Genomic DNA, 56,794 nt, shown 5'->3' with positions numbered 1-56,794 from the left:
ACGGTGCCGTCGGGAGCGCCCCACTGGGCAATTGTGCGAACACACATACGGTGTCCCGCGAGCGGATCATACGCGGCTTACTGCAACCCGCAATTGTGCTCCGATACCGGTTAGGTGACGGCTTCGCGCTCCCCTGGCGGTTCCTACGAAACTTCCGCCGACCTATCCGGCCAAAATGGGGTGCAGGCGACAGGAACCCATGTAGTTTCCTTGGGTAACTCCGTACTCTGCGCTCGTGCCCTCACCGATTCCCTTCAACGCGCGCGCTGCCAGAACCCTGCGCGAGAAACTCGGGATGGCTCCTGACCATGTCGCCTACGGCATGCGTGCTTCCTACGGGATGCCACACATCACCCCCGGTCACATCGCGGCATGGGAGCGGGGGGTCGCCCAGCCTACGGTCAACGAACTCACCGCCCTGGCTGGCGCACTGTGGTGCACCCCCGGCGAACTCATGGGCCACCCCACCACCTTGCTCGAGCACCGGTTGGCCCGCGCGATGGCCGCCGAGGACGTGGCTCGGGTCACCGGCATCCCGCTGGAGACGTATCTGCGCATGGAGGAAACCGGCCAATGGACCGGTGACAAACGGCAGTCGGACGAACTCCGTACCCTCTTCAACCTCCCGCCCAGCGACTTCGTCGCTATCGCCGGCCTCGAGGAAGAACTCGCGCGTCTGCTGACCGAAGCGGTCTCCACCCGGTGGCAGGCGCACATCCGTCCCATCGCGAAACTCGTGTCCATGGAGCGCCGGGACCTGAAAGACACTTTGCGCACAATGCACCAGGAATACCAGACGTTTCTGGCCGCCACTCTCGGTTGGACCGGCGGCAACGCGAGCGCCAGCGAGGAAAGCCGGCGCTATCTGGACAACATCGTCGCGCGCTTCTGGGGCGGTCTCGAGGGGCAGTAGGCGCATGCGCCGGCGGCGTCCCCCGGAAGCCGGTGTCGCTACCGCGAATCGCGCGGTGCGGCCAATTCGTCCCCCAGCAGGTTGAGAAAGCGGGCGACGGTGCGCAGTTCCCGCTCGGTGAACCGCTGTCGGGCGGCGTCCGTGCCGCGGGCGAGCGGGCGGAAGTACGCGCGGGCGACATCGCGACCGGCGGGCGCGTAGTGCAGGTGCACGATCCGACCGTCAGCCGAGTCGGGAACCCGGCGGATGTGGCCGCCCCGTTCGAGGCGGTTCAGGCAGGCGCTGACGGCCCCGGACGTCAGGTTCAGGTGTTCGCGCAGTCGGCCGGGCGTCATCGCGCGCCCTTGCTCGTCCCCGTCGAGAATCGCCACCAGTGCCCGTACGTCGGTGTGGTGCAGACCCTGCGCCTGCGCGAACTCCTGGGCGATCCGGTTGAACTCGCCGTTCAGCCGGCGTAGGAGTACCGCGAAGGTCGCCAGGTCGGTCTCCTGTTGGCCGCCGCTCCGGTCGTCGCTGTCATCACCGGGGGCGGGCGGCGGGGCTGCTGAGGGGATCTCCACTTCGCCAGTGTAGGGTCTCTCAATTATTGAGCTAATTCGCCCCGACGTCTCACGTCCGACACCGGAGGACGACACGTGCAGCACTCCCCACCCCGAGCCATCCGGTGGCTCGTCCCCGCGCTACTCCTGGTCGCCTGGCTCGGACTGGGTGGGACGGTCGGACCGTACGCGGGCAAGCTCGGGGAGGTCGCCACCAACGACCAGACCGCCTTCCTGCCGCAGAGCGCCGAATCGACGCGTGTCCTGGAGGAGCAGGAAGCCTTCCGGGAGGACCGGACCGTGCCGGCGATCGTGGTCTGGACCGCGGACGACGGATCGATCTCCGCCGAGCAGCGCGCGAAGTCCACCGAGGTGCTGCGCTCCCTCGCCGAGGCCCCCGCCGTGACCGGAGTCTCGCCCGCCATCCGCTCCGATGACGAGGCGGCACTGCGCGGCGTCCTCCAACTCCGGTCGGACCAGGGCGACCAGACAGACTCGACCGTCGAGCGCATCCGGGACGCAGCCGGAGCGGTCCCCGGCAGTACGGCACACGTCGGCGGACCGGCGGCCACCCAGGCTGACCTGTCCGACGCGTTCGCCGGCATCGACGGCCTGCTGCTCGGAGTCGCGCTCGGCGTCGTCCTGCTGATCCTGCTGCTGGTCTACCGCAGCCTGTTGCTGCCCCTCGTCATCATGATCAGCTCCGTCCTGGCCCTCTCGCTGGCCAGCGCGGTCGTCCACGTCCTGGCGGAGCGCGACCTCGTACGTGTGGACGGCCAGGTGCAGGGCATCCTCTCCATCCTCGTCATCGGCGCCGCCACCGACTACGCCCTGCTGCTCTCCGCCCGCTTCCGAGAGGAACTCGCGGCCCAGGGGCACGCCGACCGCTTCGCCGCGATGCGTACGGCCGTACGCCGCACGGTGGGCGCGGTCGTCGCGAGTGCCGCCACCGTGGCGCTGGGGTTGTTGGCGCTGCTGTTGAGCGACCTGGCGAACAACCGTGCCCTGGGCCCGGTGGGGGCCATCGGCATCGCCGGTGCGGTGATCTCCACCATGACCTTTCTGCCCGCCGTGCTGGCGCTGCTCGGCCGCGCCGCCTACTGGCCGGCCCGACCCGGGCCGGCCACCGCGGGCCGTACCGGAGGTAGCGGCGTGTGGGCCGGGGTGGCCCGTCTGATCCAGCGGGCACCCCGACGGATCTGGGCCGGCACCCTGGTGGCCCTGCTCGTCTGTGCCGCCTTCGTACCGCAACTGAAGTCGGACGGCGTGCCGTTGAGCGAGACCTTCGTAGGCGACGCGCCCTCGGTCGCCGCTCAGGAAGCGCTGGCCGAGCACTACCCGGCTGGTGCCGGCAACCCGGCGGTGGTGGTCGCCGACGCGGACGTGGCGCGCGAGGTGACCCGTACGGCGGGACGTACGGAGGGGGTCACCGAGGCCGTCCCGCTCGCCGCGTCCGGGCGGCCGGGAGGCGGCGAGCCGAAGGTGATCGACGGCCGGGTGCTGGTGGACGTCACGCTCGCCGACGCCGCGGACACCGACGCGGCCCAGCGGACGGTGCAACGGCTGCGGGACGCCCTGCACTCCGTCGAGGGCGCTGAGGCACTGGTCGGCGGCTACACCGCCCAGCAGTACGACACCGAGCGGGCGGCCGAGCGGGACCGTGTCGTCATCACACCGGTGGTCCTCGCGACCATCCTGGTCGTCCTCGCGCTGCTGCTGCGTTCGCTGCTGATGCCCGTGCTGCTGGTCGCCACCGTGGCGCTCAACTACGTCGCAACGATCGGCGTCTCCGCCCTCGTCTTCCGACACGTTCTCGGCTTCCAGGGCACCGATCCGTCCGTGCCGCTGTACGGCTTCGTCTTCCTGGTCGCGCTCGGTGTCGACTACAACATCTTCCTGATGACCCGGGTACGGGAGGAGACACTGCGTGCCGGCACCCGTACCGGGGTGCTCACCGGACTGACCGCGACCGGAGGCGTGATCACCTCGGCGGGCGTGGTGCTCGCCGCGACCTTCGCCGCGCTGGTGGTGATCCCGCTCGCCTTCCTGGTGCAGATCGCGTTCATCGTGGCCTTCGGTGTCCTGCTGGACACCCTTGTCGTCCGTTCCCTGCTCGTCCCCGCGCTCGTGCGGGACATCGGCCCGCCGGTGTGGTGGCCCAGCGCGCTGCGTCGTCGCTCCGGCGAAGGCCGGGCGGACCACGAGGCCGAGTCACCGGCGTGACCTCGCCGGGGCCGCCGACCCGCGTACCGGAGAGCTACGGTACGGCGCCGTGCCGACCGTTCGTACTCTCGCACCGGCGGGGTTCCCGGCCCCGTGGTCGCGCGGTCGCGGAGTCGCGTGACCGAGTCACCGCCTCCCGGACAGCCAGTCGGCGAGGACGGCGGCCTGGCTGTGGTCCACGTCCTTGGACGCGGTCAGCAGGGTGAGCCGGTCATGTGACGCCAGGTCACGCAGGCGGTCGGCGGCCTGCCGGTGCTCGGTGTCGCCCAGTTCGGCGAGGTAGCGGCGGCGGAACTCCGTGAAGCGGCCGGGCTCGTGGCCGTACCACTTCCGCAGCTCGGTGGACGGCGCGACCTCGCGCAGCCACTCGTCCAGGTGCGCGTCCTCCTTGCGTACGCCCCTGGGCCAGACGCGGTCGACGAGGACGCGCCTGCCGTCCTGGGCGGAGGTCTCCTCGTACACTCGCCGGTAGGTGATCTGCTGGGACATGACGTGCCTCCTGACGGATCGACCATCCCCGACCGAGGGGGCGGGTGGCGCCACTGGGCGCCGGTGACTGTGTCCGACACGGCCATTTTATCGAGGACCAGGGCGGGAGACCGGTCGTGAGCCCCGCCGCCGGGCGGGGAGGAACGGAGACCGTCGCATGCGCAGCGCGTCCCCGGACGCCGCGGACTTCCCCACCGTGGCCGCTCCCCTCGTACGGACGGTGGGGGAGTTGGACACGACGCTGACCGACTGTCGGGCCTGTCCGCGTCTGGTGGCCTGGCGTGAGGAGATCGCCAGGGTCAAGGATTCGGCCCCTCGGACGCGGCACTGGTCATCGTCGGGCTCGCCCCGGCCGCTCACGGCGGCAACCGCACCGGTCGTGTCTTCACCGGCGACCCCTCCGGCGACGCGCTGTACTCCGCCCTCCACGACCTCGGTCTGGCCTCCCGGCCGACGGCCACGCACCGTCACGACGGGCAGGAACTGTGTGGCGTGCGGATCACCGTGCCGGTGCACTGCGCGCCTCCCGGTAACCGGCCCACCTGGCTAGCCCGGGACACCTGCCGGCCCTGGCTCGCCCGGGAGTTGGAACTGCTGGCCCCCGGCCCGCGGGCGCTCGTGGCGCTCGGCGCGTTCGCCTGGCAGGCGCTGCTGCGGGTGCTGGCCGAAGCCGGCTGGTGGCTCCCCCGTCCGCGTCCCGCCTTCGGACACGGCGCGGAGCCCTCCGTCCGAGGCCCCCGAGCCGACCGGTACGCACACCTCCTCGGTGGGTACCACCCGAGCCAGCGCAACATGTCCACCCGTACCCTCACGCCCGCCATGCTGCGTGACGTGCTGCGGCGCGGAGCGGACCTCGCCGAGCTGCCGACCCGCGGGCACTCCGGCAGGGTGGGCCGCTGACCACGGAAGAGCATGCGGTTCGGGCGGCGGCTCGGCCGGCGGACTCGCGTCGCCCTCGGCCGGCTGTCGTCAGTCGTCGTTGGACGTGCGGGTCAACGCGGCCAGGAAGCGGTCCCGCTGTACGAGCGCCCGGTCGATCTCGCCGGTCGCGACGATCTTTCCCGAGGCGTCGGTCGCTCGTACGGTGAAGGTGAGGCGGCGGCCGGAGATGTCGTCCGGCGCTTCGGCGACGATATCGACGCTGTCGCCGACAGGTGTCGGCTGGCGGTGTTCGACGCGTACGGCCGTTCCCACGGTCGTCTGGCCGGCGTCGGTGTACGGCGCGGCGCGCCGCAGGGTGGCCGCCTCCAGCCACGCGATCAGCCGTGGGGTGGCCAGCACCGGTACGTCTCCACTGCCCAGCTCGACCGCGGTGTCGGACTCCGTTACCTCGTGGCGCACGCCGGCATCGTAAGGGCTGTTCCGTGCGCCGGGCGACCCGACGAGTCGTCACCTCGTGCGCCGAGTCACCTCGCGTGGCGTTTCGGGGCGTGCCGCAGCCAGTCCGTGGCGGTGTGGGCGCCCGGGACGATGTGCCGTCGCCGTACGAGGAGGGTGAGTGTGCCGGCGAGGGCCACGCCGGCGAGGTTGATCAGAAGCTGGATCGCGGCCTCGCCGAAACGGCTCCAGTAACCAGCGACCGTGGCCAGCGCGGCGAATCCGGCGGCGGGCACGGTGGTGACGGAGATGAAGACGCCGATCAGCGCACCCGGCTTCTCCGAGGTGAGCGCGACCATGCCGGCGGCGCCCGCGAGCAGCGCGAGGACGATCGAGTAGGGCCCCACCTCGTAGATGAACGCCGCCTGGCGGAGCCCGGACAGGTCGCCGGGCTCGAAGATGCCGCCCGCGCGAGCGAGTAGCGCGAGAGCAGCGGTGACGAGCATCGCGAGCGGAAAGCCGACGCAGAGGGCGAGACCGGCGCGGGCGCCGAGACGTCCCCGCCTGCCGACGACGGACACCGCGAGCGCCGCCAGCGGGCCGAAGTCGGGACTCACCACCATCGCGCCGACCAGGGTGATCGCCGAATCCGTGATCACGCCGACCGCGGCCAGCAGGCAGGCGATGGTCAGGAATCCGAGAAAGACCGGGTTGAGCTGACTCTCCTCGCCGGTGGTGGCGACCAACTCCTCCCAGATCACGGCATCGGCGCCACGCCCTGGCGCGGCACGCTCCGCCGCGTCGGCGGTGTCGGAGACCATCGCGTCGATCGGCTGCAGGCTCATCGCACCCTGACGGGGCACGCCCAGTTCCGTCAACCGGCGCAGGACGTCCTCGGCGACCTCGCGTGCGACGGCGGCCTCGATGACATCGCCGACGGGACGCCGGCTGACGCCGTGCGTGACCACGAGGTGAGCGACCCCCGGCTCGGATTCGAGGAAGGCGAACACGGAAGCGCTGACGGAGGAGGCACAAACCACTCTGAGGTGCAACATGGGGACCAGTGTCAGATATGCACCATGTTTCATTGAATGTCTGAGCCTGATGTCTCGCTCGGCGGCCCCGCGGTGCGTGGCGGTGGTGCTCACCAGACGCCGTACGGAACACCCCACGCGGACACGTACGGGCCGAACCCCTAGGTGTCGCGGCCGGTTAGACCCCTCAGTGCCTGCCGAGGAAGCGCTCGACACTGGTGGCGAGGGCCACCGGGGACTCGTCCATGGCGTAGTGCCCCGCGTCGGGGAAGGTCTCCAACTCCAGGCTCGGATACCAGGCTCCGAAGGTCGCTCGCATGGTCTCGGCACCCAACGCGGGGTCGTGCCGGCCGGCGATCACCTGAATCGGCACCTCGCCGCCCTTGATCTCGGTGTGGAAGTCGGTGCGGGCCCAGGCGGTCAGGTAGGCCGCGAACGCGTCGCGGTCCGAGTGCTCCAGGGAGTGCCGCACCATCGCGTCCAGCCAGGTTCCGGTGAGCCGGTTGCCGGTGGTGAGGTCGATGATCGCGCGCCGGTTCCCGGGGCTGTCGGCCGCGCCCTCGAACAACCGCCAGCTCTGCTCGTCGAACGGCACGCCGCTCGCCGGCACCGGCGACACGCCGACGAGCGCCCGCACCCGGTCCGGCGCGTCGGCGTACACCCGCTGCATAACGGATCCGCCCATGGAGTGCCCAAGCAACGAGAACCGGTCGACGCCCAGGTCGTCGACCAGGGTGAGTACGTCGCCCGCCGCCTCAGCCACCGAGTACCGTCCGGTCTCGCCGCGACGGTCGCCGTAGCCGCGGTAGTCCGGGAACACGTAGCTGAACTCCCCCTGATCCAGGTGCGGCAGTAGTGCCCCCCAGGACCGCGACGAGCCGAACCAGCCGTGCAGAACCAGCACGGTGTGCGCTCCGGTACCCACTCGCTGCACGTCCATGTTCCGCCCTTCGTCGACGAGTTGGAACTCCGGTGAGCGTAGGCGGAAGTCCCCTGCCGTGGAACCTCCCGGTACGCGTGCCCGCGCGTCCTGGGAGGTTTCGGAATCACACCATTGCTTCCAGAACGGACGCCGAATCGGGGTGGTCGCTGGAGTGATCACCGTGAGCTGATCGACGCCAGCGCACCGGCCCTGGCTGGCCCGAACCACTGGCGAAGCCGCCCCGAAAGGATGGCCTCGTCAAGCCGCTTTCGACGCGGTCGCTCCGGCAGGGCGCACAGCCGGTCGAGGGTGACACCGAACTGTTCGGCCGGTCCTTCGTGGCGATCACCACCCACGGGAGCCGACGCGATCAATGGTTGTCCACCGCCGTTCGCGCACGTCGTCGCGGCCGTGCTCCGGGTGCGCGAAACGCGGAGTCCGGAACCTTTCGCGCGGTGGACGTGGCTACCCGGCCGCGCCGACGGCCGTGAGGACGACTCCGCTGGCGAGACCGAGCAGGAGCGACAGCGCGGCCGAGGTCAGAGCCACGCCTCGGGCCCATCGGTTCGCGGTACGGGGAGCACCCTCATCAGCAGGCCGGTCAGAGTCGGCGGAGCCTGCGGGGTGGAAGCAGGGGGCGATCCAGCGCAGGTAGTAGAAGAGCGACGCGACCGTGTTGACCGCCGCGACCACGACGAGCCAGGCGAGTCCGCCGTCCACGGCCGCGGTGAACACCTCCAACTTGCCGACGAACACACCGGTAGGCGGCGTCCCCACCAGACCCAGCAGCGCGACGGCCAGCGCGAGGGCCAGGAGCGGGTCACGCCTGAAGAGTCCCCGGTACGCGTCGAGGGTGCGCTGGTCGGTGCTGGCGACGACGGCGAAGGCGGCGATGTTGGTGAGGGCGTAGGCGGCGAGGTACAACAGCAGCGCCGGCCGCGCGAGCGGGGCCTGGCCGGCGACGGCCACGGCCATGAGGAGGTAGCCGACCTGGGAGACGGTCGAGTAGCCCAGCAGCCGGAGGACGGAGGACTGGGCGAAGGCGGCGAGGTTTCCCAGCGTCATGCTGGCTGTCGCCAGGACGGCGACGAGGAGCCGCCAGTCGACCACGTCCGGGGGGATCGCGGTGCCGAGCAGACGGTGGAGGGCGACGAGAGCACCGATCTTCGGCACCGTGGTGAGAGCGGCGGCGACCGGGGGAGGGGTGCCGTCGCTGACGTCGGGGACCCAGAAGTGGGCGGGCACGGCACCGGCCTTGAAGGCCAGCCCGGCCAGGACCGCGATCAGTCCGACGGCGGCGGCCGCGGCCGGTCCTCGGGAGATGCCCTCGGCGACCCTTCCGTAGCCGGTGGCACCCGCCACGCCGAACAGGACGGTCACGCCCGCGGCCGTGGTGACTCCTAAGAGGGCTCCGGCGAGGTAGTACTTCAGGGCGGCCTCGGTCGCCGACCCCTGCTTCGCCCAGCCGGCCAGGGCGTAGAGCGGGACGCTGGCGAGCAGGAACGCCGCGAACAGCATGATCAGGTCCCCCGCCCCGGCGAGGGCGATCGCGCCGAGGGCGCCGAGTTGCAGCAGTACGACGAACTCGGTCTCCCGCTTGTGCCCTGCGACGGTGTCGCGGCACAGCGCGATCAGCGCGAGCACGGCGAGGAGCACGATCGCGCGCGTCGCGTGGGTGGCGGTGTCCAGCACGTACGTGCCGAACACGGTCTCGTCCGGTCGGGTCGCGGACACCACGGTGGCCGCCAGGCCCGCCACACAGGCCAGCGCGGCCAGGGCGTGGACGATCCACTGCCGCCGGCGGGGCGTCCAGGCTCCGACCAACAGACCGAGAACAGCACTGATCAGCAGGGCGATCTCGGGGGCGAGGGCGATCGGATCGCTGTGCATGCTCGTGTCCATCGCGCGGTTCCGGCTTCCTTTACCTGGCGACCAGGTCGTTGAGCGTACGGGCCGCCGGTTCGATCACGTCCAGGACGAGACGCGGCAGCAGGCCGAGGAGCGTGGCGAGGAGCAACAGTGGGCCGATGGCGAGGAGTTCGGGAGCGCGCAGATCGGGAAACGGGCGGGGCGTGCCGGGGGTGTCCGGGACCCGGAACCGGCCGGTGAGCATGCGGCTGGTGGCTCGTAGGAACAACGCCGCGGTGAGCAGGACGCCGGTCACGGCGATGACGGTGGAGAGGGGTACGGCGTCCAGGGCGCCGGCGAAGATCTGGAACTCGGCGATGAAGCCGGAGAATCCGGGCAGTCCCAGGGAGGCGAAGGCGGCCACGGCGAACAGGGCGGCGAAGCGCGGGATGCGGGTGGCCAGGCCCCCGTAGGCGCTGATGGCGTACGAGTGGCCGCGGTCGTGGAGCGCGCCGGCGAGGAGGAACAGCGCCGCGGTGATCAGGCCGTGGCTGACCATCTGGTACACCGCGCCGGTGGTGGCCAGTTCGCGGGCGTGCTCGCTGTCGGCGCTCACCATGCCGGCGGCGCCGAGTCCGAGCAGGACGTAGCCCATGTGGTTGACGGAGGTGTAGGCGATCATGCGTTTGAGGTCTTCCTGGGCCAACGCGACCAGGGCTCCCCAGATCACCGAGAGCACGCCGACGATCACGAAGGCCAGGGCGAACTGCCGCCAGCTGGCGGGCAGCAGGGGCATGGCGATCCGTACGAAGCCGTAGGTGCCCATCTTGAGCAGGATGCCCGCCAGGATCGCCGACCCCGCCGCGGGCGCTTCGGTGTGGGCGGGCGGAAGCCAGGTGTGGAGCGGGAAGACCGGCGTTTTGACGCCGAGACCGACGCCGATGGCCAGCAGCGTCAGCGCCGCGTACGTGCCGCCGCCGGCGAGGGGGTTCCGCGCGGCGAGCGTGGGGATGTCGAAGGTCGGGGTGTCGGCGGCCAGGGCGAGGAGGATGAACCCGACGAGAAGCGCGAGCGACCCCAGGAAGGTGTAGAGGAAGAAGGTCAGCGCCGCTTCGCGGGCGGGGGCGCCCGTACCCCATCCCGCGATCACGAAGTACATGAAGACGATCGACAGGTCGAAGAAGAGGAAGAACAGGATCAGGTCGAGGGAGACGAAGAGGCCCCCGCTGACCGTCTGCAGGAGGAGGAAGAGCAGCACGAAGTCCTTCGGCCGGTCCGACTGGCGCCAGGAGTAGAGGGCGGTGGCGGTGAACAGGACGACGGTCAGGGCGAGCAGCGGCAGGGACAGCCCGTCCACCCCGAGGTGGTACGAGATGCCGGCGCTGGGAATCCACTCCCGCCGCTCGACGGCTCCGTAGCCGGTGGCGGGAAGGTCGGCCCAGACGGCGCCGACCAGGGCGAGTTGCACCAGCCCGGTAGCCGTCCACGCTCCGGTGAACACCGAGGGCCCCAGGCGCGCGGGCAGTACGGACAGCGCCGCCGCCACCAGCGCGGGCAGGAAGACGATCAGCGACAGCATCGGTCACCTCACCGCGATCAGGAGAACGGCCAAGGCGCCCAACAGGGCGAATACCACGGACGCCTGGGCGTAGTACTGGTGCAACCGCCCGGTCTGCGGACGGCGGGCGGCCCGCCCCAGCGCTTGGGCACCCCCGGTGACACCGCCGACGGCCCGGTCCAGGGCCCGCTCCCCGACGCCGTCGGTACGACGGGCGAGCGCGAGCGCCGCCCGCCCGGTCCGCTCCGGCACCCTCGCCAGGCCCCGCTCGTCGAAGCGGGCGAGCAGCGCGGCCAGCCGGAGCACCGGTCGGGCCACCCAGCGTCGGGCCGCCGGTTCCAGCCGCAGCCATCCCTCCAGCGCTGCCGGATCCGGCATCCGGTCGGCGTAGCGCCACGCGAGCAGGACCCCGGCCAGTGCGAGGGCGGCGGAGACGACGAGTTCCCCGGCGTGCGGCGGGGGTTGGGGCCGCAGCGGCTCGGGCCCGAGGGCCAACAGACCCGCGCCCATCGCGGCTACGGCGAGCACGACGTTGACCGCTGTGGCCGACCGGGCCAGTCGTGTCGGGCCCGCCGTACCCGTCGTGGGGGCGGGCTGCCATACGTGCCACAGGGCGCGTCCGCTGTAGAGCGCGGCGACCAGCGCGGCCACGAGCCCGGCCACGTACAGCCCGGACGAGGTGGTGGCGGCCGCGGCGAGCACGGCGTCCTTGGAGACCCAGAGACTCAGGGGCGCCAGCCCCGCCAGGCTCAGGGCCGCGGCCGTGAAGGCCGTACCGACGATCGGGTGCCGGCGGGCCGCTCCGCGCAGGCCGCCGCTGAGGCTCCGGCTCCCCAGAGCAGCCAGCCAGAGGCCCGCGACGAGGAACAGCACGCTCTTCGCGGCGGCGTGCGCCACCATATGCAGCAGCCCGGCCTGGGTGCCCGCGGTCCCGGCGGCCAGCACGATGAACCCGATCTGCGCGCAGGTCGAGGCGGCGAGCAACTGCTTGAGGTCGTCCTGGACGACGGCGACCAGGCCCATCAGCAGCGCGGTGGCCACTCCGACCCAGGCCACGAGCGGCGCGGCCCATCCGGCGGCGTCCAGCGCCGGGGCCAGGCGCAGCAGCAGATAGCCGCCCGCGGCGACCATCGTCGCCGAGTGCAGCAGCGCGGAGACGGGGCTGGGGCCCCGCATCGCCCCCGACAGCCAGAAACTGAAGGGCAGTTGCGCCGACTTGCCCAACGTGGCCAGGACGATCCCGCCGATCGCGACGTGCAGCCAGCCCCCGTCCAGCGTGGCCACGTCGGCCAGCGCCATGGTTCCGGCACTGCCGGCGAGGACCGCGCCGCCCGCCACGTACAGACCGAGGTCGGCGGTGCGGGTGGTCAGGAAGGCGACCGTTCCGGCACGGGCCGCTCGGGGGTCGTCGAGCTGGTAGCTGATCAGCGCCCAACTCGTCGCGCCCATCACCTCCCAGGCCATCAGCAGCGGCGGCAGCGTGGTGGAGGTGACCGTGGCGAGCATCGCCCCGGCGAAGATCAGCATCAGCGCGTGGAACCGCCCGGTACGAAGGTCCGGCTCGGCCGCCGAGACGAGAAGGGAGGCCAGCAGCACGGCCGGGACCAGGATGACCAGCACCCCGGACAGCCCGTCGACGGCGAAGCCGGCCGGGATCCCGGCCAGCAGCGGCACCCGGTCCACCGGACGTTCGACGGCGGCCGCGACGGCGACACCGAGCGTTCCCGCGGCTGCCAGCGTGCCGGCCACGACCGCTCCACGCGCGGGACGGCCCAACAGCAGCATGGTCCCGGAGAACAGGGGCAAACCGAGGAGCAGCGGGATCAGCATCGCTCAGCCCTCCAGTTCGGTGGCCGAGTCGGTCATGTCGATGCGCTTCGCCCGATAGATCGCGGTGACGACGGCGAAGCCCATCGCCATCTCGATCGCCATCGCGGTCACGACCGCGACCACGATCACCTGCCCGTCGGCCGCCGCGGGGGCGAGGAAGTACCAGTACGCCGCCGTGGCCAGGATGATCCCGTTGATCATCAGCTCCAGGCCCATCATCAGCATCACGATTGACTGCTGGGTGAGCGCGCCGAACAGGCCGATCGTGAACAGGGCCGCCGCCACCACCAGGAACGCCTCGAGGATCATCGGCCCACGCCCCCGCCCGCCGGGTCGTCGGGGTGCCCGGCGTCCAGCCGGTCGCCGAGCCGGTCGTAGCGGCCCCGCCCGGTGGCCAGCACCACCGTGGCGACGATGGTGGAGAACAGGGTCACGCCGAGGGTCATCATCGTCAGCATGTGACCCTCCATCAGGGCCGTGCCCAGCTCCAGCGTCGGGTCCTCCGGCCGTGTGCCGCGCCGCTCCGGCCAGTCCGCCAGGAAGATCCCGGCGCTCAGCCCGGCGAACAGCAGCCCGCAGATGACCGCCGCCCCACGGGTGTTGTGGAACATGGACATCGGCATCAGTCCTGCTGGATTCATCATGTACATGATCATGAACACCGCCATCACGACCATCTCGATGATCATCATGAGGATGATGACGGCGCCCAGGTAGAGCAGGTCCGTCAGGAGGACCATGGCCGCGACGGCGAGGAACGAGACCAGTAGCGCGAACGTCGCCCGGGCCATGGAGTCGACGACGAAGACCAGCACGCCGCTGGCGATCGCCAGCAGTGCCAGGGCCGTGAAGAGCGCGAGCGTCACTGTCCACCACCTCCCCGGGCGAGGACGACCAGGGCGACGGCCAGGGCCTGCAGCATGGTCAGCGGCAGCAGTACGATCCAGGACACCTCCGACCAGCGGTCCATCCGGAGCACCGGAAGGCGGTGCCGCACCCAGACCAGCAGCGCCAACACCGCGAGGGTCTTGACCAGCACCCACGCCCAGGCCGGCAGCCACGGACCGTGCCCGCCGCCGAGGAACAGCGGCACCGCCACGGCAGCGGCGGCCACCAGCAGCAGCCGACGTCCGCCCTCGAACAGCAGCCGGTCGACCCCGGACAGCTCGCCCGCCGCACCCCCGGCGACGTCTCGGCCGACCGGCGCGTCGAACGGCCCCCAGAACGCCATCGCCGTGGCGCTGAGGAGGTACGCGGCGAACGCCGCCGGCATCCAGACCGCGAACCACACGTCCGCCTGAGCGTCGACGATGTCGCTCATCCGCAGGCTGCCAGCCCCCAGCGCGGCGGTGATGATCGCGAACATGTGCGGCAGCTCGTAGGAGAGCCCCTGGGCGACGAACCGGTAGCCGCCCGTCAGCGACAGCGCGCTGTTGGGCCCCCAGCCCACCAGCCACACCGCCGCCCACGCCACGACCTCCATCGCGTTGAACCAGACGACCCCGACCGACAGGTCCGCGGGCGCCTCCCAGCCCAGTGGGACCACGCCGGCCGCCAGGACGGCCGCCACGATCAGCGCGAGGACGCCCGCCCAGCGCAGCAGCCCGTCGGCGGCCAGCGTGGTACGGCGCTGCGCGACCAGCAGACGCGCCGCCTCCCGCCCCGTACGGCTCAGGGCCCGCCGCGCACCGCTCCCGTACCCGGCGGCCCGGTCGGCCAGCGCGCCGTCGAGCACGGCGACGAACCACACACCGGCCACCAGCAGCACCGGCAACAGGAACGGCGTCGCTGAGGTCACCGCCCCACCCCCTCGGTGCGGCCCGCCTCGGCCGTATCCGGCACCCGCGGGTCGAGGGCCGCGACCAGCAGCCGGGCCGCGGCCAGTTCCGCCCCCGCCAGCCGGCTCCCCAGGTCCCGTACGGCCAGCCCGGCCGGCTCGTCCGACGCCTCGGTCGGCTGGCCGCCGGCGTACGCCTCGATGCGGGACAGGTGTCGCCGTAAGAGGTCCGCTACGTCCGTCCGCTGCGTGCGGCCAAGGCCGACCAGCATCAGACGCAGCGTCCGCGAGCGGCGTACCCGACGGGCCAGCGCGGTCAACTCACCCGCGACCTCCTCCCGGGGCGCGCCGGCCCGTACCCGCTCACGCAGGGACCGTGCGCGGGCGGCTGGACCGGGCCAGCCCGCCACCGAGAGCACCCGGGCCACCACGTCGAGATCCCGTACGACGCCGCCGCCCGCGGTGTCCTCCCGTGTCGCTCGGGGGGCGTCGAGGACGCGGGCCTCGGCCGAACTGATCACGTCGCCCTGCAGCACGACGTCGAGGACCAGTCCGGCGGGCCAGTCTGGCAGCACCGGCCCGAGCGGGAGGTTCAGCACGTCCAGCGCCAGGCCGTCCCGGTCCTCGGCCACGTCCGCCATGGCCAAGCCGCCCGGCAACGGCATGGCCACGTGGTGGTGGGCGTGGTGATCGTGCCCGGTATGCTCGGTATGCCCCGCCTGTTCGGCGAGCTCGGTGTGTCCAGTGTCGCCGTGTTCCCCGTGCTCGGCCGGGCCGTGGGGCTGTTCGTGACCGTGGTGGCCAGCGTGCTCAGTGTGCCCGGCCCCGGGGTCTTCGGCTTGGTGCTCGGAGTGTCCGGAACGAGCGTTGTGGTCCCCGTCCTCGACGTTCCCGTCGCCGGCGGCAGTGGTCTCCTCGTGGCGCGTGGCGGCCGACTCAGCCTCGCGGTGCCCGCGCTGGGGGTCCGCGAGGAGGTCGGGCACCTGGTCCAACCGTCGACTGACGTCCGCCGGCCGGGCGTGCGGGTCGAGATCGATACGCAGCCGGGGCGCCGGGACGCGTCGCCAGACCTCGGCGATGACCGCTCGCATCTCGTGGCCCGGTCGTCCTACCACGATCAGTACGTCCGTGTCCGCCGGGCCCGTCGCCTCGCGCCAGCGGCGGGAGGCGACGGCGTGCTCCACCTCCATGCGTAGACCGGCGGCGCCCGGTACCGGTACGAGGAGCACGTGCGGTGCGTGAGCGGCGTACCGCAGAAGCGCTCGCGTCAGGTCCATCGCAGGGCCCCCTCGCGCCAGGCGTAGACGACGCCGGACAGCAGGATGGCGAGGAAGAGGAACATCTCCACCACCGAGGACGTGCCCATCACGGGCACGACGAGGGTCCACGGATACATGAAGATCATTTCCATGTCGAAGGCCAGGAAGACCATGGTCACCGTGTACCAGCGCACGTGAAACCTGGAGAGAGCGTGTTCGGCGGGTGGCAGTCCGCCCAGGTGCGGAAGACACCCGTCGGCGGGGGGACCCACGGTTGCCAGCCGGGAGAGCCCCACGATGATCGCGCTGCCGATGAGTGTCACGCCGGCGAGGATCGCCAGGGGGCCGAAGGCGCCCACGCCACACCTCCTTCCGTCGACTCCACCGCGGCGGACCTTACCCCCCGGGAGTATGCGTATCCGTGACCGGCGCGCGGCGTGCTCCCGGGGCTTGTGTGTCGAGCGCCTGCCTGTATACCCCCTGCCCCTATGTGCTGCAAGGGGGTCGGCGAGCTGACGCGTCCGCGCACAGGAAGACAGAGTGCCCCGGTGGAGCGAGGGAAACCCGGTTGGCTCGCGAGCCGTGGTGCGATCCGGACCGCGCTGCCACCTTCAGAAGGCGAGCCGTTCTCGGCAGAAGCACGAGCACGCCAGGGCGGTGTCACACGCTCAACACCGGGACTGAGAGGAAGGTGCATATGCGCCGCGCGGACGTGCCGGCTCCGGAGACGGGGATCCTGCTCACCCACTACCTCACCGTGGCCGACGTGGCGCGTTCCCGAGCCTTCTACGCCGACCTCCTGGGCGGCGAAGTGGTGCTTGCCGAGAACCCGTGCATCGTCAAACTCGCCAACGCCTGGATCCTGATGAACCCAGGCGGCGGTCCCACTCCCGACAAGCCCGGGATCACACTGCGCCCGCCCGAGGGCTCGGGACCGGCCAGCAGCTTCCTCAACATCAGGGTGGCCGACATCCAGGCCTGCTACGAGGATTGGAGCGCGAAGGGCGCCCAGTTCCTGACGGCGCCCGTCGACCGTAGGGCCGAGGTGCGCTGCTATATGCGCGACCCCGACGGCTATCTGATCGAGGTCGGCCAGTCCACCGGCCTCCTCCACGGCGTCCTCGCCGACCCACCCGCCGGAACGAGCCCGCCGTGACACGAAGTTCGCGGACCGGGACGGCCGCTCGTTCGGTGTAACCGCGTTACGGAAAGGTCCGCGTGATGAGCGACATGCAGTTCGGCGTCTTCACCGTCGGCGACGTCACCCAGGATCCCACAACCGGCACGACCCCCAGCGAGGCGGAGCGTATCCAGGCCACCCTGGCCATCGCACGGAAGGCAGAAGAGGTCGGCCTGGACGTTTTCGCCACCGGGGAGCACCACAATCCGCCGTTCGTGCCCTCGTCACCGACCACTCTGCTCGGCCACATCGCCGCGCAGACCGAACGGATCATTCTCTCCACCTCGACGACGCTCATCACCACGAACGACCCGGTGAAGATCGCTGAGGATTTCAGCGTGCTGCAGCACGTCTCCGGCGGCCGTGCCGACATCATGCTGGGACGGGGGAACATGGGCCCGGTCTACCCCTGGTTCGGGCAGGACATCCGCCAGGCCGTGCCGCTGACCGTCGAGAACTACGGGCTGCTGCGGCGCCTGTGGCGGGAGGAGGTGGTGGACTGGGAGGGCGAGTTCCGTACCCCGCTGCGGGGCTTCACTCTCGCGCCCCGCCCGCTGGACGGCGTACCGCCCTTCGTGTGGCACGGGTCGATCCGTACGCCCGATATCGCGGAACTGGCGGCGTACTACGGGGACGGGTTCTTCGCCAACCACATCTTCTGGCCGGCCTCCCACACCAAGCGCATGGTGCAGCTCTACCGCCGCCGATTCGCACACCACGGCCACGGCAGCGCGGAGCAGGCCATCGTGGGACTCGGCGGGCACGTCTTCATGCGGCGCAACAGCCAGGACGCCGTCGAGGAGTTCCGGCCCTACTTCGACAACGCGCCCGTCTACGGGCACGGGCCCTCGCTGGAGGAGTTCAGCTCACGGACGCCGCTGACCGTCGGCTCGCCCGCGCAGGTCATCGAGAAGACCCTCGGCTTCCGCGAGTACGTCGGTGACTACCAGCGGCAGTTGTTCCTCGTAGACCACGCCGGGCTGCCGCTCAAGACCGTACTGGAGCAGCTCGACCTGCTCGGGGAGGAGGTGCTTCCGGTCCTCCGCGAGGAGTTCGCCGCGGGCCGGCCCGCTGACGTACCGGCCGCACCGACCCACGCCGCACTACTACGCGCCCGGCGCCCGGAACCGACGCCGGTGTCCGGAGCCACCGACAAGCGAAGGGAATGAGCGCGGCATGACCCGACTGGCGATCATCAGCGGTGGCCTCCGCGAGCCCTCCTCGACCCGCCTCCTCGCGGATCGACTCGAGGCCGCCGTTCGTACGGCGTTGGAGGCCCACCCGGGCGAACAGGTCGAGTCGTCGTTCGTGGAACTCCGGCCCCTGGGGCGGGCCGTCATGGACGCGACACTGACCGGTTTCCCCACCGGCCCGCTGGAGGACGCGTTCGAGACGGTGGCGAGCGCCGACGGGGTCATAGCCGTCACGCCCGCCTTCAACGCGTCCTTCAGCGGTCTGTTCAAGTGCTTCTTCGACGTGCTGCCGGAGGAGACGTTCACGGACATGCCCGTCCTCATCGGGGCCACCGGCGGAACCGAACGCCATTCCCTCGTCCTCGAACACGCGCTGCGGCCGATGTTCTCCTACCTGCACGCCATCGTCTCGCCCCGGGGCGTCTACGCCGCCACCGACGACTTCGGGGCTCAGACCAACGCCGCCCTCGGGCAGCGCATCACGAACGCGGCAACCGACTTCGCCCGCCTGGTCCAGGGCTGTGGCACCCGCCAGCGGAGGGACGCTTTCACGGAGGAACTCACCGCCATGCAGCGGCTGCTGGGCGGATCGCCGGGCGGCGGTGCCTGACCGAGCACATCCCAGCTGAACGCCCCCACAGCCTCGCGACCCGTTTCCGACCCCGGGCCGCCCGCTTCAGGGGCCCGAACCGAAGGAGAACGAGGGATGTCCCGAGACGACTCCCAGCCCGTGGCCGTGGACTTCACCGGGCTCCGGGCGATGTACGTCAACTGCTCGCTGAACCGTACGCCCGAGCCCAGCAACACCCAGGGACTGGTGGACCGAAGCGTGGCGCTCATGCACGACAACGGTGTGGAGGTGGACCAGATCCGCGCCGTCGACCACGACATCGCCGTTGGCGTACGCCCCGACATGACCGAACACGGCTGGGACCGCGACGAGTGGCCCGCCCTGCTGCGGCGTGTGCTGGCCGCCGACATCCTGGTGCTCGCGGGCCCGATCTGGCTCGGGGAGAACAGCTCGGTGATGCGACACGTGATCGAGCGTCTCTACGGCTACTCCGGAGTGCTCAACGAGCGCGGCCAGTACGCCTACTACGGCAGAGTCGGTGGCTGCTTGATCACCGGAAACGAGGACGGTATCAAGCACTGCTCGATGAGTGTCCTGTACGGCCTCCAGCACATCGGCTACACCATCCCACCGCAGGCCGACGCCGGCTGGATCGGCGAGGTCGGCCCGGGACCGTCGTACCTCGACCCGGGCTCAGGGGGACCGGAGAACGAGTTCACCAACCGGAACACCACCTTCATGACGTACAACCTCCTGCACCTGGCCTCGATGCTGCGCCGCAACGGAGGCGTCCCCCCGTACGGCAACAGGCGTTCGGAGTGGGACGCCGGCTGCCACGCCGGCCACGCCAACCCGGAACACCGTTAGTCCGCTGTGGCTGGCAGGTCCTGCTGGAGGACAGCCGAGGCGAGCCCATGTCCCGCGACACGCCGGGTGGTTCCGGGGTGGCACGCGCCGCTATGCTGGAAAGATGGCGTCGGTCAAGCAGCTCCAGATCACCTTCGATTGTGCCGAACCAGAGCGTGTCGCTCGTTTCTGGTGCGAGGTGTTGGGGTACGTCGTGCCGCCGCCGCCCGAGGGTTTCGCTACGTGGGGCGACTTCGATCGCTCGCTGCCGCCCGAGAGCCAGGGTTCGGCGTTCGCCTGCGTTGATCCCTCGGGGGAGGGCCCGCGGCTGTTCTTCCAGCGTGTGCCCGAGGAGAAGGTCGTCAAGAATCGGCTCCATCTTGACGTACGGGTCGGCACCGGGCTCGTGGGTGAGGAGCGCCTCGCCGTGCTCGAGGCCGAGTGCGCGCGGCTGGTCGCGCTCGGCGCGGCACGCGTGCGGCTCCTGCCCGCGGATGGCGTCGAGGAGTCGTGCCTCGTGATGCGGGACGTCGAGGGGAACGAGTTCTGCCTCGACTGAGGCGTCGCGCAGGAGCGTCACGGGCCGTCGTCCGCCCTTGACGGGCCGGCGGGCGATTGCTCAGTCGTGCGGTGCCGTGGCCCGGATGCCGGCGAGCACCACGCCGACGACGCGCTCAGCGTCCGTACGGGCGAACGCGCGTTGGCCGCGGTTGACGATGAGGTGTACCGGGCCGGAGATCATCTCGCCGAGGAAGGAGCTGTCGACCGGGGGAAGTTCGCCTCGGTCGACGGCGGTGTCCACCCGCCGGCGCAGGGCGGCCACCCGTTGGTCGAGGATCCTGCTCAGCGCCTGCCGGACGGTGGGGCTCTGGTGGGCGGGCAGGACGGCCTGCTCGAGCGTCTGGCCGAACGGGGTCTCCAGGCCGCCGGCGAGGGCCAACAGGAAGTCCACCAAGTCCCGGTGGAGGTCGCCGGTGTCGGCGACCGAGGCGAGATCCTCGGCATAGCGCAACAGGGCTTCGGCCACCAACTCCTCGCGGTCGGGCCAGTTGCGGTAGACGCTGGTCTTGTGCACGCCGGCGAGCTCGGCGACCTCCTCGTAGCGGAAGCCCGCGACGCCGTCGCGTGCCACGAGTTCGGCGGTCGCGGCGAGGATCTGCGCTCTCACGCGCGCGCTGCGACCACCAGGGCGCCGCGCGGGCGGCCGGTCAGCGATCCCCTCGGCCATCGCCGCGCTCACCTCCTGTTCTTCGTCGAATGCCGATTGTCGCCAGGTGCTGCGTTGCGGTGCAAGCCGGTCACCAGTAGGCTGCTTAAAAGCAACAGTTAGTCGCTTTAGTATCTGGTCCCAGCGAACCCTGGAGCGCACAAGTGGACATCCTGATCTCCGGAGCCGGTATCGCCGGACTCGCCTGCGCACTCGAGCTCAGCACCCGCGGCCATGACGTCACCGTGGTCGAGTACGCCCGCCACCTCCGGCTCACGGGCACGCCCATCGACATCCGCGGCGACGCGATCGGGGCCGTGGACAAGATGGGACTGCTCGGCAGGATCCGGGAGCGGCGGGTCCGGATGTCCGAACTCACCCGCTTCGTCGACAGCGGGGGCGCGCCGATCGGCCGTATCCCGATGGCGGAGGTCAACGACTCCGATGACGACGTCGAGCTGCTCCGCGAGGACCTCGTGCGCGTCCTCGCCGACGCGCTGCCGTACACCGTGGGGATCCGCTTCGGCGACTCGATCGCATCGCTGCACGACGGCGGTGATGACGGCGGCGACACCGGCGGTGTCGACGTGCGTTTCACTTCAGGCCACACCGAGCGGTACGACCTGGTGCTCGGCGCCGACGGGCAGCACTCCGCGGTACGCGGGCTGGTGTTCGGCCCCGAGGAGCGCTGTCTCCGACACCTCGGTGTCTACTTCGCCCTCGCGTACCACCCCGGCGAGGCGCGATCGGGGGGCGTCAACTCGATACATAACGTCCCCGGCCGGATGGTGGGCGTCTTCCGGTACGGGGGCAGGGCCGTCGCGGTCTTCCAGTTCCGCTCGGAACCGATCGACTACGACCACCACGACCTGGTGGCCCAGAAGCAGATCCTTCTCGACGCCTTCTCGGGCTACCGGTCGTGGCGGATTCCGGAACTACTGGAGGTGGCCCGCGCCGATCCCGACTTCTATCTCACCCCCGCGAGCCAGATCCGCCTGCCCTCCTGGCACTGCGGTCGCGTCGCCCTCGTCGGGGACGCCGGCTACAGTCCGGCGTTCCTCTCCGGTCGGGGCACCTCACTCGCCCTCACCGGCGCCCGCTTCCTCGCCGAGGAACTCGAAGGGCACGACCATGACCACACCGCCGCGTTCGCACGGTACGAGGCCCGGCAGCGCCCCTACGTCACCTTCGCCCAAGGCCGTGTCGACGGCGGTCGCGAGCGCATGCTGCCGGTCACCTGGGACGACATCGCCGCCCGCGACGAGGCGCTGCGAGCAGCCGACGTCGGCGCGCCCTGACCGCGGCGCGAGGTGACGGAGGCTCACCCGTCTGCCCGGCGTCCCGCGGCCCACGCCCCAGGGCTCCGGCAGGCCGCCCGGTGGCCCGACCCCGTACGGCGTGCCGCCCGCCCGCCACCCGGAAGCCGTACCACCGGCAACCCACACCACCCGCGCCCGCCGCCCTCGGGCGTGCCGACGCAGGGCCCGCACTTCCCACCGGCAGGAGACGAACACATGCTGAACGACACACTGGAGAAACCCGCACCCCGTGCCAAGGAGGACCGCTGGAGCGGACGACTCGTCCGGTGGGCGGCCGTGCTCACACTCGCCAACGTCCTGGCCGACGTGGCCATCGGCTCGCCCATGATGGTCCTGCCCCAGTTACTGGATCACTTCGATACCGACCAGGCCGCGTGGCTGAACGCGAGCGCGATGCTCGCCGGGGCCATCTGGTCGCCGTTGCTCGCTAGGAGCTCCGACCTCTTCGGCAAACGTCGGATGCTCATCGGCACGTTGCTCCTCGCCTGCGCCGGAGCGCTGATCTGCCTCGTCGCCCCCAACGTCTGGATCTTCCTGGTGGGGCGCTTCCTCCAGGGCGCAGCCCTGGCCGCGATCTTCATCACGGTGGCCCTCGCGCGCCAGATCTGCACTCCCGGGGTGGCGATGGCCATGGTCGGGATCGTGACGTCCGGCTCGTCGATCGTCGGGATCGTCGAGCCGTTCCTGATGCGGCCGATCATCGACATGTTCGGCTACCGGAGCGTGTTCGTCGTGGCGGCGCTGCTCGCCGCGGGGGCCGCTCTGTGCGTACGCTCCGTCATCCCGGAGTCGCCGATCCGCGGTACCGGCCGGATCGACCTGGTCGGGGCGCTCCTGCTCGGCGGCGGCCTCGGCGCGGTACTCGCCTATACCAGCCTCGGGAGTGACCTCGGATGGCTGTCCGGCGGCATGATCGCGTTGCTGGCGGCTGGTGTCGCCGCCTTGGCCGGCTGGGCGTTCCTCGCGCCGCGGGTCGACGAACCCATCATCGAGATCCGAGCACTCACCCGACCGATCCTGCTGACGCTGCTGGCCCTGGTCCTGGCGGCGGGATCGTTCCGGAGCATGCTGCAACTGACGGGCATCGTCGCCCAGGTGCCCCCCGACCTCGGACTCGGTTACGGGCTGGGTGACGGCGAAGCGGTCGCCGTGCTGCTCGCCACGCCCAATCTCGGCATCGTCATCGGCGGCACCTGCGCCGGATGGGTCGCGGGCCGGTTCGGTCCGGCGCCGGCCCTGCTCGGCGGCATCGCTCTCGGGGCGGTGGCGACGTTCGCGATGCTGGCGGGGGTGTCGACGCTCCCGCTGGCGATCGCCTGTGGCGCCTTGGTCGGCATGGCCGCCGGCGCGATCGGCGCCTCCGGCTACAACCTGGCGACCAGCCTCGAAGCACCAGAACGGCAGGGTACGACCGCCGGCCTGGTGTCCGTCGTACTCGCCCTCGGCTCGGTCGTCTTCACCTTCGCCGGGGGCGAGGTGCTCAAAGCGAGCCGGATTCCCGGGATGTCCGCCGATGGCGCCCCGGTGAGTACGGCGACCGGCGTGTACCTCTACGTGGCGATGGCGGGAGTGCTCTTCGTCCTCGCCGCGGTGCCCGCGAGCATACTGGCCCGCGGGGGCTCTGCCGCGCCGGCGGCGCCCGGGACGACGTAGGGCAGTCAGGGGACGCGGGCGGTCCATTCGGCGGTGCCGAACTTGGTGGCGGCGAGGTGTTCCGCGCGGGTCATCTCCTCGGTCGTGACGTGGTCCTGGGCGAGGCCGTAACGACTCCGGAACGAGTCGACCATGCGCTCGATGACCGCCTCACGGGCGAGGCCCGTCTGGCGTCGAAGCGGGTCCACCCGCTTCTTCGCGCTCTTCGTGCCCTTGTCCGACAGCTTCTCCTTGCCGACCCGGAGCACGTCCAGCATCTTGTCCGCGTCGATGTCGTAGGCCATGGTCACGTGGTGGAGTACGGCGCCGGGGCCGCCGTCGGGACCGACCACGCGTTTCTGTGCCGCGCCGGCGATCTTGCCGGCCTCCGTCGCGATGTCGTTGAGCGGCTGGTACCACGCCTTGATGCCCATGTCGCCCAGCGCGTCCAGCACCCACGCGTCGAGATAGGCGTACGAGTCGGTGAAGGACAGTCCGGACACGAGGGAGGCCGGGGCGCTGAGGGAGTAGGTGACCGTGTTGCCGCTCTCCACGAACATGGCGCCGCCGCCCGAGATGCGCCGTACGACCTCGATGCCGTGCCGAGCGGCGCCCTCGGGGTCGACCTCGTTCCGCAGGGACTGGAAGCTGCCGATGATGACCGCCGGGGCGCCCCACTCCCAGATTCGCAGCGTCGGCGGGCGGCGGCCGGCGGCGACCTCCTCGGTGAGCACCTGGTCGAGCGCCATGTGCAGCGCTGGCGGCTGGGGGGCCGCGTGGACCAACCGCCAGTCGTAGTCGGCCCAGTCGGTGGCCTCCGCGAGCGCACGCCGGACGGCGATGGCGACCCCTTCGGCGGTGAGGCCGTACATCATCGTGCCCTCGGGGAGCGCGGCCCTGGCCCGTCCGGCGAGGTCCTCGGTGCTCAGCGTCCCGGGCGCGCCCTCCAAGGCCCTGGAGATGGCGAAGAGCGCCTCGTCCGGCTCCAGGAAGAAGTCGCCGGCCACCTGGACGTCGCGCAGCACCCCGGCACGCTCCTCCAAATCCACCACGACCAGCTTGCCGCCCGGAACCTTGTACTCACCGTGCATGACGCTCCCCTTCCCACACCGGATCGCGTACACGATACGGCCGGCCGGCCACCGCCCGTTCACCCCGTGGCCAGTACGTCGCCGCCTCGGCCGCCGACCCGACGTGCTTCCATGGAGCGCATGGTCGATGATGCGCTGGTCGCCGGTGTCGAGGAAGCCGTACGAAAGGCCATGGCCGAGGAGGTCATGCCCCGCTGGCGGCAGCTGGCCGCGCACGAGGTGGTGGAGAAGAACGGTCCGCACGACCTGGTGACCGTCGCCGACCGGCAGGCGGAGGAGTCCCTCACACGTGCGCTGACCGAGCTGCTGCCCGGCTCCGTGGTGGTGGGAGAGGAGGCGGTGGCCGCCGACCCGGCTTCGTACGAGGCACTGCGCGGTACGGACCCGGTCTGGATCGTGGACCCGGTGGACGGCACCCGGCAGTTCGTACGCGGTGAGTCCGGCTTCTGCACGCTGGTGGCGTTGGCGCACCACGGGGAGCTGCTGGCGTCCTGGACGTACGCCCCGGTGCCGGACCTGATGGCCGTCGCCCGACTGAACGGAGGCGCGACGCTGAACGGCGAGGCGCTGTTCACGGGTGCTCCGGAACCCGGTGCGGTTCTCGAAGTGGCCACCTCCCACCCCGACTTCACCACCGATGACGAGAAGCGCGCGCTGAGTGTGTTGTGGACCGAGGGCGTCGCGCCACGGCCCTGCGGGTCGGCGGGGCTGGAGTATCTGAAGGTCGCCAGGGGCGAGGTCGACGCGCTGGCGTTCTCCTGGGAGAACGCCTGGGACCACGCGGCGGGACTTTTGTTGGTGGCGGAGGCGGGCGGCACCAGCGGCACGCTGTTGGACAAGCCGTTCCAACTGGCCGGCGGGAACGCGCTGCCGTTCACCGCCGCGCGGGACGCCGCGACGGCCCGGCGTATCCTGGGGCTGCTTCAGCAGGGCGGCTGAGCGAGGCGGCGAGGGGAGAGCCGAAGGTGCGGTCGATCCGGGACGCGGTAGTGGTGGGCGCGGGGCCGAACGGGCTGTCCGCGGCGGTCGAACTGGCCCGGCGTGGCTTCTCGGTGGAGGTCTTCGAGGCGCTGGACACGGCGGGCGGCGGGGCTCGTACGGAGGAGCTGACGCTGCCCGGCTTCCGGCACGACACCTGCTCGGCCGGGCACCCGCTGGGCATCGCCTCACCCGCCTTCCGCGGCATGCCGCTGGAGCGGCACGGGCTGGAGTGGCTGCAGTCCGAGCTGCCGATGGCGCACCCCTTCCCGGATGGCGACGCCGCCGTGCTGGCCCGCTCAGTGGCGCGTACGGCCGCCTCGCTGGGTTCACGGGACGCCGGGGCGTACCGTCGGCTGGTGACGCCGCACCTCGCCAACTGGGAGCGGCTGTGCGAGGACTTCCTGGGGCTCGGCTCGGCGTTCAACGGTGGCTTTCCCCGTGATCCCCTCGCGCTGGCGCGGTTCGGGCTGGCCGGCCTGCAGCCGGCGTCCTGGGTCAGCCGCCGGTTCCACGGCGAGCGGGCCCGCGGGTTGTTCGCCGGGCTGGCCGCCCATGTCATCGCGCCCACCAGTACGTTCGCGACCGCCGGTATCGCGCTGGTCTTCGCTCTCGCGGGCCACGCGCACGGTTGGCCGGTAGCGCGCGGCGGATCGCAGTCGGTGTCCGACGCGCTCGCCGGGTACCTGCGTGAACTGGGCGGCACCCTCCACACCGGGGTGACGGTCAAGCGGCTGGACGAACTGCCGCCCGCCCGCGCGTACGTCTTCGACACCGCGCCGACCGCGCTGGCCCGGATCGCCGGATTGGGCAATGCCTACGACGGCTACCGGTACGGCCCCAGCGTGTTCAAGATCGACTACGCCCTGGACGGCCCGGTGCCGTGGCTCGACGAGGCCGCGCGACGCGCGACGACCGTGCACGTGGGGCCCACCGCGGGCGTGATCGACGACGCCATGCGTCGCGCCGTGCAGGGTCGGGACCCGGACCGGCCGTTCCTGATCACCACGCAGCCCAGCGTGGTGGACCCGAGCCGGGCGCCGGAGGGCAAGCAGACCTTCTGGGCGTACGGGCACGTGCCGAACGGCTGGGCGGGCGACGCGACCGAACTGGTGGAGCGGCAGCTCGACCGGTTCGCCCCGGGTTTCCGGGACCGGGTGCTGGCCCGAGCGACCACGGGTCCGCAGGAGTTGGCCCGCCGGAACGCCAACTACGTCGGGGGTGACATCGCCTGTGGCGCCGCGAGCGGGCTGCAGTTGCTGCTGCGTCCCAAGCTGTCCCGGGTCCCGTACGCCACCGCGCACCCCGCGGTCTTCCTGTGCTCCTCGGCGACGCCGCCGGGGCCGGGCGTACACGGCATGTCCGGGCACCACGCGGCCCGGGCGGTGTGGCGTCGGCTGAGTCTGGGCCGCTGAGGCGAAGAGCGGCGGCTGAGCGTTTGGNGCCAGCTCGGCCTTGCTGACCAGGTCCTGGTACCAGCGCGGGAAGTCGTCCGCCCGGGGCGTGAGAACGGGTGCCTTTGACATGGCGCGCAGCGTAGGGCCCGGACGGGGCGTACGCGAACGATTACTCAGGAGCGCACGGGACGGGAGGTCACTGGAACAGGAGGGCCGGCGAGCGGCCGGGCTGGCGGGGGCTTCCTGGCCGGTGCTCACTCGGTCGGGTGATCGTGCGGCGGATTCCTGTCCTGCGCAGGTGGTTGTTCGTACTGTCGGACCATGGTCACAGCCCGTCATGAGGCAGCGCATCGGATCTTCCAGGATCGTCCTGAGCTGCTGTCGCCCGTGTTCCGCATCCTGGGTGTTCCGCTGCCGCCAAAGGTCGAGGTCGAGGTGCTCTCGGCGGACGCCACGGAGATCCGGCCGTTGGAGCGGCGGGTGGACAGCGTGTTGCGGATCGCCTCCTCGGACGGGGAGCGATTCCTGTTGGCCATCGAGGCGCAGGGGCGGCATGACCCGGACAAGGCGGTCAGCTGGTCGTACTACCTGTCGTTTCTGAAGGCGAAGTACGAGTGTCCGGCGCTGTTGTTGGTGGTCTGCCAGGATCGGGCGACGGCCGGCTGGGCGGCGGGTCCCTTCCGGCTCGGTCCGGCTGGTTGGACGGTTCTGTCGCTGCATCCGCTGGTGCTGGGTCCGGAGAACGTGCCGGTGATCACCGACCCCGAGGTCGCGGCGCGGGACCTGACGCTGGCGACGTTCTCGGCCCTGACACATGGCCGGGATCGGAACGCTCCGGCCATACTGGAGGCGTTGGCGTGCGCGTTGGGGACCGCCGACTCGGGTTCGGTCGCGTACTACTCGGAACTGTTGGAGATCGGCCTGGGCGACACCCCGGCGAGAGACACCTGGAGGAAGCTGATGAGTGTCGGTACGTACTTCCCGGGGCGTGGGACGCTCATCGAGGAGAAGTATCTGGAGGGCAAGTCCGAGGGCGTGGCCGAAGGCAAGGCGGAAGGCAAGGCGGAAGGCAAGGCGGAAGGTCAGGCTGAGGAGCGGGCGCGCCAGGTGCTTCGGGTGTTGGAGCACCGGGGGATCACGGTGTCGGCCGAGGTGCGGGAGCGGATCACGGGTTGTGGTGATCCGGAGGTGTTGGGGGTCTGGGTGGATCGGGCGTTCTCGGTGTCGGTGGCTGAGGACCTGTTCGCCGGGTTGGCGCAGGACTGACCCTCCGCGTGACCGTACTCGCCGCACTGACGGTGCCGTACTCGGCGAGTTCGGTCACGCTTCTCTGATGCCGTCATGCGCAGGCGTCCCGGCGCCGTCCCGCTCTGGGGTATGGCCGTGGCGGAACCCTTCTCGGCGACACCCCGGCGAGAGACACCTGGAGGAAGCTGATGAGTGTCGGTACGTACTTCCCGGGGCGTGGGACGCTCATCGAGGAGAAGTATCTGGAGGGCAAGTCCGAGGGCGTGGCCGAAGGCAAGGCGGAAGGCAAGGCGGAAGGCAAGGCGGAAGGTCAGGCTGAGGAGCGGGCGCGCCAGGTGCTTCGGGTGTTGGAGCACCGGGGGATCACGGTGTCGGCCGAGGTGCGGGAGCGGATCACGGGTTGTGGTGATCCGGAGGTGTTGGGGGTCTGGGTGGATCGGGCGTTCTCGGTGTCGGTGGCTGAGGACCTGTTCGCCGGGTTGGCGCAGGACTGACCAGCCTTGAGGGGGCACCCCCATCCACCACCGAGCGCGGGCGGGGTGACCGGCGCTTCCCCCGTGCCGCGGGCCGTAGGGCTCCGGCTCGGGCGTCCGGCACGGGTTGCCGGCCCTCAGTCCTGGTCGAGCACCAGGTCCGGGCCGAAGACCTCGTAGTGGCTGTCCGCCGGTGCGAGGCCCTGTGCCAGCAGCTGCGCGTGGCAGGAGCGCAGGAAGGGCAGCGGACCGCAGAGGTAGGCCACGGCGTGTGCGGGCAGTTCGAGCGTGCTGAGGTCCATCCGCCCGGTGCGGTCGCTCGGCCACGGCCCCTCCGGCGTCTCGTACCAGACGTGTTGGGTGGCGTGTGACAGCTTGCCGACCAGCTGTTCCAGGTCGGCGCGGAACGCGTGCGTACGCTCCGAGCGGTCGGCGTGTAGGGCGATGACCCGGCGTGCCGAGTCGGTCGCGGCGAGGCCGTTCAGCATGCTGATCATCGGGGTGCAACCGATGCCCGCGGAGGCCAGCAGCACGGGACGCTCGCTGTCGTCCAGCTGTACGTCGCCACGCGGGAGGCTGATCCGGAGCGTGTCGCCGGGGCGCACCCGCTCGTGCAGCCCGTGCGAGACCTCGCCGTCCGGGTCGCCGGTCACTCGACGCACGGCGAAGCGCAGCGCCTGGGTGGACGCGTTGTCGGTCAGGCTGTACTGCCGTATCTGGCGTGCCCCGTCGGGCATCTCGAGCCGCACCGAGACGTACTGTCCGGGCTTGGAGGCGGGCACGGGTGACCCATCGGTGGGGCGTACGACGAACGCCTCGGTGTCCGCCGTCTCCGGGTGCCGGTCGATCACCTCGTACGTGCGCCACACGTCGCCGTCCGGCGTCCCCGACTCGGCGTACAGCCGGGACTCCAGGGCGATCAGCGCGCCTGCCATCAGCCAGTACACCTCGTCCCAGGCGCGGGCGACCTTCTCGGTCACGGCCGTGCCGAGCACCTCCCGGATGGCCGCGAACAGATGCCGGTGCACGATGACGTACTGGTCGGAGGTGATGCCCAGCGAGGCGTGCTTGTGCGCGACCCGGCTGAGCAGCGCGTCCGGCCGGACCCCGGGACGCTCCACGAGCGCGGAGGCGAACGTGGCGATGGCGCCGGCGAGCGCCCGCTGCTGCGCGCCGTTGGCCTGGTTGCCCCGGTTGAACAGGTCGCGGCGCAGCTCCGGATGCTCGGCGAACATCCGCTCGTAGAGCAGCGTGGTGATCTCGTCGACGGCGGCGCTCACCGTGGGCAGTGTCGCGCGGATGGTGGCGGCCGACTCCTCGGACAGCATGACCGGGGCTCCAAACTGGTATATGAGATTCGACTTTTCGTGATGGGTGGACGAGGGGCGTGGACGTCAACTCTCGTACGCTCAGGCGCGCATGGGCAGCCCGAGCAGGACCGGTCCGGTCGGTGCCGCCACCAGGTCCTCCAGGGCGTACGGATCGAGCGCGGCGTAGAACGCTTCCTGGGCGCCGCGCAGGGCTCCCCGCAGCCGGCAGTTGGAGCGCAGCGGACACGGCGCGGCGCCCTCGCACTCCACCACGTCGCCCACGCCCTCCAGTTCGCGCACGAGCCGGCCGAGCGACATGCCGCGGCCGGCCGTGGTGAGGTACAGGCCCCCTCCCCGGCCCCGCCGGGCCTCGATGACGCCGAGGTGCTTGAGGCGCGTGACGACCTTGGCGGCGTGGCTGTGCGGCGCGTCTACGGAGTTGGCCACCTCCCGGGTGGTCGGGGCGTCGTCCTCGTCGAGCACCGCGAGTCGCATGGCGATCCGCAGAGCCAGATCCGTGCCCTTCGTCAGCCGCATGAGCCTCACCGTAGCTAATACGAATCTCAGATTCCACATAAGCTAACGTGGTCTTGAACACGTCCCGCGTGTCCCGTGCTTGGCCGATGTCCCGCCGAGGTGAACCGCCGTACTGGGCCGGTACGACCGTGGTACACGGCGCGTGCGACCGTCGGGCCCGCCGGCCGGCGGACAAGTCGAGTAGGGGAGAGGCGTGTCGACGCGATGCGGGTGACCGATCTGAACACACAGGCCGACGAGCGTATGGCGCGTGCTTCGGCGAGCTCGGCGGGACGCGCCGCCGTCACGGTGCACGGCGGCGGGGGGAGCGTCCTGCGGCAGGCCCTGATCGCGCTGAAGGGCGGGCGGGGGCTGGCCGAGCACGAGAATCCGGGGGAGGCCACCGTGCTGGTGCTGCGTGGACACGTACGTCTGTCGAGCGGCGACGACGCGGCGGAAGGCGGAGACGGGGCCCTGTTGACCGTGCCGCAGGCCCGACACAGCCTGGAGGCGCTGGAGGACTCCGCGATCCTGCTCTCCGTCGCCAACCAGCCGGACCCGGGGAACCCCTGAGCGGTCACGGCCGTCTCGCCCGCCCCCGAGCGGCAGCCGGGCCCACCTGTCAGCACACGTGCCAACCTACGAAACACGCGGGAAGGGAGGACCATGACGTCCTCGTCCGGAGTCCACATCCAGGGCGCCGAGACGGGCCCGGCCGTCCACGAGGCCGGGTCCGAGCTGTCGCGGGCGCGCATGGGCGGGGCGGAGCGGTGAGGCCCGGAGCCCAGGAGCCGGAGGAGCCTGGCCGCGCCGACGTATCGACGGACACGCCCATGCCCCGCGTCCTGTGCGACACCGGAGCCCGTACGGCCGGCGAACCGGCGTCCGCCGGCGTCCTGTGGAAGCTGGCGGAGCCCGGACGGCAACTGGATTCCAACCTGGTCCACCTGCCTGCCGGCCAGGTCGTCGACACGCACGCCGAGCCGGACCTGGACGTGCTGCTCCTCGTCGTGGCGGGCCGTGGCACGCTCCGTACGCCCGAGTCGGAACTGGTCCTGACCGAGGGCCTGTTGACCTGGCTGCCACGGGGCTCCAGCCGCGGTCTGACCGCCGGTGACGCGGGGCTCTCGTACCTCACCGTGCACCAGCGGCGCCCCGGCATGCGGATCCGTCGGCGGCACACGGAGGGCGGCGACGAGACGCCAGCTCCGTAGCGGGCGTGGTGGCGCTCGTACGCCCTCGCTACCGTGGGGTCCGACCTCCACGAGTGGCTCGCCGCGCGGCACAAGGCCGCCCGCGGGTCCCTCAACTCCCAGATCGTCTACTTGCCTGGAGGTCAGGCGCCAGGCCTCGCGGCGGACACCGAATCACCCTGACGGCGATTCGACTCCCTCTGCCCTGCTCCGCGGGAGTCCGATTCCTCGCCGGCCTGAAAACCAGGGCATCCTCGGAGGAAACCGGTGGCACCCGAGCACTGTCAAAGCAGGTTGACGGGGGCGCTGGTGGCGGCAGGCCCTTGACAGTTAGGGTCAGCCAGGCGCGACTGCCTGTTCGACAGCAAGGGACGACTCAATGGCTCACACGGGCCGCGTGCTGATCGCCGCGGACAAGTTCAAGGGATCACTGACGGCCGTGGAGGTGGCTGAGCACGTAACCGTCGGTCTGGGTCGAGCTCGTCCGGACTTGGAGATTCGCGCCCTGCCTGTCGCTGACGGCGGGGACGGTACGGTCGAGGCGGCGGTCGCGGACGGGTTCGAGCGGCACGAGGTGGAGGTGACGGGGCCACTCGGGGCCCCGGTCACCGCGGCGTTCGCGCTACGGGACGGCACCGCCGTGATCGAGATGGCTCAGGCGTCCGGACTGCAATTGATGCCCCCGAAGGTCTTCGCTCCGCTGACCGCCACCACCTACGGCTGTGGCGAGGTGCTGCGGGCGGCACTCGACGCCGGAGCCCGCACCATCCTCCTGGGCGTCGGGGGTTCGGCCACGACCGACGGCGGTACGGGCATGCTGCAGGCCCTCGGCGCGCAGTTCCTGGACGAGGACGGTGACCCCGTACCACACGGCGGTGGCCCGCTGCGGGAGCTGGTCAGCGCGGACCTCTCCGGGCTGGACGAGCGGCTGGCCCAGGTTGACGTCATCCTGGCGAGCGATGTCGACAACCCACTGACCGGTCCGAAGGGGGCCGCGGCCGTGTACGGGCCGCAGAAGGGCGCCGGCGAGGAGGACATCGCGGTCCTGGACGCCGGGCTCACCCAACTCGTGCAGGTGCTGGCCGAGTCGGTGGGCACCTCCGCGACGGAGGCGGCGGAGGCGCCCGGCGCCGGAGCCGCCGGCGGCGTGGGTTACGGCGCCTTGGTGGGCCTGGGCGCCACGTTCCGCCCGGGTATCGAGGTGCTGTTGGAGGTAGTGGGTTTCGCCGAGGCGCTGAAGTCGGCGGATCTGGTCATCACAGGAGAGGGCTCGCTGGACGCGCAAACCCTGCACGGCAAGGCGCCAGCCGGGGTCGCCGACGCGGCGCGCAAGGCCGGCAAGCGGGTGGTCGCGGTGTGCGGCCGGCTGGGTGTCGACGAGTCGGCGCTGCGCGGTGCCGGGATCGCCAGAGCGTACTCCCTGGGTTCGATCGAGTCCGACACCAGGAAGAGCATGGCGAACGCCGGCCCCCTCCTGGAGCAGGTCGCCGAGACCCTGGCCGAAGAGCAGTTGTAGTCGGCCGGCGGGGCCAGTTCTCCAGCGCCCTCGAAGGGAATCCAGAGTACGGAACTCAGAAGCGGGTCGGTCCGGGAGCTTCACCCGGACCGACCCGCTTCTGAGATTACGTCTCCGCTCAGCTCAGCTCCGCTCAGCTCTGCGCCGCCCGGGCCTCGCGCCGGTTGTCCCGGAAGGTGTTGACCCGGCGAGCGGTCGCGAACAGCGGGATCACCGCGCCCAGCACCACCTGCAGGGCGCAGCCGGTCTGCAGCACCAGTTCGCCCCCCGGCGCGTCGAAGGCCCAGGCGGCCAGCAGGCCCATGCTGAGCACGATCCAGCTGAGCATCGCGATCGCGAGCCGACCCTGCGGTTTCGGATACTCGACCCGGCTCACCATCAGCCAGGCCACCCCGAAGATCGCCAGCAGCGTCGGGAGGAACGGCAGTCCCAGCAGCACGATGGAGACCNCGGTACAGTCGGTCCGGGAGCTTCACCCGGACCGACCCGCTTCTGAGATTACGTCTCCGCTCAGCTCAGCTCCGCTCAGCTCTGCGCCGCCCGGGCCTCGCGCCGGTTGTCCCGGAAGGTGTTGACCCGGCGAGCGGTCGCGAACAGCGGGATCACCGCGCCCAGCACCACCTGCAGGGCGCAGCCGGTCTGCAGCACCAGTTCGCCCCCCGGCGCGTCGAAGGCCCAGGCGGCCAGCAGGCCCATGCTGAGCACGATCCAGCTGAGCATCGCGATCGCGAGCCGACCCTGCGGTTTCGGATACTCGACCCGGCTCACCATCAGCCAGGCCACCCCGAAGATCGCCAGCAGCGTCGGGAGGAACGGCAGTCCCAGCAGCACGATGGAGACCACGGTCAACGCCCCGAACGGACTCGGCATGCCCTGGAAGATGCCGTCCCGCAGGGTGACACAGGAGAACCGCGCGAGTCTGAGGACCACCGCGAGGAGCACCACCACCGCCGCCACCACCGAGACCCGCTCGTGGGCGTCGCTGGCGACCATGCCCCAGACGGCGACGAAGTACGCGGGCGCCAGCCCGAAGCTGATCAGATCGGAGAGGTTGTCCAGCTCCGCACCCATGGCCGAGCTGCGCAGCTTGCGTGCGACGAGTCCGTCGAAGAGGTCGAAGACCGAGGCCAGCAGCATGAGGATGACGGCCGAGGCCGCGCTGTGCCGCGCCATACCGCCGTCCTCGTTGCCCGTGAGGTGCGGGATGAGGACCCCGGTGGTGGTGAAGTAGACCGCGAGGAAGCCGCAGGTGGCGTTCCCCAGGGTCAGGGTGTCCGCTATCGAGAGCCGCGTGGACAGCGGCATCTCGTCTTCCTCGTCGTCGTCCGCCTTAGTCACCCAGGACGCCGAGGTGTCGGGATCAATCACGGTCAAGGCGTGTCACCCCCGCGGTAGTTGTCTCACCGACCTCAACGGCCGGCTCCACCCCCTGCGGGAGGTAGAGGTCCACTCGGGAGCCGAACCGGATGAGGCCGAGACGCTCGCCCTGTTCGAGCTTCGCCTCCCGGTCGACGTACGGAATGATCCGCCGGGCGACCGTACCGGCGATCTGCACCATCTCGAGGTCGCCCAGCTCGGTGTCGAAGTGCCAGATGACCCGCTCGTTGTGCTCGCTCTCCTTGTTGAACGCCGGGACGAAGCCACCGGGCACGTGCTCGACTGAGGTGACCGTGCCGGCCAGGGGGGCCCGGTTCACGTGGACGTTCAGCGGGCTCATGAAGATCGCGACCCGGGTGCGCCCGTCCGCCCACGGCATGATGCTCTGCACGACACCGTCGGCCGGCGAGAGCACCCTGCCGGTCGGGATCTCCCGCTCCGGGTCCCGGAAGAACCACAGCATCCCCGCCGCGAGCGCGGTGGAGGGTACGGCCACCGCCGCCGCCCACTTCGACCGGCGGGACCGGGCGAGGCTGACGGCGGCGGTCGCGAGGGTTGGTACGAGCCACGGCGACGCTCCACGCGCGAGACGCACTCGACCGCTCGATACAGAGGATGGGCTGTGGGGCATGGAAGACCTTCGTAGCGGATGGCGCCGCGGGCGAGTGTGCCGCGACGAGCGGGCCACCGGGGGAGAGTGGCTTTCCGGGATGCTATCGGTTACGGGTGGCAACTGGGCAAGCCAGAAGGCCAGTCCGTCTCCGTGGGGACTCCCCGGAAGGAGCTCTCATCCTGACAAGCCCCCCAAATCGGGCAGTCAGCCCCCGAAGTGGTACTCCTCCAGCAATCTGCGTCCGATGATCATCTTCTGGATTTCGGCGGTTCCCTCCCCGATGAGGAGCATCGGTGCCTCCCGGTAGAGCCGCTCGATCTCGTACTCCTTGGAGAAACCGTAACCCCCGTGGATGCGAAAGGCGTCCTCCACGACCTCCTTGCAGTACTCGGACGCGAGATACTTGGCCATCCCCGCCTCCAGGTCGTTGCGCCGCCCCGAGTCCTTCGTACGAGCCGCGCCCACCATCAGGGCGTGCGCCGCCTCCACCTTGGTCGCCATGTCAGCCAGCTTGAATTGGATGGCCTGGTGCCCGGAGATGGCTTGGCCGAAGGTGTGCCGCTGCTGCGCGTACTCGATGCCCAGCTCGAAGGCGCGCTGGGCGACGCCGCAGCCACGGGCGGCGACATTGACCCGGCCCACCTCGACGCCGTCCATCATCTGGTAGAAGCCCCGGCCCGTGGTGCCGCCGAGCACTCGGTCCTGCGGAATACGCAGACCATCCATGATCAACTCGGTGGTGTCCACGCCCTTGTAGCCCATTTTCTCGATCTTGCCGGGGATCGTCAGCCCCGGCGCGACCTGGCCGAACCCCGGCTGTTTCTCCACCAGGAAGGTCGTCATGGACTTGTGCGGCGCGGTGCCCTCCGGGTGTCCCTCGTCGGTCCGGCACAGCACGGCCACCAGGGACGAGGAGCCGCCGTTGGTCAGCCACATCTTCTGCCCGGTCAGGACGTACTCCTCGCCCTCGCGGACGCCCTTGCTGGTGATCGCCGAGACGTCGGAGCCCAGCGCGGGCTCGGACATCGAGAAGGCGCCGCGGATCTCGCCCGCCGCCATCCGGGGCAGGTAGTGGTCCCGCTGCTCCCGCGTTCCGTGCCGCTGGAGCATGTACGCGACGATGAAATGCGTGTTGATGATGCCGGACACGCTCATCCAACCACGGGCGATCTCCTCCACGCAGAGTGCGTAGGTGAGCAGGGACTCGCCCAGGCCGCCGTGCTCCTCGGGAATCATCAGCCCGAACAGGCCGAGTTCCTTGAGTCCTTCGACGATCTCGGTCGGGTACTCGTCCCGGTGCTCCAGCTCGGTGGCGACCGGGATGATCTCCTTGTCGACAAAGCTGCGTACGGTGGACAGGATCTCCCGCTGCGTCTCGGTGAGTCCGTCCGTCTGCGCCAGCCGTCCCATCAGCGTGCTCCCTCCGACCGCCGCTCCACGGGCTCGGGTCGGCCCGGTTGTTCGCCGCCGCGTGCGGTGACGTAGGCGGCGGCGGGCACCATCACCTTGCGTCGGAAGACGCAGACGAGCGTGCCGTCCTGGTTGTGGCCACGGGTCTCGACGTGCACGACGCCGCGGTCGCTCTTCGAGCGCGACGGTGTCTTGTCCAGCACTGTGGTCTCGCCGTACACGGTGTCGCCGTGGAAGGTCGGTGCCACGTGCTTGAGCGACTCGACCTCCAGGTTGGCGATGGCCTTTCCGGACACGTCCGGCACGGACATGCCCAGCAGCAGCGAGTAGACGTAGTTGCCGACGACGACGTTCCGTCCGAAGTCGGTGGTCTCCTCGGCGTAGTGGGAGTCCAGGTGCAGCGGGTGGTGGTTCATGGTGAGAAGACAGAACAGGTGGTCGTCGTACTCCGTGACGGTCTTGCCGGGCCAGTGCTTGTACACGTCCCCGACGGTGAACTCCTCGTAGGTGCGGCCGAACTGCATGGGTCACGCCTCCGGAGGGGTGAAGGTGGACGTACGGGTCATGCCGGCGGCCCGGCCCTTGCCGGCGATCACCAGCGCCATCTTCCGGCTCGCCTCGTCGATCATCTCGTCGCCGATCATCGCCGAGCCCTTCCTGCCGCCCTCCTCGGACGTGAAGTGCTCGTACGCGTCCAGGATCAACTCGGCGTGGTCGTAGTCCTCCTGGGAGGGTGAGAAGATCTCGTTCGACGCCTCGACCTGCCCCGGGTGCAGCACCCACTTGCCGTCGAAGCCCAGGGCGGCGGCCCGCTGGGCCACCTCGCGGTAGCCGTCCAGGTTACGGATCTGCAGGTACGGCCCGTCGATGGCCTGGAGGTCGTTGGCGCGTGCGGCCATCAGGATGCGCATCAGGATGTAGTGGTACGCGTCTGCCGGGTAACCTGGCGGCTGTTCGCCGACCACCAGCGACTTCATGTTGATGGACGCCATGAAGTCGGCCGGCCCGAAGATGATGGTCTCCAACCGGGGCGAGGCCGCCGCGATGTCGTCCACGTTGACCAGGCCCCTGGCGTTCTCGATCTGCGCCTCGATGCCGATCCGGCCGACCTCCAGCCCGACCGTCCGCTCGATCTGGCCCAGCAGCATGTCCAGCGCCCGCACCTGCGCGGCGTCCTGCACCTTGGGCAGCATCAGGCAGTCCAGATTGGCGCCCGCGCCCTCGACGACGGTGATCACGTCGCGGTACGTCCAGTGTGTCGTCCAGTCGTTGACCCGTACCACCCGGGTCTTGCCCCGCCAGTCGCCCTCGTTCAGCGCCTTGACGATGCTGTGCCGGGCGTCCTCCTTGGCGAGCGGGGCGCAGGCGTCCTCCAGGTCCAGGAAGACCTGGTCCGCCGGCAGCCCCTGGGCCTTCTCCAGGAACCGCGGATTGCTGCCCGGCACCGCCATACAGGAGCGGCGCGGACGGAGCCGGCCAGCCGGCTCAGCGGATGCGGCGGTCATGCGGGGACCTCCAGGGGGTCGAGTTCGTTCGCGGTGCGGATCTCGTCGACGATACGGCCGATGATCTCCGTGATCCCGAAGTCCTTCGGGGTGAAGACGGCCGCCACGCCGGCTTTCCGAAGAGCCTCGGCGTCGGTGGTGGGGATGATGCCGCCGACGATGACCGGGATGTCCGAGGCGCCGGCCCGCCGTAGTCGCTCCAGTACGTCGGGGACCAGTTCGGCGTGCGAGCCGGAGAGGATGGACAGTCCGACGCAGTGCACGTCCTCGGCCACGGCGGCTGTGACGATCTGCTCGGGAGTCAGCCGGATGCCCTGGTAGACCACCTCGAAGCCGGCGTCCCGGGCGCGTACGGCGATCTGCTCGGCGCCGTTGCTGTGCCCGTCCAGGCCCGGTTTCCCCACCAGCAGCCGCAGCCGGCCGCCGCCCAGGTCGGCCGTCGTACGCTCCACCCGGCGGCGTACCAGCCGCAGCGTCGAGCCCTCCTCGGCGGACACGGCGACCGGGGCGCCGCTCACTCCGGTTGGTGCCCGGAACTCGCCGAACACCTCACGCAGCGCGCCGGCCCACTCGCCCGTGGTGACCCCGGCGCGGGCACACTCGAGGGTTGCCTCCATCAGGTTGGCGTCCCCGGCCGCGGCCTCCTTGAGCAGCCGCAGCGCCTCGGCCGAGGGCGGATAGACGTACGGCTGGTCGCGGGTCGTCCGCCAGTCGCGTACGGCGGACACCACACCCGCCTCTCCCTCCGCGTCCACCGTCATGATCGCGGTGTCCAGGTCGGCGGTGAGGGGACTGGGCTCGGTGGCCTCGTAGCAGTTGACCCCGACGATGCTCGCCTCGCCGGACTCGACCCGCGCGCGGTGCTCGGCGTGCGAGGAGACCAGCTGGGACTTGAGGTAGCCGGACTCCACGGCGGCCATCACCCCACCCAGCTCCTGGACGTGGTCGATCTCCGCGAGCGCGTCCCGGGTCAGCGCGTCGACCTTCTCCTCGACGACGTACGAGCCGGCGAACAGGTCCTCGTACTCCAGCAGGTCGCTCTCGTGCGCCAGCACCTGCTGGATGCGCAGTGACCACTGCTGGTCCCAGGGCCGGGGCAGGCCCAGCGCCTCGTTCCAGGCGGGCAGTTGTACGGCCCGGGCGCGGGCGTCCTTCGACAGCGTGACCGCGAGCATCTCCAGCACGATGCGCTGCACGTTGTTCTCCGGCTGCGCCTCGGTCAGGCCCAGCGAGTTGACCTGCACGCCGTACCGGAAGCGACGCTGCTTGGGGTTCTCGACGCCGTACCGCTCCCTGGCGATCTGGTCCCAGATACGGCCGAAAGCCCGCATCTTGCACATCTCCTCGACGAAGCGCACGCCGGCGTTGACGAAGAAGGACATCCGGCCGACCACGTCACCCTTGCGCTCCTGAGGCACCTGGCCGGAGTCGAACACCGAGTCAAGCACGGCGATCGCGGTGCTCATGGCGTACGCGATCTCCTGCACCGGGGTGGCTCCGGCCTCCTGGAGGTGGTAGCTGCAGATGTTGATCGGGTTCCACTTGGGGATGTGGTTGACCGTGTAGGCGATCATGTCGGTGGTCAGCCGCAGGCTGGGCCCGGGCGGGAAGACATGGGTGCCGCGGGAGAGGTACTCCTTGACGATGTCGTTCTGCGTGGTCCCCTGGAGCTCGGAGATGTCCGCGCCCTGTTCCTCGGCGACCACCTGGTAGAGCGCCAGCAGCCACATGGCGGTGGCGTTGATGGTCATCGAGGTGTTCATCCGTTCCAGCGGGATGTCCTGGAACAGCCGCCGCATGTCGCCCAGATGGGAGACCGGCACCCCCACCCTCCCGACCTCGCCGCGGGCCAGGACGTGGTCCGGGTCGTAGCCGGTCTGGGTCGGCAGGTCGAAGGCGACGGACAGCCCCGTCTGCCCCTTGGCCAGGTTGCGCCGGTACAGCGCGTTGGACGCCTCCGCCGTGGAGTGCCCGGCGTACGTCCGCATCAACCACGGGCGGTCCTTGTGCCGCTCGGTCATCAGGCGGCCCTGCGCTCTGCGGTGGCCGGGGCGCGGGTCTCGGACCGCGCCTGTGGACCGGCGTCCGCGCGGAACAGGTTGATGGCGTCCAGGTGCTGGGCGCGCAACTCGTGGTCCCGCACCCCCAGCCCCTCCTCGGGGGCGAGCGCCAGCACCCCGACCTTGCCCTGGTGGCGGTTGTGGTGCACGTCGTGGGCCGCCTGCCCGGTCTGCTCGAGCGGGTAGGTTTTGGACACCGTGGGGTGGATCTTGCCCTTGGCGATCAGCCGGTTGGCCTCCCACGCCTCGCGGTAGTTGGCGAAGTGCGAGCCGACGATGCGCTTCAGCGACATCCAGAGGTAGCGGTTGTCGTACTGGTGCTGGTACCCGGAGGTGGAGGCGCAGGTGACGATGGTGCCGCCCTTGCGGGTGACGTAGACGGAGGCGCCGAAGGTCTCCCGGCCGGGGTGTTCGAAGACGATGTCGACATCCTCGCCGCCGGTGAGTTCCCGGATGCGCTTGCCGAACCGCTTCCACTCGCGCGGGTTCTGGGTCTGCTCGTCCGACCAGAACTCGTATCCCTCGGCGTTCCGGTCGATGATCGCCTCGGCGCCCATCCGCCGGCAGATCTCGGCCTTCTGGTCACTGGAGACCACGCAGATCGGGGTGGCGCCGCCGGCCAGCGCGAACTGCGTGGCGTATGAGCCGAGTCCGCCGCTCGCACCCCAGATCAGCACGTTGTCGCCCTGCTTCATGCCGGCGCCGTTGCGGGAGACCAACTGCCGGTAGGCGGTGGAGTTGACCAGTCCGGGGGAGGCGGCTTCCTCCCAGCTGAGGTGGTCCGGCTTGGGCATCAGCTGGTTGGACTTGACCAGCGCGATGTCGGCAAGGCCGCCGAAGTTCGTCTCGAAGCCCCAGATGCGCTGCTCCGGGTCGAGCATCGTGTCGTTGTGCCCGTCGGAACTCTCCAACTCCACCGACAGGCAGTGCGCGACCACTTCGTCGCCGGGACGCCAGCTGTTCACCCCCGCCCCGGTCCGCAGCACCACGCCCGCCAGGTCGGAGCCGATGACGTGGTACGGCAGGTCGTGCCGGCGGGTCAGCGGGGAGAGCTTCCCGTAGCGCTCCAGGAAGCCGAAGGTGGGCATCGGCTCGAAGATCGAGGTCCACACGGAGTTGTAGTTGACCGAGGAGGCCATAACGGCCACCAGGGCCTCGCCGGGCCCGAGTTCGGGAACCGGCACCTCGTCCAGATGGAGGGACTCGCGCGGGTCCTTCTCCTTGCTGCTCAGGCCGTCGAACATCTCGGCCTCGTCCTTCCGCACGGTGACCGCACGGTAGGACTCGGGGAGGTCCAGCTTGGCGAAGTCTGCTGCTGAGGTGTCGGACGCGAGGATCGCGTCGAGTATGTCGTTCACGGTGTGCCTCCGGCGAAGCGCATTGACTGGAGAACGCTTGAGGGACGTCGGTGTGAGGCAGTGCCGTCGGTTCGGCTTCGTCCTGTCCGACTCCGGTGGCGCCTGGTGGGCGCGCACGGGCCGGTGACGCGGGTGTCCGGACGCGCACGGGTGCTGCCGTGTGGGACAGCGCCCGGACACCGACCACCGTATGACACCCAGTGCCAGGACACAAGACACTCGGTGCCAGAAACTGCTCTCGGATGTCATGGAGGGCGCACGGATGAGCGCGCGACGGTCGCCGTGGGCGCCGTCCGGGCTCGGGTGAACCGGGACGGTTCCCTGGTCGCGGCCGCCGCGCGCTCAGTGCCGTGTGCCGCGAGATGCGCGTGCCGCGGAGGTGCGCGTGCGGGTGGGCGGGAAGCCGGTCAGTCCTTGCGCAGGACCTCTTCGATGGAGGTCATGATCTGCTCCAGCGGAGCGTCCGTACGAGCCACGGTGACCAGTACCTCGCCCTCCCGGGTGGTACGGGCCCCGCCCGGGCGCGCTCCCGAGCCCGCCCGGCTGGCGCCGAAGCCGGTGCCGAAGGTGCGCCGGACGATCGCGAAGGCGTGGTCGAGCTGTCCCTCCACGTCGCCGGTGGCGCCACTGCGCAGCCAGCGCCGCAGCACGTGGTTGTGCGCGGTGACCACCGCCGAGGCGGCCACCTCGGCCAGCAGCGGTTCGTCGAAGTCGCTCACCCCGTCGCCGTACGCCGCCTCGTCGAAGTGCGCCAACAGGTAGCGGGTGAAGAGCCGTTCGTACCGCGCCACCGAGGCGATCTCCCGCTCGCGCAGCGCCGGCACCTCACGGGTGAGCTTGTAGCGCTCGACGCTGCCCTTGGGGGAGTAGGCGTACATCTTCATGACTTCCTTGATGCCACGGCACACCGTGTCCAGCGGGTGCTCGTGCGCGGGCGCCGCCTCCAGCACCGCCTGGGCCCGCACCAGGGTGTCGTCGTGGTCCGGGAAGATCGCCTCTTCCTTCGAGCGGAAGTGCCGGAAGAACGTACGCCGGGCCACGCCCGCCTGCGCGGCGATCTCGTCGACGGTCGTCTCCTCGTATCCCTTCGTCGCGAACAGCTCCATGGCCGCGGCTGCGAGCTGCCGGCGCAACCTGAGGCGCTGCGGGGTGGCGGCGGGGGTGTGGGAAGACTTCGCGGGCTCCGGCATGTGGGGCACGTTACACCGTGTGACCTGCGTCGGGGGCGGGTTGGCCGCCGGGGGCTCGAGCAACCCGCCCCAGTCGCCGTTCGACCACGTGCCGGGCCCACGCCCGGGGCCGGTCACCGTCGCGCGTACTCGCGGAATCCCCGGCCCGTCTTGCGACCCAGGCAGCCGGCGGCGACGAGATGTTCCAGCAGTGGCGCGGGCGCCAGCCCCGGATCGCGGAACTCGCTGTGCAGCACCCGCTCGATGGCCAGCGAGACGTCCAGGCCGACCACGTCCAACAGCTCGAACGGGCCCATCGGGTAGCCGCCGCCGAGGCGCATCGCGGCGTCGATGTCGTCCAGCGAGGCGTAGTGCTCCTGCGCCATCTTGATCGCGTTGTTGAGGTACGGGAAGAGCAGCGCGTTCACGATGAAGCCGGCCCGGTCCCCGCAGTCCACCGGGTGCTTGCCCAACCGCCGGGTGACCTGCCGTACGGTGGCGTGCGCCGCGTCGCCGGTGAGCACCGTACGGACCACCTCGACCAGCTTCATCGCCGGCGCCGGGTTGAAGAAGTGCATTCCGACCACGTCCCGGGGGCGGGCGGTGGCGCGGGCGCAGGCGACCACCGGCAGCGAGGAGGTGGTCGTCGCAAGCACGGCGTCCGGCTTGCAGATCTCGTCCAGCTCCGCGAACAACCGCTGCTTGGCCGGCAGTTCCTCGGTGATCGCCTCCACCACCAGATCGGCGCGGGAGAGCGCGTCGAGCGTGTCGGCGGTCCGTACGCGCTCCAGAGCCGCGTCCCGGTCAGCCTCGTCCAGCCGCCCCTTGGCCACCGCCCGGTCCAGCGAGGCGGCGACCCGGGTTCGCGCGGTCTCGGCCTTGGCGGCGCTGCGGGCGGTCAGCACCACCGGGAAGCCGGCGGTGGCGAAGACCTCCGCGATGCCCGAGGCCATCGTGCCGGAACCGGCGACTCCGACCTCCCGAACCGTACGCGCTGCCGTGTCCGTGCCGGCCGGGTCCGGGGTGTCCGCGTCCCGGACGATCTCCCCGCTGCCAGGCGCGGCGTAGGTGTAGAAGCCGCGGCCGGCCTTGCGGCCGTTCAGCCCGGCGTCGCTGAGCTGGCGCAGCACCGGAGCCGGAGCGTGCAGCCGGTCGTGCGAGGCCGCGTGCATCGCGTCCAGCACGGTGCGCGCGGTGTCGATACCGATCAGGTCCAGCAGCGCCAGCGGCCCCATGGGCAGGCCGCAGCCCAGCCGCATCGCGGCGTCGATGTCCTCGCGGGTGGCGTACCGAGACTCGTACATCGCGGCGGCCTGGTTGAGGTAGCCGAACAGCAGCCCGTCCGCGAGGAATCCGGGACGGTCGCCGACCGGGATCGGGTCTTTGCCGAGGTCCCGGGCGAGTTGGGTGACCGATGCCACCGCCTGCGGGGCGGTGAGCACCGAGGACGCCACCTCGACGAGCCGCATCGCGGGCGCGGGATGGAAGAAGTGCAGGCCCACCACCCGTTCGGGCCGGTCCGAGTCGGCGGCGAGCCGGGTCACGGAGAGCGCGTTCGTGCCGGTGGCGAGAATCGTGTCCGCCTTCACGACGGTGTCCAGCGTGGCGAACACCTGGCACTTGATGTCGTAGTCCTCCGGCACGACCTCGATCACCAACTCCGCCTCGGCCGCGGCGTGCAGATCGGTGAAGGTACGGAACCGGGCCAGCGCGTCCTGCCGTTCGACCTCGGTGAGGCGCTCTCGGCGCACGGCGCGCTCGGTGGAGGAGCGCAGGGCGGACACGGCCTGCCGGGCGGCGGCGGGGTCCGTGTCGATGCCGATGACCTCGCGGCCACCGCGGACGAGTAGTTCGGAGATGCCGGTGCCCATGGTGCCCAGGCCGACGACGGCGACGGTACTGAGAGGGGGACGGTCCATCACGGGACTCCAGAGGTTGTGACACATGCCCCGAGCGGGGCGTGACTGATGCGGGTGTGTGCCGTACGTACTGTCGTGCGCCGGGGCGCTCGACAGTCGAAGCCGAAGCTCCGCGGAACCGACGCCGGCCCTGTCCCGGGGCCGCGTCGGGTACGGGGATCACCGAACCGACTCGCACTCACGGCGGCTGCGTCACGAGGCCGCCTGAGCGGGGGTGCCGCTCTGATGAGCAGGCTAACTGGCGGGTAACAAGAACGCCAGGGGGTAGCGACTGTGACCTGAGACGCACAGCGGCGTTTTCCAGCCAGGGCGTCCGAACGCGAACTCTGGACGTTCCACGGATCTGCGGTATCTATACGGATAGAAGGGGGCCAAATGCCAACCAATCGCCGGTACCGACCGTCCGAACACCAGAGAAGCGCCCAACTCGCGGCGTTGCTGAGCCGTGTACGCAGCGAGGCCGAGGCAGCCGACGCCGAGGCAGTGCGGGTCGCGGCGACCGATCCCGGCGCGACGGCACGCTGTGCCGAACTGAGCACGCTCGCCCAGGACGGCAGCCAGGAGTCCCGGGACACCCTGGCCGAGGTGCTGATCGAACCCGGACAGCCACTGTGGGCACGGGAGATCGCCGCCTTCACACTCGGCTGTGCCGGGGACCGGCGGGCCTTCGAAACCCTCATCTTCCTGCTCAACTACCGTGACCCGGTGCGTGGCGGCACCGCCGCGCACGCCCTCGTACGGCTCGGCGACCCGCGGACGGCACGGGCCGCCGCCGCGCTCGCCACCAACGAGCTGCGCACCGCCTACGCGCTGCACCCGGTAAGGCTGCTGGTCGCCCTGCGGGCCCCCGAGTCCGTGCCGACCCTGACCGCGCTGCTGGCCAGGCTGCTCCAACGCCCCGGCGGGCACACCGCGTTGGCACTGGCCTGCGTCGAGGGGCTCGGTCGGATCGGGGACCCGCGGGCTCGCGTCGTGCTGCGGGAGGCAGCCGCCCACCACCGGCTGCGTCCGGCGGCACAGGCGGCGTTGGCGAAAACCGGTGGCTGAGTTGCTCCGGAGAGGGCGGGAGCAGCGTGTGTAGCCGTCCTGCGCACCGTCCCGGGCGGAGGGCGGACCTAGGGCCGTCGGCCGAGCCGGTGCCACGGCTGGGGTGGCACAGCCACGTACTCGCAGCTCGGTGACTCGGTCGACATCCGCCTCGGTCCTGTCACGTGTGTGCGTGTGCCTCGTGCCCCCAGTAGTCGGGCATGGTTCCCGTGTGGAGAGCCGATGTCATCAGACTTACCGTTTCATCATGGCTGTCGAACTGAACCACACCATCGTCTCCAGCAGTGACAAACAGGCCTCCGCCGCCTTCCTCGCCGAACTGCTCGGCCTGCGGGTCGGCGAGCGGTACGGGCCGTTCCTGCCGCTGCTCGTCAGCAATGGCGTGACCCTCGACTACGCGGACCAGAAGGACGGCGCCATCACCCCGCAGCACTACGCCTTCCTGGTCTCCGAGACCGACTTCGACGCGATATTCGGACGCATCAAGCAGGCCGGGCTGACGTACTACGCGGACCCGGGACACGGCCGACCAGGTGAGATCAACAACCGGGACGGCGGCCGGGGCACCTACTTCGACGACCCGGACGGGCACTCCATGGAGATCCTCACCCGCCCCTACGGCAGCGGCGGCTGAGCGGCGGGAAGACGCGCGCAATCCCGCACACGCGGACGTGGATACCAGACAGCAGGCGTCCGGTATCCACGTCAGCATGAGCGCATGACGATCAGCTGGAAAGACGTCGAGGCCGCACAACCGGCGCACGCCGCCATCGTGCGTGAGCGCTTCGACGCACACAAGCACCATGTGCTGGGGACCCTCCGTGCAGACGGTTCCCCGCGCCTGACCGTGCTGGAGGCGGACTTCAGTCGCGGCGAACTGTGGCTGGGTATGATGCCCAACTCGCGCAAGGCACTGGATCTGCGCCGGGACCCGCGCTTCACCCTGCACGCCAACCCCGGTGACGGCTCGGAGATGGAAGGGGGCGGCGGTGACGTCCGGATCTCCGGCCGGGCGATCGAGGTCACCGACGAGGCCGAGTTGGCGCGTTTCGCGGCGGCGGCACCGGAGGGCGCGGTGCCGGACGTGTTCCACCTCTTCCGGGCGGACGTGACCGAGGTGGTACGGGTGTACCTCTCGATCCCGGACATCTGCACGGACGTGTGGCGCCCCGGCGGCCGGCTGCGTACGCTCCGTCGCGGCAACGGCGACGAGCCGCCGAGGGAGGATCCGCCGAGGGAGGGCTGAGGACGAACCACCCCGCGCAGGGGTGGTGTTGACGGGACGGGACACGGGGTAATGGGCAGGGTGGTGAGTGGCCGGGAGACCGACGAGAGCGGGCGCGTCCGCGGGGCGCGTGGCGGCCACCGGCGGTGGTGGACCGTTCCTCTGGTGATCCTGGCCGGTGTGGCGGGTCTGGCCGTGGTGGGGCTGGTCCTGTTCGTCGGGCTGCTCGGCTACCACTCCGAGGCGAGTGACGACGTGCGCGACTCGCGTTCGGACGTTTCCTGTTCCAAGGCTTTGTCCTTCGCACACGGCACGCTTCCTGAGGACGCGAGTGAAGCGGACTGCACACGCGCCGACGGGATCGACGTCTTCGTCAGCGGGCGGTTCCGTATGCCTCGCGCGGACGTACGGGGGTGGTTGGACACCCACTATCCCCAGGCCGAGCGGCGAACCTCCTGCGAGGAGGACCTCTGCCTGGAGCGCTCGTACGCCTCCTCGGAGACCGAGGGAGCGTACGAGGTGCGGCTGACTGTCGGCTACGTGGGCGCGGACTCCGCACACGTGACGCTGGAGGCGTTCACCACCTGAGCAGCCGGGCGCCGTACCCGTACGACCACGCGGGGCGACTCGTATTGAACCGAACGGTTCATAATGTGTAGGCTGCGCGTCATGGCTCGACCGAGGACGTTTGACGAGGCGGGAGCCCTGGACGCGGCCATGCGCGTGTTCTGGGCGAACGGCTACGAGGCCACCAGCACCCACGACCTGTGCGTCGCCACCGGCCTGGGGCGTAGCAGCATCTACAACACCTTCCAGAGCAAGCACGAGCTGTATCGGCGGGCGTTGGCGCACTACATCGACACCATGACCACTCGGCAGCTCACCCTGCTGGACGACGCGGAGCGGTCGCCGCTGGAGCGCCTGCGGGCACTGTTCGCCGACGTCGTCCAGCAGGAGGTCGAGGTGCGGCGGGGTGGTCGGAGCCTTGGTTGTCTGGTGGTGAACGCCACCGTGGAGCAGAGCGGCCGGGATCCGGAGGCGGCCGGGATGCTGGAGCGGGACCTGGCGCGCCGGCTGGCCGCGCTGCGCACCGTGTTGGCGGCCGGTCAGCGCTCCGGGGAGGTGACCTCGCAGCAGGACCCCGAGGCCCTTGCTCGCTTCGTCACCGCGGTGATCGGCGGTATTCGAGTCTCCGGGCAGGGCGGTGCCGAGCCGGCGTCGCTGGAGTCGATCGCGCAGACGGCGTTGGCCGCGTTGGTCGCCTGACCACTCCGCGGCGGATCGACTGACCGGTCCTGTTGGGGCCTGTCGGTCGGTCGCTTCCGCATGGACTCGTTTCGTACCGATCGATACAAAAAAACGGCGGAGCCTGCCCTCGTCCATCCGCACGTACCAACCAACGCGTCAGGAGTTTCGTATGCCCCGCGCCGTGCACATTCTCGCCTTGGGCGTCTTCGCCATGGTGACCAGTGAGTTCGTCGTCGCCGGACTGATGCCGCAGATGGCCGACGGTCTGAACGCGACCATCCCGCAGATCGGCTACCTCATCACGGCCTTCGGCATCGCCATGGCCGTCGGTGGCCCGTTCCTCGCCTCCGTGCTGACGAAACTGCCCCCGAGAACCGCCCTGTCAGCGCTCTTCGCCGTCTTCACCGTCGGCAACGTGCTGGCGGCGACGGCCACCACGTACGCGGTCATGCTGGTCGCGCGGATCGTCACCGGCACCGTCTCCGCGGCCTTCTTCGGTGTCGCGCTCTCCCTGAGCGTCCAACTGGTCCGCGAGGAGGTCCGCGCCCGCGCCATCGCTGCGACGATGAACGGCCTGATGCTGGGCACCCTGTTGGGCCTTCCGCTGTCCACGCTGATCGGCGGGCACTTCGGCTGGCGCGCGGCGTTCTGGGCGATCACCGCCCTGGCGCTGTTGGCCGCACTGGGAACGTTCGTCGGAGTGCCCAACCTGGCACCCACGCAGGACGGCGGCGGCGTACGGGGCGAGCTCGCGGTCTTCCGCGGTCGCCGACTCTGGCTGGCACTGTCCACGAGCGCGCTGATCATCGGCGCGACCTTCGCCGCCTTCAGCTACTTCAACCCGATCCTTACCGAGGTCACCGGGTTCGCGAGCGGTACGGTCCCGCTGCTGCTCATCGCCTACGGCGCCGCCACGGTGGTCGGAAACAACATCGTGGGCAGGCTCGCCGACCGGTACGCGCTCCGGGTTCAGCTGGTCGGACTCGCGCTGAACACCGTGTTCCTCGCGGGCTTCGCGCTGCTGGTGGAGTTCAAGGTCGCGGCCGTGGCGTGCCTCCTGGGCATCGGACTGGTCGGCATCAGCATGAACCCGGCCATGGTCACCAGGGTGCAACGGGCGGGCAACGCAGGGCCGTTGGTCAACACCGTCCACGCGTCCTTCATCACCCTCGGCGTGGTTCTCGGCTCCTGGGCGGGTGGCCTGGCCATCAACCACACGGGACTGCGCGCACCGTTGTGGTTGGGCGCCGGTCTGGCCGTGCTCGGCGTGGGCAGCCTTGTACCGGAGCTGCTGCGGGCCCGCCGCGCCACCCCGCGACCGGGTGATCCGCACCTCGCGGAAGCCTCCGATCCCGGTGCTGCTTTCGACGCCGCCGCGGAGGTGCCCACCGGCCACGAGCGGGAGTGCGCGAGGCCCGGTGCCGAGGTGTGAACCGACGGACGCGCCTGCCCCGCCGAATCGGGACGGGCGTGCCCGTACGCGTACGTGCCCGCGTGCGTCCCTGCCCGTGTGCGCACGCCCGGCTACGTGGGGGCGCCGTCTCGGCGCATGGAGCGGGGCGCGCCGTGCGGCGTGGAGCGTCGGTCCTCGATGGCCGGCCAACGGTCGCCGTAGACGACCTGCGTGACACCCGGTTCACGGAGGAAGTCGTGCGGGAATCCGAGTGGCTGGGCGCTCACCTCGTCCAGGCGCTGCGTCGCCTCCTCGCCGAGAGTGACCCGCAGCGCGGCGAGGTTGTCGGCCAACTGGGACTCCTTGGTGGCTCCGAGGATCGGGATGACGTTCCCGGGCTGGGCGCGGAGCCATGCCAGGGCCACCTGGGCGGGGCTCCACCCGCCCTGCTCGGCGATGTCCAGCACCTCCGTGACGACGGCTTCCTGCCTCGGTTCCCGTGGGGCTGCCCCGTTCGGCCCGGTGAGCCGGCCGCCCTCGCCGCGACGGTACTTGCCGGTGAGCACGCCGCCGCCCAACGGCCCCCAGACGAGCACCGCCTGGTCGAACGCGCGAGCTTGCGGCAGCAGTTCGCGTTCGGCGGTACGGTCCAGGAGGTTGTAGCGCAGTTGCGAGCCGGCGAAGGTGGTCCAATGCCGCAGCTCGGCCAAGGTGTTGGCCTGCGCGATCTCCCAGGCCGGCCAGTCGGACACTCCGAGGTAGAGGACCTTGCCCGAGCGTACGACGTCGTCCAGTCCCCGCATGACCTCCTCGACCGGCGTGAGACTGTCGCGGGCGTGCACCCAGAGGATGTCGACATGGTCGGTCCGTAGCCGTCGCAGACTGGCCTCCACCGACTGCCGCAGGCTCTTGCGGTGGTTGCCGGCGGAGTTCACGTCACCCTCGCGGGTCGCTCCGGTGTACTTGGTGGCCAGCACGAACTCGTCACGGCGGCCGTTAAGCAGTTCGCCGACGATACGCTCGGACGCGCCGCCGGTGTAGATGTTGGCGGTGTCGAGGAAGTTCCCGCCCAGCTCCGTGTAGGCGTGCAGCAGTCGGCGGCAGGTGTCCAGGTCCGCGGTCGGACCCGACTCGACGCCGAAGGTCATGGTCCCGAGGCTCAACTCGGAAACCCGCAGGCCGGTTCTGCCGAAGAGCGTGTAACGCACGGTATCCCTCATGTCTTCTGTCGCGGACGTGCCCACCAGGCTGGGAACTTGAGCGCGCTCGACGGCGGGTCCGAGCTTCAGCGCGTCACAGCAGGGTCAGCTGGGTGGCTCGCGGGGTCTCGGTCTCGTCATCCTCGGCGTGTTCCGGCGGGAGTCGGTGGGCGCCCGGCGCGGCGGGACCGATGCCGTACTCGGCGGCGAGTTCGTGCACCTGACCGGTGATCCTGCGCTGGTACCAGGTCGGGGCGTAGGCGCCGTCAGCGTACAGCGCCTCGTAGTGCCGCACGAGGCTGGGGTGATGGGTGCCGAGCCAGCGCATGTACCACTCCCGCGCGCCGGGGCGCAGATGCAGGGTGAGGGGCGTGACGGAGGTGGCGCCGGCTGCCGCGACGGCGCGTACGGTCGACCGCAGCTGGCTCGGTGAGTCGCCGAGGAATGGGATGACCGGGGCCATCAGGACTCCGCAGGGGATGCCGTGTTCGGTGAGGGTGCGTACGACGTCCAGGCGGCGCTCCGGGGCCGGGGCGCCGGGCTCCACGGAGCGCCACAGCTCCTCGTCGGTGAACCCGACGGACACGGAGACTCCGACGTCGGTGACGGCGGCGGCGGAGCGCAGGAGGGTGAGGTCGCGCAGGATCAGGGTGCCCTTGGTGAGGATGGAGAACGGGTTGGCGTAGTCCCGTAGCGCGGTGAGGATGCCCGGCATCAATCCGTATCGCCCCTCCGCCCGCTGGTAGCAGTCGACATTGGTGCCCATCGCGATGTGCTCGCCCTGCCAGCGGCGGGCGCCCAGCTCGCGGCGCAGCAGCTCGGGGGCGTTGACCTTGACGACGATCTGCGAGTCGAAACCGGCTCCGGTGTCCAGGTCGAGATAGCTGTGCGTCTTGCGCGCGAAGCAGTACACACAGGCGTGCGAGCAGCCACGGTACGGATTGACGGTCCACTCGAACGGCATCCGAGAGGCTCCCGGGACCCGGTTGGTGATCGACCGGGCCCGCACTTCGTGGAAGGTGATGCCGCGGAACTCCGGGGTGTCGAACGTACGGGTCACGGCATCGGTACCGAAGAGCGCGGACGGGTCGTCGCCGTGCAGGTTCTCCCAACGCATGCGGGCCTCCTAGGTGGGTCGTTCTCGTCCCTCCGAAATAGAACAGGCGTTCCCATCATAACGCGAGCCGGTTTCCCGTGGGCGGCCCGGTGGCGGCGGAACGGCGCTCGAGTGGCGGCGCCGGGGTGGATTTGGGTCGCCGCGACGGGGGTGATTGGCTGGTCGCCCAGTCCACGAGAGAGCGCGGGTATCCCGGGCACAGGAGGAGTCATGGCGCAGGTCGAGTCGACCACCGAGCGGGAGATCGCGGCGAAGCCGGACGATGTCCTCAGCGCACTGGCCGACTACAGCGGCACCCGCCCGAAGTTGCTTCCGGAGCAGTTCAGCGAGTACGAGGTGCGGGAGGGCGGCGACGGCGAGGGCACGCTGGTGCACTGGAAGCTCCAGGCGACCAGCAAGCGCGTGCGGGACTGCCTGCTGGACGTGACCGAGCCGACCGACGACAGGGTCGTGGAGAAGGACCGCAACTCCTCGATGGTGACAACCTGGCGGGTGACCCAGGGCAGCGGTGGCGCGAACACCTCGCGGGTCGTGGTGACCTCCACCTGGAGCGGCGCGAGCGGCATCGGCGGCTTCTTCGAGCGCACCTTCGCGCCGAAGGGCCTGGCACGGATCTACGACGCGGTGCTCGCCAAACTCGCCGCCGAGACCGAGAAGTAGCCGGCGTCAACGAATCCGGGGCGCGGTTGTTCGAGCCGGTGCCGCGGCCCGGCTGGCGCGCGGATACCGCGTCACTATTTCGAGTGGTTTGCCCGGGGCGCGCGTACGTCGCCCCGGGCATGTCGTTTTCCCGGAAAGCCCTGCTGAAGCGCCCGAATGACGCCCCGGAGAAGCGAGTTGGGGTTGTGCGGGCGCCGCTCGGAGCCGGCGTGCCCAACTTGCCCAGTCCGATCGCCTGATGCGAGAAATATGCGGACTTGGGCGACTCGGGGCAAGAGGGGCGACGTGGGATGAGCGGGATCACGCTGGAGGACACCCCGGAGCCGTGGGCAGCCGCGCGCCAGCCGGCCGCCGTCGAAGTCACCCTGGAGATCCCGGACTTCGGGGCGCCGAGCCGGCCAGCGGGCACCCGGGCCTCCGGTGCGCCGTTCGGCGCACCCGCCTCCGGCGCCGCCGCGCCGAACGGCGGTCCGGACGTAACGCGGGGAGCCGCCGTCCGCGAGGCGCCGCCGTACGAGCAGGCCGGGGCCGCTGAGCGCTTCGAGGCCGCCGAAGGCGCGGCAATCCCCGGGAACCACGGCGGCCCCGGGGGACCAGGAGCTCCAGGAGACTCGGAGGACACCGCCGGGCTCAGCCCGCGCCGAGTGCGGCTCGTCTTCGTCGGGCTGATGCTGGCGCTGTTGTTGGCCGCGCTGGACCAGACCATCGTGGCCACCGCCCTGCCGGAGATCGTGGGCGATCTGGACGGCCTGGGCCAGATGTACTGGGCGGTCACCTCATACCTCCTCGCCACCACCGTCGGGCTGCCGGTGTACGGCAAGCTCGGCGACCTCCTTGGGCGGAAGAGCGTCTTCCTGTTCGCCATCGCGGTGTTCGTCATCGGCTCGGCGCTGAGTGGTTGGGCCCGCTCGATGGAAGAACTCATCGCCTTTCGCGCCGTGCAGGGCGTCGGCGCTGGGGGCCTGATGATCGGCGTCCAGGCGATCATCGCGGACATCGTCCCGCCGCGAGCCCGTGGCCGCTACATGGGGCTGATCAGCGCGGTGTTCGGGCTGGCGTCCGTGGCCGGCCCGCTGCTGGGCGGTTGGTTCACCGACGTGCTGTCCTGGCGATGGTGCTTCTACGTCAACGTCCCCTTCGGCCTGCTCACCCTGCTGGTCACGGCCTGCGTGCTGAAGCTGCCGCCGACCCACAGGAGGGCCCGGTTCGACCTGCTGGGCGCGGTGTTGCTCGGTTGCTTCTCCACCTGTCTGGTGCTGCTGACCAGTTGGGGTGGCACGGAGTACGACTGGGGTGACAGCGTCATCCTCGGGCTGGCCGTGGGCGCGCTCGTCAGCGTGCTGCTCTTTCTGCTGACCGAGCACCTCGTACGGGAGCCGCTGATCCCGCTGCGCCTCTTCAGGGACTCGGTCTTCAACGTCACGGGGCTCGTGGGCGCGGTCGTCGGGGTGGCGTTGTTCGGCGCGGCCAACTACCTGCCCAGCTACCTCCAGATGGTCGAGGGCGCCAGTGCTACCGAGTCCGGACTGCTGATGCTGCCGATGATGGGCGGGGTCGTCCTCGCCTCCATGGTCTCCGGCAGTCTCATCTCCCGCACGGGACGCTACAAGTCGTACCCCCTCGTCGGCTCGGCGCTGGCCGTCGCCGGCATGTGGCTGCTGTCCGGCCTGGACCGGGACACCGCCTGGGCCACCTACAGCGGCTGGATGGCGCTGCTCGGGCTGGGCATCGGCTGCGTGCTCCCGGTGCTGGTCCTGGCCGTACAGAACTCCGTGCCCGCGGCTGACCTGGGCACGGCCACCAGCGCGAACAACTACTTCCGGCAGATCGGCGGCAGCGTCGGGGCCGCCGTCTTCGGCACCCTGTTCACCCACCGGTTGACCAGCGCACTCGAGGACGAACTCCCGGCGAGGCCGCCGTCGGGCGGTGAGCTGCCCGACGCGGAGTCGCTCACCCCGGACCTGGTACACGCGCTGCCCCAGCCGCTGCGTGCGGCGTACGTGGAGGCGTACGCCGAGGCGATGCCGCGGATCTTCCTGTATCTCGTGCCGGTGCTCGTCCTCGGTCTGCTGCTGGCCTTCCTACTGAAGGAGAAACCCCTGGTGTCGAACCACACAACCGTGCCGGAGGCCCGTACGGCCCACGACCCCGCAAGCTCCGGGCCCGCTCCCGGCGTGCCCATCTGTGGGACGGTGGCGCATCATGACGGCAGCGTCGTGCCGCAGGCGGCGCTCACCCTGATCGACACCGGTGGACGGCAGTTGGGACGCGGCGCCACCGGCGAGGACGGCAGATACGCGCTGAGCACCCCAGGCCCGGGTAGCTACGTACTGATCGCGGCGGCTGGCGGGCACCAGCCGCAGGCGGTGAGTCTGACCGTGGGGGAGCGTCCGCTGGAGCTGGACGTGGTCCTCGGCGGCGCCGGGCGGCTGGCCGGCACCATCCACACGGCGGACGGCGCGGCGGTGCGAGACGCGGCGGTGACGCTCACCGACGCCCGTGGCGAGGTCGTGTCCGCCACCCGTAGCGGGCGGGACGGGAGTTACGCCCTTACCGACCTGGTGGCCGGCAGCTACACCCTGGCCGCCAGCGCGCCCGCGTACCGCCCGGCCGCGCAGCCGGTGACCGTGCACGCGGCCCTGGAGACCCGCCAGGACGTGGAGCTGGCGGGCGGGGCGGTGCTGCGTGGGACCGTACGGGCGAACGGCGGGCGGCCAGTGGAGGACGCGCGGGTCACCCTGCTGGACGCGGCTGGGAACGTCATCGACACGGCAACCACGGAGGCGGACGGCATCTTCCGGTTCGTGGACCTCGCGTCCGGCGAGTACACCGTGATCGCCGCCGGGTATCCGCCGGTTGCCACGGTGCTCCAGATCGCCGGGGGCGGTCGTACGGAGCACGACCTGCAGCTGGGGCACGAGGACTGATCCGCGGTGGGGCGCAAAGGGGCGAGGGGGCGCGCGGGGCGCGGCTCGGGTGGCTGCGGCTCGGGGCGGCTCAGAGGGCGCTCCGCGGAAGGTCCCGGGGGTGTGCCGACGGACTCGGGACGGCCTTCCGCGGCCTGCGGGCGACTGTCGTGCCGTGCCGCGCGGTATCCCGTTTTCGGCCGAGAGCCGGGCGAAGCCGCTGGTCGTGCGTGCTTCGTGTCTCACAAGAGGTCTAGACCTCAGTAATTATCCACAGGGGTTTTGCTGCCATACGCGACCGCGTAACGTGCTCGCCATGAGCAAGATCTTGATCTCCGCGGACATGGAGGGCGCCACCGGCGTCACCTGGCCCGCTGACGTACTCCCAGGGACGCCGCAGTGGGAGCGGTGCCGCCCGATGTTCACCTCCGATGTCAACGCGGCGATCGCCGGGTTCTTCGACGGCGGAGCCGACGAAGTTCTCGTCAACGAAGCGCACTGGACCATGCGCAACCTCCTGCTGGAGCAGCTCGACGACCGGGTGCAGATGCTCACCGGCCGACACAAGTCGCTGAGTATGGTCGAGGGCGTGCAGCACGGCGACGTGGACGGCATCGCCTACGTCGGCTATCACACCGGCGCCGGCAGCGAGGGAGTGCTGGCGCACACGTTCCTGGCGAACTCCCTCACCGGCGTCTGGCTGGACGGCGTCCGGGCCAGCGAGGGCCTGTTGAACAGCTTCGTCGTCGCGGAGTACGGCGTGCCGGTGGTTCTCGTCACCGGAGACGACCTGACCTGTCAAGACGCGCAGGGCTACGCGCCACAGGCGCCGACCGCGGCGGTGAAGGACTACGTCTCACGGTATGCCGCGGTCTGCCGTACGCCCAGCCGGACTGCCCAGGACATCCGGGCCGCCGCGCGGAAGGGCGCCGCCCTGGCCGTGCGGCACAGCCCCAGGGTGAGCGGACCGCATGAGGTGGTCATGGAGTTCGACGCCGAACACCTCGCGGGGGCCGCCACCGTGGTGCCCGGTGTGGAGCGCACCGGGGAGCGCCGGGTGTCCTACACCGCCCCGACGATGTATGAGGGCATCCGGTGCTTCAAGGCGGTCACGACGGTCGTGTCGAACGCGGTGGAGGAGACCTATGGCTGAGCCGCACATCGATGAGCGGGCACTGGACGAGGTGGTGAGCTACACCTCCGAGCTGA

54 protein-coding genes and 2 pseudogenes (1 of these 56 cut by a window edge) are annotated in these 56,794 nt (G+C 70.6%); 27 read left to right on the top strand and 29 right to left on the bottom strand.

All coding sequences use genetic code 11. The annotated features are described in order from the left end of the window. Positions 1–235 precede the first annotated feature (235 nt). Positions 236–913 (top strand): helix-turn-helix domain-containing protein, encoded by a 678-nt coding sequence (locus tag AN216_RS08580; protein WP_107401924.1) that lies wholly within the window; start codon positions 236–238, stop codon positions 911–913. Between the two features lie 38 nt (positions 914–951). On the opposite strand, the gene AN216_RS08575 is transcribed toward AN216_RS08580, so the two are convergent. Next, positions 952–1,392 carry a MarR family winged helix-turn-helix transcriptional regulator gene (locus AN216_RS08575; protein ID WP_070196122.1) on the bottom strand — a complete coding sequence of 147 codons (441 nt, stop codon included), beginning with the start codon at positions 1,390–1,392 and terminating at the stop codon, positions 952–954. 156 nt (positions 1,393–1,548) lie between these two features. Here AN216_RS08575 and AN216_RS08570 point away from each other — a divergent pair, with 156 nt between their 5' ends. Continuing rightward, positions 1,549–3,675 carry an MMPL family transporter gene (locus AN216_RS08570; RefSeq protein WP_070195995.1) on the top strand — a complete coding sequence of 709 codons (2,127 nt, stop codon included), beginning with the start codon at positions 1,549–1,551 and terminating at the stop codon, positions 3,673–3,675. Between the two features lie 126 nt (positions 3,676–3,801). On the opposite strand, the gene AN216_RS08565 is transcribed toward AN216_RS08570, so the two are convergent. Then, a complete protein-coding gene (locus tag AN216_RS08565; RefSeq protein ID WP_070195994.1) occupies positions 3,802–4,164 on the bottom strand; it encodes a DUF488 domain-containing protein in 363 nt (120 codons plus the stop codon). Between the two features lie 157 nt (positions 4,165–4,321). Here AN216_RS08565 and AN216_RS08560 point away from each other — a divergent pair. Next, positions 4,322–5,064: pseudogene (locus tag AN216_RS08560) on the top strand (uracil-DNA glycosylase). Between the two features lie 69 nt (positions 5,065–5,133). On the opposite strand, the gene AN216_RS08555 reads toward AN216_RS08560, so the two are convergent. The 11 genes from AN216_RS08555 to AN216_RS08505 form a co-directional block, all read right to left on the bottom strand. Then, positions 5,134–5,505, bottom strand: coding sequence for a thioesterase family protein (locus AN216_RS08555; RefSeq protein ID WP_070195993.1), 372 nt, complete (start codon positions 5,503–5,505; stop codon positions 5,134–5,136). Positions 5,506–5,570: 65 nt separating this feature from the next. Continuing rightward, positions 5,571–6,536 (bottom strand): DUF389 domain-containing protein, encoded by a 966-nt coding sequence (locus tag AN216_RS08550; protein ID WP_070195992.1) that lies wholly within the window; start codon positions 6,534–6,536, stop codon positions 5,571–5,573. A 166-nt stretch (positions 6,537–6,702) separates the two neighbouring features. After that, positions 6,703–7,455, bottom strand: coding sequence for an alpha/beta fold hydrolase (locus AN216_RS08545; RefSeq protein ID WP_070195991.1), 753 nt, complete (start codon positions 7,453–7,455; stop codon positions 6,703–6,705). Positions 7,456–7,902: 447 nt separating this feature from the next. Then, on the bottom strand, positions 7,903–9,339 hold the full coding sequence (locus tag AN216_RS08540; protein WP_070195990.1) for an NADH-quinone oxidoreductase subunit N: 1,437 nt from the start codon (positions 9,337–9,339) through the stop codon (positions 7,903–7,905). Between the two features lie 19 nt (positions 9,340–9,358). Further along, complete coding sequence (locus AN216_RS08535) at positions 9,359–10,864, bottom strand: complex I subunit 4 family protein (protein ID WP_070195989.1); 1,506 nt, start codon at positions 10,862–10,864, stop codon at positions 9,359–9,361. Between the two features lie 3 nt (positions 10,865–10,867). Beyond that, the gene (locus tag AN216_RS08530) at positions 10,868–12,673 is read right to left on the bottom strand and encodes an NADH-quinone oxidoreductase subunit 5 family protein (RefSeq protein ID WP_070195988.1); all 1,806 of its coding nucleotides are present in this window, start codon (positions 12,671–12,673) and stop codon (positions 10,868–10,870) included. A gap of 3 nt (positions 12,674–12,676) precedes the next feature. Beyond that, positions 12,677–12,982 (bottom strand): NADH-quinone oxidoreductase subunit NuoK, encoded by a 306-nt coding sequence (gene nuoK, locus AN216_RS08525; protein WP_070195987.1) that lies wholly within the window; start codon positions 12,980–12,982, stop codon positions 12,677–12,679. Next, complete coding sequence (locus tag AN216_RS08520) at positions 12,979–13,539, bottom strand: NADH-quinone oxidoreductase subunit J (protein WP_070195986.1); 561 nt, start codon at positions 13,537–13,539, stop codon at positions 12,979–12,981. The genes nuoK and AN216_RS08520 overlap by 4 nt, the downstream gene beginning before the upstream one ends. Further along, positions 13,536–14,471, bottom strand: coding sequence for a complex I subunit 1 family protein (locus tag AN216_RS08515; RefSeq protein WP_070195985.1), 936 nt, complete (start codon positions 14,469–14,471; stop codon positions 13,536–13,538). The genes AN216_RS08520 and AN216_RS08515 overlap by 4 nt, the downstream gene beginning before the upstream one ends. After that, complete coding sequence (locus AN216_RS08510) at positions 14,468–15,727, bottom strand: hypothetical protein (RefSeq protein ID WP_070195984.1); 1,260 nt, start codon at positions 15,725–15,727, stop codon at positions 14,468–14,470. The genes AN216_RS08515 and AN216_RS08510 overlap by 4 nt, the downstream gene beginning before the upstream one ends. Next, positions 15,718–16,068 (bottom strand): NADH-quinone oxidoreductase subunit A, encoded by a 351-nt coding sequence (locus AN216_RS08505; RefSeq protein ID WP_070195983.1) that lies wholly within the window; start codon positions 16,066–16,068, stop codon positions 15,718–15,720. Before AN216_RS08505 ends, AN216_RS08510 begins: the two co-directional genes overlap by 10 nt. Positions 16,069–16,406: 338 nt before the next feature. Between AN216_RS08505 and AN216_RS08500 the strand changes: the two genes are divergently transcribed. The 5 genes from AN216_RS08500 (at position 16,407) to AN216_RS08480 (ending at position 20,058) form a co-directional block, all read left to right on the top strand. Then, entirely contained in the window at positions 16,407–16,865 is a 459-nt protein-coding gene (locus tag AN216_RS08500; protein ID WP_070195982.1) for a VOC family protein, read from the top strand. A 74-nt stretch (positions 16,866–16,939) separates the two neighbouring features. Next, the gene (locus AN216_RS08495) at positions 16,940–18,058 is read left to right on the top strand and encodes an LLM class flavin-dependent oxidoreductase (RefSeq protein WP_070196121.1); all 1,119 of its coding nucleotides are present in this window, start codon (positions 16,940–16,942) and stop codon (positions 18,056–18,058) included. A 7-nt stretch (positions 18,059–18,065) separates the two neighbouring features. Then, a complete protein-coding gene (locus AN216_RS08490) occupies positions 18,066–18,692 on the top strand; it encodes a CE1759 family FMN reductase (RefSeq protein ID WP_070195981.1) in 627 nt (208 codons plus the stop codon). A 96-nt stretch (positions 18,693–18,788) separates the two neighbouring features. Beyond that, entirely contained in the window at positions 18,789–19,520 is a 732-nt protein-coding gene (locus tag AN216_RS08485) for a flavodoxin family protein (RefSeq protein ID WP_070195980.1), read from the top strand. Between the two features lie 103 nt (positions 19,521–19,623). Then, complete coding sequence (locus AN216_RS08480) at positions 19,624–20,058, top strand: VOC family protein (protein WP_070195979.1); 435 nt, start codon at positions 19,624–19,626, stop codon at positions 20,056–20,058. Positions 20,059–20,118: 60 nt separating this feature from the next. Here AN216_RS08480 and AN216_RS08475 read toward each other — a convergent pair whose 3' ends face one another. After that, positions 20,119–20,667 (bottom strand): TetR/AcrR family transcriptional regulator, encoded by a 549-nt coding sequence (locus AN216_RS08475; protein WP_244502369.1) that lies wholly within the window; start codon positions 20,665–20,667, stop codon positions 20,119–20,121. Positions 20,668–20,870: 203 nt separating this feature from the next. Between AN216_RS08475 and AN216_RS08470 the strand changes: the two genes are divergently transcribed. Both AN216_RS08470 and AN216_RS08465 read left to right on the top strand, forming a co-directional pair. After that, entirely contained in the window at positions 20,871–22,004 is a 1,134-nt protein-coding gene (locus AN216_RS08470; RefSeq protein WP_070195977.1) for an FAD-dependent oxidoreductase, read from the top strand. Positions 22,005–22,220: 216 nt separating this feature from the next. Then, on the top strand, positions 22,221–23,678 hold the full coding sequence (locus tag AN216_RS08465; protein ID WP_070195976.1) for an MFS transporter: 1,458 nt from the start codon (positions 22,221–22,223) through the stop codon (positions 23,676–23,678). A gap of 5 nt (positions 23,679–23,683) precedes the next feature. Here the strand turns inward: AN216_RS08465 and AN216_RS08460 are convergent, their stop codons facing one another. Beyond that, positions 23,684–24,748 (bottom strand): lipoate-protein ligase LplAB, encoded by a 1,065-nt coding sequence (locus tag AN216_RS08460; RefSeq protein WP_070195975.1) that lies wholly within the window; start codon positions 24,746–24,748, stop codon positions 23,684–23,686. 120 nt (positions 24,749–24,868) lie between these two features. Between AN216_RS08460 and AN216_RS08455 the strand changes: the two genes are divergently transcribed. The 4 genes from AN216_RS08455 (at position 24,869) to AN216_RS08440 (ending at position 28,865) form a co-directional block, all read left to right on the top strand. Next, positions 24,869–25,687 (top strand): inositol monophosphatase family protein, encoded by an 819-nt coding sequence (locus AN216_RS08455; RefSeq protein WP_070196120.1) that lies wholly within the window; start codon positions 24,869–24,871, stop codon positions 25,685–25,687. Between the two features lie 26 nt (positions 25,688–25,713). Next, a complete protein-coding gene (locus tag AN216_RS08450; RefSeq protein WP_070195974.1) occupies positions 25,714–27,141 on the top strand; it encodes a phytoene desaturase family protein in 1,428 nt (475 codons plus the stop codon). A gap of 303 nt (positions 27,142–27,444) precedes the next feature. Beyond that, complete coding sequence (locus AN216_RS08445; protein WP_070195973.1) at positions 27,445–28,389, top strand: RpnC/YadD family protein; 945 nt, start codon at positions 27,445–27,447, stop codon at positions 28,387–28,389. A gap of 170 nt (positions 28,390–28,559) precedes the next feature. Then, positions 28,560–28,865: a hypothetical protein gene (locus tag AN216_RS08440; RefSeq protein ID WP_070195972.1), complete on the top strand. Its 306-nt coding sequence runs from the start codon at positions 28,560–28,562 to the stop codon at positions 28,863–28,865. Between the two features lie 116 nt (positions 28,866–28,981). On the opposite strand, the gene AN216_RS08435 is transcribed toward AN216_RS08440, so the two are convergent. Both AN216_RS08435 and AN216_RS08430 read right to left on the bottom strand, forming a co-directional pair. Beyond that, a complete protein-coding gene (locus AN216_RS08435; protein ID WP_070195971.1) occupies positions 28,982–30,172 on the bottom strand; it encodes a globin domain-containing protein in 1,191 nt (396 codons plus the stop codon). Positions 30,173–30,253: 81 nt separating this feature from the next. Then, entirely contained in the window at positions 30,254–30,691 is a 438-nt protein-coding gene (locus AN216_RS08430; protein WP_070195970.1) for an RrF2 family transcriptional regulator, read from the bottom strand. A 204-nt stretch (positions 30,692–30,895) separates the two neighbouring features. Here AN216_RS08430 and AN216_RS08425 point away from each other — a divergent pair, with 204 nt between their 5' ends. From AN216_RS08425 to AN216_RS08415, 3 genes are all read left to right on the top strand, one after another. Further along, complete coding sequence (locus tag AN216_RS08425; RefSeq protein WP_070195969.1) at positions 30,896–31,243, top strand: cupin domain-containing protein; 348 nt, start codon at positions 30,896–30,898, stop codon at positions 31,241–31,243. Between the two features lie 260 nt (positions 31,244–31,503). Beyond that, positions 31,504–31,884 carry a hypothetical protein gene (locus tag AN216_RS08420; RefSeq protein WP_070195968.1) on the top strand — a complete coding sequence of 127 codons (381 nt, stop codon included), beginning with the start codon at positions 31,504–31,506 and terminating at the stop codon, positions 31,882–31,884. A 358-nt stretch (positions 31,885–32,242) separates the two neighbouring features. Continuing rightward, a complete protein-coding gene (locus AN216_RS08415; protein WP_070195967.1) occupies positions 32,243–33,379 on the top strand; it encodes a glycerate kinase in 1,137 nt (378 codons plus the stop codon). A 133-nt stretch (positions 33,380–33,512) separates the two neighbouring features. Here the strand turns inward: AN216_RS08415 and AN216_RS08410 are convergent. The 10 genes and pseudogenes from AN216_RS08410 to AN216_RS08365 form a co-directional block, all read right to left on the bottom strand. Next, positions 33,513–33,833: pseudogene (locus tag AN216_RS08410) on the bottom strand (CDP-diacylglycerol--serine O-phosphatidyltransferase); the annotation flags it as partial. Positions 33,834–33,904: 71 nt separating this feature from the next. After that, positions 33,905–34,753, bottom strand: a complete 849-nt coding sequence (gene pssA, locus AN216_RS08405; protein WP_070195966.1) for a CDP-diacylglycerol--serine O-phosphatidyltransferase — start codon at positions 34,751–34,753, stop codon at positions 33,905–33,907. Continuing rightward, positions 34,740–35,387, bottom strand: a complete 648-nt coding sequence (locus AN216_RS08400) for a phosphatidylserine decarboxylase (protein WP_070195965.1) — start codon at positions 35,385–35,387, stop codon at positions 34,740–34,742. Before AN216_RS08400 ends, pssA begins: the two co-directional genes overlap by 14 nt. A 186-nt stretch (positions 35,388–35,573) precedes the next feature. Continuing rightward, positions 35,574–36,779: an acyl-CoA dehydrogenase family protein gene (locus tag AN216_RS08395; protein ID WP_070195964.1), complete on the bottom strand. Its 1,206-nt coding sequence runs from the start codon at positions 36,777–36,779 to the stop codon at positions 35,574–35,576. Beyond that, positions 36,779–37,303, bottom strand: a complete 525-nt coding sequence (locus AN216_RS08390; protein WP_070195963.1) for a MaoC family dehydratase — start codon at positions 37,301–37,303, stop codon at positions 36,779–36,781. The genes AN216_RS08395 and AN216_RS08390 overlap by 1 nt, the downstream gene beginning before the upstream one ends. A 3-nt stretch (positions 37,304–37,306) precedes the next feature. Next, the gene (locus tag AN216_RS08385; protein ID WP_070195962.1) at positions 37,307–38,284 is read right to left on the bottom strand and encodes an HpcH/HpaI aldolase/citrate lyase family protein; all 978 of its coding nucleotides are present in this window, start codon (positions 38,282–38,284) and stop codon (positions 37,307–37,309) included. Further along, positions 38,281–40,305, bottom strand: a complete 2,025-nt coding sequence (locus AN216_RS08380; RefSeq protein WP_070195961.1) for a protein meaA — start codon at positions 40,303–40,305, stop codon at positions 38,281–38,283. Before AN216_RS08380 ends, AN216_RS08385 begins: the two co-directional genes overlap by 4 nt. Further along, positions 40,305–41,702, bottom strand: a complete 1,398-nt coding sequence (gene ccrA, locus AN216_RS08375) for a crotonyl-CoA carboxylase/reductase (RefSeq protein ID WP_070195960.1) — start codon at positions 41,700–41,702, stop codon at positions 40,305–40,307. Before ccrA ends, AN216_RS08380 begins: the two co-directional genes overlap by 1 nt. 407 nt (positions 41,703–42,109) lie before the next feature. After that, positions 42,110–42,892, bottom strand: a complete 783-nt coding sequence (locus AN216_RS08370) for a TetR family transcriptional regulator (protein ID WP_070195959.1) — start codon at positions 42,890–42,892, stop codon at positions 42,110–42,112. Between the two features lie 113 nt (positions 42,893–43,005). Then, positions 43,006–44,790 carry a 3-hydroxyacyl-CoA dehydrogenase family protein gene (locus tag AN216_RS08365; protein ID WP_070195958.1) on the bottom strand — a complete coding sequence of 595 codons (1,785 nt, stop codon included), beginning with the start codon at positions 44,788–44,790 and terminating at the stop codon, positions 43,006–43,008. A gap of 375 nt (positions 44,791–45,165) precedes the next feature. Between AN216_RS08365 and AN216_RS08360 the strand changes: the two genes are divergently transcribed. The 6 genes from AN216_RS08360 to AN216_RS08335 all read left to right on the top strand — a co-directional run bounded on the left by AN216_RS08360 (position 45,166) and on the right by AN216_RS08335 (position 49,742). Next, the gene (locus AN216_RS08360; protein ID WP_107401922.1) at positions 45,166–45,837 is read left to right on the top strand and encodes a HEAT repeat domain-containing protein; all 672 of its coding nucleotides are present in this window, start codon (positions 45,166–45,168) and stop codon (positions 45,835–45,837) included. A gap of 247 nt (positions 45,838–46,084) precedes the next feature. Continuing rightward, the gene (locus tag AN216_RS08355) at positions 46,085–46,471 is read left to right on the top strand and encodes a VOC family protein (protein ID WP_070195957.1); all 387 of its coding nucleotides are present in this window, start codon (positions 46,085–46,087) and stop codon (positions 46,469–46,471) included. 84 nt (positions 46,472–46,555) lie between these two features. After that, the gene (locus AN216_RS08350) at positions 46,556–47,083 is read left to right on the top strand and encodes a pyridoxamine 5'-phosphate oxidase family protein (RefSeq protein ID WP_070195956.1); all 528 of its coding nucleotides are present in this window, start codon (positions 46,556–46,558) and stop codon (positions 47,081–47,083) included. 144 nt (positions 47,084–47,227) lie between these two features. After that, the gene (locus tag AN216_RS28070) at positions 47,228–47,650 is read left to right on the top strand and encodes a hypothetical protein (RefSeq protein WP_139140877.1); all 423 of its coding nucleotides are present in this window, start codon (positions 47,228–47,230) and stop codon (positions 47,648–47,650) included. An 81-nt stretch (positions 47,651–47,731) separates the two neighbouring features. Further along, complete coding sequence (locus AN216_RS08340; RefSeq protein ID WP_070195954.1) at positions 47,732–48,328, top strand: TetR/AcrR family transcriptional regulator; 597 nt, start codon at positions 47,732–47,734, stop codon at positions 48,326–48,328. A gap of 151 nt (positions 48,329–48,479) precedes the next feature. After that, positions 48,480–49,742 (top strand): MFS transporter, encoded by a 1,263-nt coding sequence (locus AN216_RS08335; protein WP_070195953.1) that lies wholly within the window; start codon positions 48,480–48,482, stop codon positions 49,740–49,742. A gap of 92 nt (positions 49,743–49,834) precedes the next feature. Here the strand turns inward: AN216_RS08335 and AN216_RS08330 are convergent, their stop codons facing one another. Next, entirely contained in the window at positions 49,835–50,911 is a 1,077-nt protein-coding gene (locus tag AN216_RS08330; protein WP_070195952.1) for an aldo/keto reductase, read from the bottom strand. Between the two features lie 85 nt (positions 50,912–50,996). After that, entirely contained in the window at positions 50,997–52,019 is a 1,023-nt protein-coding gene (locus AN216_RS08325) for an Rv2578c family radical SAM protein (protein WP_070195951.1), read from the bottom strand. 210 nt (positions 52,020–52,229) lie between these two features. Here AN216_RS08325 and AN216_RS08320 point away from each other — a divergent pair, with 210 nt between their 5' ends. The 4 genes from AN216_RS08320 to AN216_RS08305 form a co-directional block, all read left to right on the top strand. After that, positions 52,230–52,679 (top strand): SRPBCC family protein, encoded by a 450-nt coding sequence (locus AN216_RS08320; RefSeq protein ID WP_070195950.1) that lies wholly within the window; start codon positions 52,230–52,232, stop codon positions 52,677–52,679. Positions 52,680–52,969: 290 nt separating this feature from the next. Further along, positions 52,970–55,606 (top strand): MFS transporter, encoded by a 2,637-nt coding sequence (locus AN216_RS08315; RefSeq protein ID WP_079166391.1) that lies wholly within the window; start codon positions 52,970–52,972, stop codon positions 55,604–55,606. Positions 55,607–55,901: 295 nt separating this feature from the next. Further along, positions 55,902–56,738 (top strand): M55 family metallopeptidase, encoded by an 837-nt coding sequence (locus AN216_RS08310; RefSeq protein ID WP_070195949.1) that lies wholly within the window; start codon positions 55,902–55,904, stop codon positions 56,736–56,738. Beyond that, on the top strand, positions 56,731–56,794 hold the start of the coding sequence (locus AN216_RS08305) for a M20/M25/M40 family metallo-hydrolase (RefSeq protein ID WP_070195948.1). It continues 1,268 nt past the right edge of the window; only the first 64 of its 1,332 coding nucleotides appear in the window; the start codon lies at positions 56,731–56,733; the stop codon falls past the right edge of the window. The genes AN216_RS08310 and AN216_RS08305 overlap by 8 nt, the downstream gene beginning before the upstream one ends.

It is taken from the genome of Streptomyces oceani, assembly GCF_001751245.1.
Taxonomy (GTDB): Bacteria; Actinomycetota; Actinomycetes; order Streptomycetales; family Streptomycetaceae; genus Streptomyces; species Streptomyces oceani.
This window is presented reverse-complemented; position numbering and strand designations above follow the sequence as displayed.

Coding starts and splice junctions, on each gene's coding strand:
- AN216_RS08395 (WP_070195964.1), bottom strand. CDS start 36,779: ATGGGACGGCTGGCGCAGACGGACGGACTCACCGAGACGCAGCGGGAG.
- AN216_RS08540 (WP_070195990.1), bottom strand. CDS start 9,339: ATGGACACGAGCATGCACAGCGATCCGATCGCCCTCGCCCCCGAGATC.
- AN216_RS08480 (WP_070195979.1), top strand. CDS start 19,624: ATGGCGTCGGTCAAGCAGCTCCAGATCACCTTCGATTGTGCCGAACCA.
- AN216_RS08365 (WP_070195958.1), bottom strand. CDS start 44,790: ATGGACCGTCCCCCTCTCAGTACCGTCGCCGTCGTCGGCCTGGGCACC.
- AN216_RS08485 (WP_070195980.1), top strand. CDS start 18,789: ATGTCCCGAGACGACTCCCAGCCCGTGGCCGTGGACTTCACCGGGCTC.
- nuoK (WP_070195987.1), bottom strand. CDS start 12,982: ATGATCCTCGAGGCGTTCCTGGTGGTGGCGGCGGCCCTGTTCACGATC.
- AN216_RS08535 (WP_070195989.1), bottom strand. CDS start 10,864: ATGCTGTCGCTGATCGTCTTCCTGCCCGCGCTGGTGGCGGCGGCGCTG.
- AN216_RS08530 (WP_070195988.1), bottom strand. CDS start 12,673: ATGCTGATCCCGCTGCTCCTCGGTTTGCCCCTGTTCTCCGGGACCATG.
- AN216_RS08315 (WP_079166391.1), top strand. CDS start 52,970: ATGAGCGGGATCACGCTGGAGGACACCCCGGAGCCGTGGGCAGCCGCG.
- AN216_RS08390 (WP_070195963.1), bottom strand. CDS start 37,303: ATGCAGTTCGGCCGCACCTACGAGGAGTTCACCGTCGGGGACGTGTAC.
- AN216_RS08430 (WP_070195970.1), bottom strand. CDS start 30,691: ATGCGGCTGACGAAGGGCACGGATCTGGCTCTGCGGATCGCCATGCGA.
- AN216_RS08360 (WP_107401922.1), top strand. CDS start 45,166: ATGCCAACCAATCGCCGGTACCGACCGTCCGAACACCAGAGAAGCGCC.
- AN216_RS08380 (WP_070195961.1), bottom strand. CDS start 40,305: ATGACCGAGCGGCACAAGGACCGCCCGTGGTTGATGCGGACGTACGCC.
- AN216_RS08415 (WP_070195967.1), top strand. CDS start 32,243: ATGGCTCACACGGGCCGCGTGCTGATCGCCGCGGACAAGTTCAAGGGA.
- AN216_RS08440 (WP_070195972.1), top strand. CDS start 28,560: ATGAGTGTCGGTACGTACTTCCCGGGGCGTGGGACGCTCATCGAGGAG.
- AN216_RS08460 (WP_070195975.1), bottom strand. CDS start 24,748: ATGCACGGTGAGTACAAGGTTCCGGGCGGCAAGCTGGTCGTGGTGGAT.
- AN216_RS08350 (WP_070195956.1), top strand. CDS start 46,556: ATGACGATCAGCTGGAAAGACGTCGAGGCCGCACAACCGGCGCACGCC.
- AN216_RS08490 (WP_070195981.1), top strand. CDS start 18,066: ATGACCCGACTGGCGATCATCAGCGGTGGCCTCCGCGAGCCCTCCTCG.
- AN216_RS08495 (WP_070196121.1), top strand. CDS start 16,940: ATGCAGTTCGGCGTCTTCACCGTCGGCGACGTCACCCAGGATCCCACA.
- AN216_RS08455 (WP_070196120.1), top strand. CDS start 24,869: ATGGTCGATGATGCGCTGGTCGCCGGTGTCGAGGAAGCCGTACGAAAG.
- AN216_RS08550 (WP_070195992.1), bottom strand. CDS start 6,536: ATGTTGCACCTCAGAGTGGTTTGTGCCTCCTCCGTCAGCGCTTCCGTG.
- AN216_RS08370 (WP_070195959.1), bottom strand. CDS start 42,892: ATGCCGGAGCCCGCGAAGTCTTCCCACACCCCCGCCGCCACCCCGCAG.
- AN216_RS08420 (WP_070195968.1), top strand. CDS start 31,504: ATGCCCCGCGTCCTGTGCGACACCGGAGCCCGTACGGCCGGCGAACCG.
- AN216_RS08325 (WP_070195951.1), bottom strand. CDS start 52,019: ATGCGTTGGGAGAACCTGCACGGCGACGACCCGTCCGCGCTCTTCGGT.
- AN216_RS08310 (WP_070195949.1), top strand. CDS start 55,902: ATGAGCAAGATCTTGATCTCCGCGGACATGGAGGGCGCCACCGGCGTC.
- AN216_RS08565 (WP_070195994.1), bottom strand. CDS start 4,164: ATGTCCCAGCAGATCACCTACCGGCGAGTGTACGAGGAGACCTCCGCC.
- AN216_RS08500 (WP_070195982.1), top strand. CDS start 16,407: ATGCGCCGCGCGGACGTGCCGGCTCCGGAGACGGGGATCCTGCTCACC.
- AN216_RS08340 (WP_070195954.1), top strand. CDS start 47,732: ATGGCTCGACCGAGGACGTTTGACGAGGCGGGAGCCCTGGACGCGGCC.
- AN216_RS08355 (WP_070195957.1), top strand. CDS start 46,085: ATGGCTGTCGAACTGAACCACACCATCGTCTCCAGCAGTGACAAACAG.
- AN216_RS08435 (WP_070195971.1), bottom strand. CDS start 30,172: ATGCTGTCCGAGGAGTCGGCCGCCACCATCCGCGCGACACTGCCCACG.
- AN216_RS08545 (WP_070195991.1), bottom strand. CDS start 7,455: ATGGACGTGCAGCGAGTGGGTACCGGAGCGCACACCGTGCTGGTTCTG.
- AN216_RS08425 (WP_070195969.1), top strand. CDS start 30,896: ATGCGGGTGACCGATCTGAACACACAGGCCGACGAGCGTATGGCGCGT.
- AN216_RS08445 (WP_070195973.1), top strand. CDS start 27,445: ATGGTCACAGCCCGTCATGAGGCAGCGCATCGGATCTTCCAGGATCGT.
- AN216_RS08320 (WP_070195950.1), top strand. CDS start 52,230: ATGGCGCAGGTCGAGTCGACCACCGAGCGGGAGATCGCGGCGAAGCCG.
- AN216_RS08335 (WP_070195953.1), top strand. CDS start 48,480: ATGCCCCGCGCCGTGCACATTCTCGCCTTGGGCGTCTTCGCCATGGTG.
- AN216_RS08400 (WP_070195965.1), bottom strand. CDS start 35,387: ATGCCCCACAGCCCATCCTCTGTATCGAGCGGTCGAGTGCGTCTCGCG.
- AN216_RS08510 (WP_070195984.1), bottom strand. CDS start 15,727: ATGGACCTGACGCGAGCGCTTCTGCGGTACGCCGCTCACGCACCGCAC.
- AN216_RS08385 (WP_070195962.1), bottom strand. CDS start 38,284: ATGACCGCCGCATCCGCTGAGCCGGCTGGCCGGCTCCGTCCGCGCCGC.
- AN216_RS08465 (WP_070195976.1), top strand. CDS start 22,221: ATGCTGAACGACACACTGGAGAAACCCGCACCCCGTGCCAAGGAGGAC.